A 51,178-nucleotide genomic window follows, 5' to 3' on the forward strand; every position below is an offset into this window, starting at 1 on the left:
GGAACCGGTGTTGCGGACCTTGAACCAGGGTTCGCTCTGGTCGGCGGTGGCTCCGCCCGAGCCGGTGCGGTACTGCACGGTGACGGCGCCGTCCGCGGCGGCGGCGGTCGTGGCGGGAAGGCCGGCCAGGGCGGCGCTGCCGAGCAGAGCGGTCAGCGCGAGCGCCGCGCGGGCGCGGCGGCCGGTGGGACGAGTACTCATCCGTGGTCCTCTCGGGTGTGGGGGTGGCGCACGGTGGATCGTCTGTGCGGCGTGCGTGGGGGCTGGCCGGCGCACACCGGGGGCTCGCGGTGGCGACTTGTGTTGACCAGTTGCCGCCGAGGCTTTACCAGTTGATGTCGAGAGAAGGTGGCATAGACCAATGTGTGCGTCAACCCTCCTCGTCGGGCCCGGTTCTGACGTCGTACGGGGGACTCGCCCGACCGGGCTGACCAGTTATGGTCGGAGGCATACCAGTGGCCGACATCTGCGTCGTCCGCCCGCCCGACGACGAACGGGAGTCCGGCATGGAGATCGATCCCGCCGCCTCAGGCGCCGTGCTCAAACGGGAACGGGTCCGCGACGCGATCCTCGAACTCATCGAGGCCCGGCGCCCCGGTGACGCCATCCCCTCCGAACGCAGCCTGTGCGCCCGACTCGGTGTCTCGCGGCCCACGTTGCGTGCCGCGGTGGACGAACTCGTCGTCGCGGGGCTGCTGGTGCGCGAGCACGGCCGGGGCATGTTCGTGGCCGCCGAGAAGATCACCCAGGAGCTGGCCCCGGAGCGGAACGCCTTCGCCCTGCCCCGGGCCGGCGGTGAGTGGACCAGCAGGGTCCTGGAGTTCCGCACCCTGCCGGCGGGGGCCCGGGTGGGCCGCAGGCTGCGCATGTCGCCCGCGGCGCGGATCCGTTACGTCGCCCGCCTCCGTCTGGTCGACGGTTCGCCCATGGCCATCGAGCATCTGCACATCCCGGCCGGTCTGGTACCGGACCTGACCGGGGCGGAACTCGAACGGGGCGATCTCTACGAGCACTTCCGTGACCGGCACGGGGTCCAGGTCGGCGAGGCGGTGCAGTCCATCGAGCCCACCGTGGTGACCCGCGCGGAGGCGGACCTGCTCGACGTGCCCGAGCTGTCGCCGGCCCTGTTGTTCGAGCGCCTCACCACCGACACCGGCGACCGCCCGGTCGAGTACGTCCGCTCCCTCTACCGGGGCGACCGCTACCGCATCGTCTCCCGGCTCACGCTCGGTCCGGACCCGGTGCGGCCGAAGCGACCGGAGGGGCACCACCCCGGCTTCCCGCCGGGGGACCTGACCTCCCGCGCGCCCGTCACCTTCTCGACCCGGGGCGTGGTCCAGGACGGCGGCTGACCGCCGTCCCGTTGCGCGCGCCGTACCGGAATCGCGGACTCCCAACCGTTGACAGGTCCATACCAGAGCGGGACTCTGAGAGCGCTCTCAGAACGATTCCCGGCCACAGTTGAACGGAGAAGGAGCATGCTGCGCACACTCAAACGCCGGGCCGTGGCGGTGGGGTCGAGCATCGCCGCGATGCTCGGTGGCTTACTGCTCGCCACCGGAGCCCCGTCCCCCGCCCACGCCGCCGTCCCCGACACCATCCCCCTGAAGATCACCAACAACTCGGGCCGCGGCGAGCAGCTGTACGTCTACAACCTCGGCACCCAGCTGTCGACCGGAAGACAGGGCTGGGCCGACGCGAGCGGCACGTTCCACCCCTGGCCCGCGGGCGGCAACCCGCCCACGCCCGCCCCCGACGCCTCGATCGCGGGCCCGGCGGTGGGACAGTCCACGACCATCCGCATCCCGAAGTTCTCCGGCCGCGTCTACTTCTCCTACGGCCAGAAACTCGTGTTCAAGCTGACCACCGGCGGTTTGGTGCAGCCCGCCGTGCAGAACCCGACGGACCCCAACCGCAACATCCTGTTCAACTGGTCCGAGTACACGCTCAACGACTCGGGCCTGTGGCTCAACAGCACCCAGGTCGACATGTTCTCCGCGCCCTACTCGGTCGGCGTGCAGCGCGCCGACGGCAGCACGGCGAGCACCGGCAAGCTGCGGCCCGGCGGCTACAACGCGGTGCTCAACACCCTCAGGGGACAGTCCGGAGGCTGGGGCAACCTGATCCAGACCCGCTCCGACGGCACCGTGCTGCGCGCACTGTCCCCGCTGTACGGACTGGAGACGGGCGCCCTGCCGGCGTCGGTCATGGACGACTACATCAACCGGGTCTGGCAGAAGTACTCCGGCTCCACCCTCACGGTCACGCCCTTCGCCGACCAGCCCGGCGTCAAGTACTACGGCCGGGTCTCGGGTGACGTCATGAACTTCACCAACGGCTCGGGCGCCGTCGTCACCAGCTTCCAGAAGCCGGACGCCTCCTCCGTCTTCGGCTGCCACAGGAGGCTCGACGCCCCGAACGACCAGGTGCGCGGGCCCATTTCGCGCACCCTCTGCGCGGGATTCAACCGCTCCACGCTCCTCACCAACCCCAATCAGCCCGACTCCGGCTCCGCCGGCTTCTACCGGGACGCCGTGACCAACCACTACGCCCGCGCCATCCACGCGCAGATGGCCGACGGAAAGGCGTACGCCTTCGCCTTCGACGACGTGGGCCACCACGAGTCACTCGTCCACGACGGCAACCCGAGCCAGGCCCTGATCACCCTCGACCCCCTCAACTGACCTTTCCCGTACGGCCGACACCGTGCCGGTGGCGGCGCGCACGCCCGGCGCCGCCCCCGGTCCTCCGGACGGCGGTCAGGGCGGCGGCACGGGACGCACGGCCAGGACGGCGATGTCGTCGGTGCTGTCGGCGCCCAGCCCGATCAGCAACTCGTCGCACAGGACGTCGAGGGGCTCCCGGGCCAGCGCCGACGCATGCCGGCGGAGCCGCTCCATGGCGTCGTCCAGATGCTCCTCGCGGCGTTCGATGAGACCGTCGGTGTAGAGCAGCACCGTCGAGTGCGCCGGAACCGCGTTCTGGCCCTGGGGCCGGGGCACATCGGGATCCACCCCGAGCAGCAGCCCCGAGCCGTCCTCCAGGAAGCGGGTGCGGCCGTCCGCGTGGATGAGCAGCGGCGGCAGATGGCCCGCGGAGGAGTGCAGCAGCTCCCAGGGACCGTCCTCGGCGCCCTTGATCAGGCCGTAGATGCAGGTGGCGGTGGCCTCGCGGTACAGGCTGTGGTTCGCCATGTCCAGGCGGCGCAGCACGGTCCCGGGCGGCTCCTGACGGTCCACGGCGATGCCGCGCAGCATGCTGCGCAGCTGGCTCATGGCGATGGCCGCGTCCAGGTTGTGCCCGGTGACGTCACCGATGACCAGCGCGATGTCCCCGTCGGGCAGGACGAAGCTGTCGTACCAGTCGCCGCCGACCTGGGCGGTGGTGGAGGAGGCCGCGTAGCGGGCGGCGAGCCGCAGACTCCCGGCCTCGGGCAGCCTGGGCAGCAGCGAACGCTGGAGGCGTTCGGCGATGTTGCGCGTCTCCTGGTAGAGACGGAGGTTGTCCACCCCCAGGGCGAGATTGCGCACCAGGTCGTCGACCAGCGGCAGGTCATCCTCGGCGAACGGCGTGTCCGGTTCGCGGCGGGCCAGGGTGAGGGCGCCGATGATCTGCCTGCGGGCCCGCAGCGGGGCCACGACCGCGCTGTTCCCGCCCATGGTCCGGAACAGCCCCACGTAGTGGGCGTCGAAGGGGCTCGCGACCTGGTTCGGTGCCGGGGCCTCGGTGAGCAGCAGCGGGCCGGCCCCGCGCAGCGCGCGGGCCAGCGGACCCCGGGCGGCGTCGGACACCGGAGGGAGCCGGCCCTGGTACTCCTCGGGCCAGGGATCGCGGGACGAGCGGTAGACGATCGTGACCCGCTCCAGCTGGGCGTCCTCCGTGAACAGGTCCACCACGCACCACTCGGCCAGCCGCTCGGTGAGGATCCGGCCCACCTGCTCCAGGCCCTCCTCCAGGTGCGGCGCGTTGCTCAGCGCGGCCGCGGTGTCGGCCAGCAGGGTGAGCCGCTCCAGCGCGGACCGCCCCGACTCCCGGCCGGTGTCCGCGGCGGCCGGCGGCTGCCGGTCCGGCACCCGCTGTGCCACGGACGGCCGGGCCCGGCCGGGCGGGTGCGCGGAGGGGGCGGGAACGGCGGCCCGCGGGGCGAGCTGGGCGACGAAGACGGTCCGGCCGTCGGCCGTCTCCTGCGGCTGGATGAACAGCCGCACCGGTACCAGCCGGCCGTCGTGGTGCAGCGCGGGCAGCGGCACCGAGCGGCCCATGATCCGGGGCTCCCCGCTGAGCAGCAGGGACGTGAACGCCGCGATGTGACGGCGGCGCAGGTGCTCCGGGATGAGTGTGGTGAGCGGCCGTCCGACGAGGTCGTCCGCGCGCCAGCCGAGCATCTCCGCCGCCGGTCCGTTCGCCGCGATGATCCGGTTCCGCTCGTCGGCGGCGATCGTCGGCACCCAGCTGGCCTGTACCTGCCCGGCGTCCCAGGCCACCAGTTCCGAGGGGTTGCTGCCCGGGTCCCCGGGCACCACCGTCCAGGCCGTGGGGTGGTCCCCGGCCAGCTGGCCGACGATCTCGTCGCACAGCCACGCGTGGAAGAGGCGCTGCCGGGGCAGTGCCGGGAGCGTCAGCAGCCGTTCCTCGCGGGCCTCCTCCTCGGCCACGTCGAGAACCGCGCGCAGGGTCCGGGCCGCCGGCCCGGCGTCCGGCGGCACCGCCAGGCGCAGTGACCGGAGTCCCTGCTCGTCGGGGTGGTGCCGCATCGCGGCCGTCATGGACGCGGTGATCAGCTGGCTGATGTCCTGCGCCACGCCGACGTCCTCCGCGGTCACCCCGACGTCCTGTCCGGCGGCCACGGCCAGCGTGATCTCGCGCAGCAGGTTGTGCCGGTGCTGCTGGGCCGCCGTGTACAGCGCCGTGGGCACGTCGAGCAGCGTCACCGTCGCACCCGCGTCGGCGGGCTCCTCGGCGGGCTCCCAGTCGTCCGGGTGCCGGGGCGGCCCCTCGGGCCCCAGCTCGAACCACACCGTCTTGCCCTCGTCACCCGTCTCGACGCCCCGCCGGGACGCCAGCCGTGCGACCAGGGGCAGACCCTGCCCCGTACCGGTGTAGGGCGGGTGGCCGTGCGGCACGAGTCCGCGCTCCGGGCGGCGGTCACCGACCCGCACGTGGACGGTGCCGTCGTCGACGCGGGCGGCCACCTCGACATCGGTGCGGGCGTGCAGCACCACGTTGGTGACCAGTTCGCTGACCAGCAGCTGGGCGGTGTCCATCAGGTCCGGTGGGACATCGCCGAGGCAGGCCCGCACGAACTGCCGGGCCTCCGCCACACTCTCCGGCGCCTGGGGGAACCGACGCGACGGTGTCCCGCGGGCAGTGAAATCGCCCATGTCCTCAGTCTGCCTCACCGGCCCCGGCCGTCCCGGCGACACGGTCCACCCGGGCGGGTCGTCCCACCGGGCCGGATCCCTGGTGATCACCTCGACCGGCGGGCCCCATAAGGTGCCTCCATGTCTGCCACGTTGAATGCGGGGAGAACCCGCGCGGCGCTGCGTACGTCGGCGCGTGTCTCCGGTGAGCTGCTCCTGGTCCTGGTGGCGGCGGCGGTGGTCCTGTGGGTACTGGGCCGGATGTGGTCCGTCGTCTGGCCGCTCATAGTCGGTCTCCTCCTCACCACGCTCACCTGGCCCCCGACGCGCTTCCTGCGCCGGCGCGGCATGGCCCCCGCACTCGCCGCGTCCCTGGTGACCGTGCTGTTCCTGCTGGTGGCCGCGGGGACCGTGGCGCTGATCGCGGTGCCCGTGGCGTCGGAGTCCGGGGAGCTGGCCGACGGGGTCGTCGAGGGCGTCGAGAGGCTGCGCGAATGGGCCGCCGGGCCGCCGCTGAACATCGACGACGCCCAGATCGCCGGTGCGTTCGACAGCGCGACCGCTCGCATCCAGGACAGCGCCGGAGCCATCGCCAGCACCGCCGTCACGGGCGTGAGCACGGTCGTCAGTGGTGTGGTCACCGCCGTCCTGGCGCTCTTCCTGATGTTCTTCTTCCTCAAGGACGGCCCGCGCTTCCTGCCGTGGCTCCGCCGGCAGCTCCCCGGCCGGCTGGCCACCGACGTTCCGGCCGTGGCCGCGCGGTGCTGGGACGTTCTCGGCTCCTTCGTGCGGTCGCAGGCGCTCGTCGGTCTGCTCGACGCCGTGTTCATCGGACTGGGCCTGTGGCTCCTGGACGTCCCCCTGGTGCTGCCCCTGGCGGTGCTGACCTTCGTGTCCGCGTTCGTGCCCATCGTGGGCGCGCTCTTCGCCGGCTTCGTCGCGGTGCTGATCGCGCTGGTGTCCAACGGTCTGACGGACGCCCTGCTCGTGCTGGCCGTCATCGTCGTGGTGCAGCAACTCGAGGGCAACGTGTTCCAGCCCATGATCCAGAGCCGCGGGCTCGGACTGCACGCCACGGTCGTGCTGCTGGCCGTGACGCTGGGCGGCAGCCTGTCCGGCATCGTCGGCAGCCTGCTCGCCGTACCCGTCGCCGCGTTGGTCGCGGTCGTCTGGAACTATCTGCGCGAGCAGCTCAGCGATCCGCCGCGGGAACCGCGGGCCGACGCCGCGCGGACCTGACCGGCGACGCCGGCCCACCGCAGACCGAAGGGAAGCCTCACGTGACGTACGACCTCACCGCCCTGCGCGCCCGGGTTCCCGCGCTGGCCGCCGGCACCGCGCACTTCGACGGCCCCGGCGGCACCCAGATGCCGCTGCCCGTCATCGAGGCGATCGCGGCCACGCTGTCCCGCCCGCTCTCCATCCGGGGCGACGGACTGCCCGGCGAGCGCAACGCCGAGACCGTCGTCGTCGAGACCCGCCGTGCCATGGCCGACCTCCTCGGCGCCGAACCGGCGGACATCGTCTTCGGCCGCAGCGCCACCCAGCTCACCTACGACTTCTCCCGCACCCTCGCCGCGACCTGGTCACCGGGCGACGAGGTGGTCGTCACCAGGCTGGACCACGACGCCAACATCCGCCCCTGGACGCAGGCGGCCGAGCGGGCCGGATGCACCGTCCGCATGGCGGACTTCGACCCGGACACCGGTGAACTGACCGCCGACCACATCCGGGCCGTGCTCTCCGACCGCACCCGGCTGGTGGCGGTCACCGCGGCCTCCAACCTGCTCGGCACGATCCCCCCGGTCGCGGAGATCGCGGAGATCGCGCACGAGGCCGGCGCCCTGCTGTACGTGGACGGCGTGCACCACGCGGCGCACGCCCTGGCCGACATCGAGGCGCTCGGCGCCGACTTCCTCGTCTGCTCCCCGTACAAGTTCCTCGGCCCCCACCTCGGCGTCCTGGCGGCCCGTCCCGGACTCCTGGAGACGCTACGCCCGGACAAGCTGCTGCCCTCCACGGACGCCGTGCCCGAGCGCTTCGAACTCGGCACCCTGCCCTACGAGTTCCTCGCCGGCACCCGTGCGGCGGTCGACTTCCTGGCCGGTCTGGGCGCCGGACCGGACGGCAGCCGCCGCGAACGGCTCGCCTCGGCGTTCGAGCGCATCGAGGAACACGAGGGAGCCCTGCGCGCCCGGCTGGAGAAGGGACTGGAGGCCCTGCCGCAGGTCACCGTCCGGTCCCGCGCGGCCCGGCGCACCCCGACCCTGCTGCTCACCCTCGACGGCCACAGCACCGCGGACGCCTACCGCTTCCTGGCCGCGCGGGGCGTCCACGCGCCCTCCGGCAGCTTCTACGCGCTGGAGGCGTCCCGTCGGCTCGGCCTCGGGGACACCGGCGGCCTCCGCGTCGGCCTGGCCCCCTACACCAGCCCCGAGGACGTGGACCGGCTCCTGGAGGGCCTGACGGCCTTCCTGGACCGGACGGTGTGAAGGACACCCGCAGGGGGTGTCCGCGAAGTCGCGCCTGCCCCGCGACGCCTGGGAGGCTCCCCCGCTGAGCGGCAGGGGCCCCACCGCCGCACCGGGCGAACACCCGATTACGACCAGTACGCGGGCGTCCGCCCGGCACCCCCGCCTTCGGCCGGGGGACCCCCGGAGCCCGGAGCACGCACCTGACGCGGCCCGGACCGCCCGCCCGTCGGGCGGACGACGGGACGTTCGCAACAGGCCCAGCGGGTCGTGGCATGGTGGAAGCATGAGCGTCGAAGTCCGCCCGGCCTCGGTCTTCGAGGACGTCCGCGCCGTGCTCGGCCCCAAGTCGCCCACGGCGAACGTCTGCTGGTGCCTGAGCTACCGGATCCCCTCCCGGCTCAACAAGGAGCTGCGCGGACCGGACCGGGGCGAGTACGTCGCCGGCCTGTGCCGCGCCGGTACGCCGCCGGGCGTGCTCGCGTACGACGACGGCACGCCGGCCGGCTGGGCCGCCGTGGCACCGCGCTCGGACACCTCCTTCGCCCGCAACCGCAAGATCCCGCACGTCGACGACCTGCCGGTCTGGTCCCTGTGGTGCGTCCGGGTGCGCCCCGGCCACCGCGGCAAGGGCATCACGCACGCCCTCATCGCCGGCGCGGTCGAGTTCGCCCGCGACCACGGTGCCCCGGCCGTCGAGGCGTACCCCCTCGACAACGGCGACGCCCGCGTCGACCTGACGATGGCGTACGCCGGGATCCGGAGGAACTTCGAGCGGGCCGGGTTCACCCACGCCGCCGCCACGACCTCGGTGCTGGCCGGCCATCCCCGGGTCCTGATGCGGCTCGACCTGCGGTGACGCCCGGCGGCCGACGTCAGGCGTACAGCGCCTCGATCTCCTTCGCGTAGGCCTCCTGCGCCGCCTGCCGCTTGACCTTGAGCGACGGCGTCAGCAGGCCGTTCTCCTCGGTGAACTCGCCCTCGACCAGGGTGAACGCGCGGATGGACTCCGCGCGGGAGACGGCCTCGTTGGCGTAGTCGACGGCCCGCTGCACGTCGGCGCGCATCCGGGGGTCGCGGACGACCTCGGACATCGGGGTGTCGGCGGGCAGTTTCCGTACGGACAGCCAGTGGGCGACCGTCTCGGGGTCGAGGGTGATCAGCGCGGCCACGAAGGGCCGGTTGTCGCCGACGACGAGGCACTGGGCGACGGGCGGGCGGCTGCGCAGCCGGTCCTCCAGGACGGCCGGGGAGACGTTCTTGCCGCCGGAGGTGACCAGGATGTCCTTCTTGCGCCCGGTGATGGTCAGATAGCCGTCCTCGTCCAGGGAGCCGAGGTCGCCGGTGGCGAACCAGCCGTCGGCGAGCACCTCCTCGGTGGCGTCCGGGTTGTTCCAGTAGGAGCCGAAGACGATCCCGCCCTTGACGCGCACCTCGCCGTCCTCGGCGATCCGGACCGCGGTGCCGGGGACCGGGAGGCCGACCGTGCCGGGGCGGGGGCCCAGCGGCGGGACGATGGTGGCGGCGGCGGTGGTCTCGGTCAGGCCGTAGCCCTCGTAGACCATGATCCCGGCCGTGTAGAAGAAGAGGTTGAGGTCCCGCTCCAGCGGGGAGCCGCCGCTGATGGCGTAGCGCACCCGGCCGCCGAGCTCCTTGCGGACCCGGCGGTAGACCAGCAGGTCGTACAGCGCCCAGGCGGCGTACAGCCCGGGGCCGGGGCCCTTGCCGCGGCCCAGGAACCGGTTGAGGTGGGCCTCGCCGAAGCGCACGGCGACCCGGTGGGCGCGTTCGAAGGAGGCGCCGCGGCCGATCCTCTCGGCGGTGGCCCGGCCGGTGTCGTGGATCTTCTCGAAGAGATACGGGACGCCCACCAGGAACGTCGGGCGGAACGCCTTGAGCGTGGGCCGGAGTTCGTCGGGCTTGATGCTCGGGCAGTGGCCGATCTCGATGCGTGCGAGCAGGCAGGCGATCTGGATGGTGCGGCCGAGTATGTGGGCGAGCGGGAGGAAGAGCAGGGTGGCGGCGACCTGCCCCGTGACCTCCTTGAAGACGGGGTGCAGCAGCTCGACGGTGTTGGCGGCCTCGGCGTACAGGTTGGCGTGGGTGAGGACGCAGCCCTTGGGGCGCCCGGTGGTGCCGGAGGTGTAGCAGACGGTCGCGACGGTGTCGGGGGTGAGCGCGGTACGGCGCGCGGTGACCTCCTCGTCGGGGATGTCCCGGCCGAGTGCGGTGAGGTCGGCGAGGGCGCCCGCGTCCAGCTCCCACACGCGCGGCGGTTCCGGGTGGGCGGCGGTCCCGGTGGTGACGGCGGCCGTGTTCTCCGCGCTCTCGGTGACGACGTACCGGGCGCCGGAGTCACGGACGATCCACTCCACCTGCTCCGCTGACGACGTGGGGTAGACCGGCACGGTCTGCCCGCCGGCCGACCAGATCGCGAAGTCCAGGACCGTCCACTCGTAGCGTGTACGGGACATCACGGCGACCCGGCCGCCCGGTTCCAGCCCGGCGGCCATCAGCCCCTTGGCCACGGCGGTGACCTCACGGGCGAAGGCCGCCGCCGTGACCGGGCGCCAGGTGCCGTGCTCCTCGCGCCGCAGCACCACCGCGTCGGGAGCCTCGGCCGCGTTGGTGAAGGGAATGTCGGCCGTACTGCCCGCCGTTCGCCGCGGGGCGAGGGGCGCCGTACGGGCCTCACGGACGACGCCGTCCCCGTCCCTGACGGTCTCGGCTCTGGTCCGGCCCGCCAGATCCGTGCGTCGTTTCGCCCGTTTCAGATCCCTGCGTACGCCCATGACGGCTCCCGGTCGCGGCTGATGCTCTCGTGCTGGTGCTGCCGTAGTTACTTACTCCAAAGTAAACTTACCCGTGCGTAAGGATCAGTCAATGGTCCGGGTCACTCCAGCCGGTCCGCCGTGCGGATCGCCCGCGCCAGCCCGCGGATGTCCTCGTCCTCCGTCCGGTCCGCCAAGTCGTCCGCGCGGTTGGAGAGTTCACCCAGACCGGGGGCTCCGGGCAGCGCGCTGTAGCGGTGGTCGTGGGAGCGCAGGGCGTCGGCGAAGTAGGCGGCGGTCGCGGTGACCGTCAGACCGCGGCGCGCGCCCCACACGGAGTCGTCCAGGCCGTCCGTCTCCAGGTCGCCCGTCTCCTCGTGCGGGGAACGGCTGTCGGGGTCGAGCCAGCGCACGGTCGCCGTGGCGAGGTGGCCGTCGGCCCCGGGGCGGGTCCGCACCGCGTACAGGGCGGTCACCGTGTGGCCGGGCCCGACCTCGCCGCCGTCCACGCGGTCGTCGCGGAAGTCCTCGTCGGCGACCCGCCGGTTGTCGTAGCCGACGAGCCGGAACTCGGCGACCGTCTCCGGGTCGAAGGCGACCTGCGCCTTGGCGTCACGGGCCGTCAGCTCGATGTTGCGGGGCAGCTGTTCGCAGAACACCTCGCGGGCGTCCTCCTCGTCGGACACGTACACCGTGTGCCCGTCGCCCTTGTCGGCGAGCCTCTCCATGAGCTCGTCGCCGTAGTCGCTGCCGACACCGACGCCGAACAGGGTGATGCCGTGCTCGCGGCGGGACTCCGCGATGCGCTCGAGGATCGCGTCGGCGTCGGTCTCACCGGTGTTCGCGAGCGCGTCCGAGACGAGCACGACCCGGTTGGTCGCGCCCTCGCGCAGCCCCTCGACGGCGGTCTCGTACCCGGTCTCCACCCCCGCGCCGAGGTTGGTGGAGTCGGTCGGCTCCAGGCTGTCGATGGCGTCGTGCACCTCGCCCCGGTTGCCGCCGAGACGGGTCATCCGCAGCACGGTCTCGGCCTCGTCGCTGAAGGTGACGATGGCCACCGAGTCGCCGTCCCGCAGCCGGTCCGTCATGGTCGCCAGGGAATCCTGCGCCAGGTCCAGACGGCCCGGCTCCGCCATCGAACCCGAGATGTCGATGACGAACGTGAGGGCGGCGGGCGGCCGTTCACCGCTCGACTCGCCGGACCTGGTCGCCAGGCCCACCCGGACCAGCGACCAGTCCTCCTCCTCGGTGCGGGCACCGTCCACGGTGACCGAGAAGCCGTCGCCGTCCGGACGCTCGTAGTCCTGCCGGAAGCTGTTGACGAACTCCTCGGGACGGACGGTCGACGGGTCGGGCAGCCGCCCGTCGGCCAGGGTGCGCCGGGCGTAGCCGTAGGAGGCGGTGTCGACGTCGAGCGCGAAGGTCGACAGATAGTCGGGAGCGGGGGCGACCTCGCGGGAGTCCTGCTCGCCCTCGCGCCGTTCGTCGTCGTACCGTCCGCCCGAGCCGCGGTCGGGGGCGGGCAGCGGCGCCGAGCCGTCGCCCCCACCGTCGTACGAGGCGTCGCTCGCCTTGCTGCCGCCGTCGCTCCCCGCGCCGCATCCGGTGAGCAGCAGGCCGCTCGCCGCGGTGAGCGCGAGCAGCGCTCCGCCCAGCCGTCGTGTTCCGTGCCACTTCATCGTCCGTGCCCCCTCGGTTGGTTGCCGACTTCAGTGACTGTGACGGCGCGACGGGCCGGAACGTGCGGTACGGGGCGTTGCAGGTGAGTCTCGAAGAGGGCACGGAGAGGACCCGGAGGGGATGAACCGAGACCGGTAGGTGATCTTCCGTTGACCTGCGACACCACGCCCTCGCCGCCGAATCCGCGCCGGACCTGGGCGAACGGCGCCGCAACGGACGTCATGCCGCCCGCCCAACGGTGGTAGTGCCTGCACCACCCTCGTCGGGCCGCTGGCTGGATGGGCCGTGGCTGCCACGCCTCCTACCGTCATGGAGGTCCCGCAACGAGCACCGCCCGGAAGGCGCCCCACCATGTCCCTCACCCCGGCCGACGTCGCCGTCGGCCTCGACCATGTCCGCAAGACCTACGGCGGCGAACAGCCGGTCGTGGCGCTGGACGATGTGAGCGCCCTGTTCGTACGCGGGACGGCGACCGCCGTGATGGGACCCTCCGGGTCCGGCAAGAGCACCCTGCTGCACTGCGCGGCCGGGCTGGACCGGCCCGGCTCGGGGAGGGTGCGGATCGGGGCCACCGATCTGTCGTCGCTGTCCGAGAAGCAGCTGACCGAACTGCGCCGCAGCCGGATCGGCTTCGTGTTCCAGGCGTTCAACCTGGTGCCGGCGCTCGACGTGGAGGAGAACATCATGCTTCCTTCGCGGCTGTCGGGGCGGCGACCGGACCGGGCGTGGGTGGCCGAGGTGATCGGGCGGGTCGGACTGGGGGACCGGATGCGGCACCGGCCCGCACAGCTCTCCGGCGGCCAGCAGCAGCGCGTCGCGATCGCCCGGGCCCTCGTCACCCGGCCCGAGGTGATCTTCTGCGACGAACCCACCGGGGCCCTGGACACCCGCACCGCCGCCGAGGTCCTCGCCCTCCTGCGGTCGGCGGTCGACGACACCGGACAGACCGTCGTCATGGTGACCCACGACCCGGTCGCCGCGTCCTACGCCGACCGCGTGATGGTCCTCGCCGACGGACGGATCGTGCGGGACATGGCCCAGCCCGGCGCCGAGCGGATCGCCGAGCACCTGGCGCTGCTCGGCCGCCGGCAGCCCGTCACGAGCCGGGAGGCCTGAACCGTGCTCCGGCTGGCCGCGCGCATGCTGCGCTTCCGCAAGGGCGGCTTCGCCGCCACCTTCGTCGCCCTCGCCGCGGGCGTCGCCGTCCTGACGACATGCGCCCTGCTCGTGGAGTCGGGATGGCGGTACCGGGGCGAACCGGGGCTCTACGGTGCCGCGGCCGCCGTCGTCGCCGACCGGGACCTCAGGGTGGCCGGACCGACGGTGTTCGGGGAGACCGAGTACACCACGGTGAACCTCCCCGAACGCGGCGGTGTCCGCGCTTCGTTGGCCGGGGAACTGGCGGCGGTCCCCGGTGTGGCACGCGCCGTGGGCGACCGCGCGATTCCGGTCACCACGACGGTGGCGCCGGACCTGCCGGCCACCGGCCACGGCTGGTCGAGCGCCGCGCTCGCCCCGTACCGGCTGGTCTCCGGTGCGCCCCCGCGCGGCGACGGCGAGGTCGCCGTCGACGCCCGGCTCGCCGCCGGCGCGGGGCTCTCGCCCGGCGACACCATGGACCTCCTCACCGGGGGCGAGAGCAGGCGGTACCGGGTGAGCGGCGTGGTCGGGGCCGACGGCGCGCCGGGGGAGCGGGCGGCGCTGTTCTTCACCGACGCGCTGGCGGCCCGCCTCGACCCCCACCCGGACCGCTTCGACGCCATCGGCGTCCTCGCCGAACCGGACGCCGACCGCTCCGCCGTACTCGCCGCAGTGCGCCGCGTGGCGGACGGCGTGGACGCGACGACGTACACGGGTGACGAGCGCGGACTGGCCGCGGGGCCCGAAGCCGCCGCCGCGCGGTCACTGACCCTCCAGGCCGGCGGAGCGTTCGGCGGATACGCCGCGATGATCATCGTCTTCGTCGTCGCGGGGACCGTCGGCCTGTCGGTACGGCACCGGCGCCGCGACCTCGCCCTGCTGCGCGCCGTCGCGGCCACCCCGGGCCAGGTGCGGCGGATGCTGCTCGCGGAGGTGGGCCTGCTCGCCCTGGCCGCCGCCGCGGTGGGCGTCCCGGCCGGACTCCTCGCCACCCGTCGCATCCGGGACGAACTGGTGAACAGGGAGTTCGTGCCCGACGGCCTCACCGTCCAGGGCGGACCGCTCTCCGCGGCGGCCGTGACCGTTTCCGTCGCGGCCGTGGCACTGCTCTCCGCCTGGATCGCCGCGCTGCGTGTCACCCGGATCAAGCCCACCGAGGCGCTCGGGGAAGCGGCCGTCGAGCGCGGCCTCGGCAGCAGGGCGCGCGTGGTCACCGGCCTGGTGTTCCTCGCCGCGGGGGTGTCCCTGACCGGCGTCACCGGCGCCGCCACCGGCCAGACCGCGCTGGGTGCGGCGGTCGGCATGCTCTACACGTTCGTGCTGGCGGTCGCCCTGCTGGCGCCCTGGATCAACCAGGCCGCGGCCCGGCTGCTCGGGCCCGTCCTCCGCGCCGTGTGGGGCGACAGCGGCTACCTCGCCGCCGCGAACCTGCGGGCCAACGCGCGCGGCACGGTCGCCGTGCTCACCGCGCTCGTGCTCTCCGTCGGCTTCGGCGGCACCGTCTGGTTCCTCCAGGACAACCTCCAGCGGCAGACCGTGCTCCAGAGCCGTGACGGCATCCTCGCCCAGCACGCCCTGACCGGCGCCGCGGGCCTGCCGGCCTCCGCCACGGCCGAGGCCCGCCGCATCCCCGGCGTGCTCGCCGCGACCGGTGTGCGCCGCACCTCGGTCGTGGTGCCCAACCGGCTCGAGGCGCAAGCCGTCACCGCCCAGGGCATCGATCCGCGGGGCGTGGAGCGGACGATGGACCTGAAGGTGCGGTCGGGCAGCCTCGCCGAGCTGCGCGAGGACACCGTGGCCGTGTCCACCGCGCAGGCGGACGCCGCCGGCTGGCGGCTCGGTGACAGGGCCGAACTGTGGCTCGGCGACGGCACGCCCGTCACCCTGCGCGTCGTCGCGCTGTACGAACGCGGCTGGGGGTTCGGCGACGTCACCCTCCACACGGAGACCCTCACCGGGCACACCGTCACCGGGCTCGACGACCAGGTGCTCATCCGCACCGCACCGGGCACCGACGCCGGTACCGCGCTGGCCGGACTCGCCCGACGTCACCCGGGCGCCGCGGTGGTGGACACGGACCGGCTCACCGGCGAGATCGCCCAGGACCTGGCCGTCAGCGGCTGGCTGAACAGGATGCTCGTCGCCGTCCTGGTCGGCTACGCGGCCCTGGCCGCCGCCAACACCCTCGTCATGGCCGCTCTGGCCCGGACCCGGGAACTGTCCCTGCTGCGTCTGGCCGGCCTCACCCGCCGTCAGGTGAAGCGGATGGTGCACGCGGAACAGGCCGGTCTGCTCGGCGTGGCGCTCGTCATCGGCGGCGCCGTCGCGGCCGTCACCCTGACCGCCGTCGTCAACGCGGTGGCCGGGCAGCGCGTCCCCCACGTCCCGTCCGCGGGCTGGGCCGTCGTCGTCGGCGGCACGGTCGCCCTGGCGCTCGTCGCCACGATGCTCCCCGTCGGCCGGCTGCTGCGCACCCCTCCCGTCGAGGGCATCGGCATCCGCGAGTGAGGCCCCCGTTCCGCTCCCGGGACCGGAACGGGGGCCTCGGTGGCGTACCGCTGGGTGGATGGCCCGGCGGGCCCGGGGCCGGGTGCCCTATCCTCCGCGCCTGGGAGGTACGGATGGTGGAGACCCGGGACGGGGCGGCGGGACGCCCACGCGCCCTGTCGGTGCGGGCCCGGGCCGCGACGGCCGCCCTGGAACACCTACTCGGGGGCATGGGCACCGCCCTGCTGGCCCTGCTCGCGACGCTGTGGCTGGCCCTGACGGCGGTGGCCTGTCTGGTCGGCGCGGGCCTGTGGCTGCTGCCGTCCGCCCTGCACGCGGTGCGCGCCGTCGCCGACCGGGAGCGGTCCCGGCTGTCCCGGTGGGGCCCGGAGATCATCGGTCCGGCGGAGCTGCCGGCCGGTCCGCGGGCGGCGCTCGCGGACCGCGCCGTACGCCGTGAGGCCCGCTGGGTCTGCGCGCACGCGACCCTCGGACTGCTCCTCGGCCTGATCGGGGCGACCCTGCCGCTCAACGCGGCACACGACGTCACCTTCCCGCTGTACTGGCGGTTCCTTCCGGAGAGCGAGTCCACCGCGGCCGTGGGCTGGTGGACCGTGCGCGACTGGCCCGGCGCGCTGGTGGTCACCCTGCTCGGAGTGCTGTGGGTGGGCGTCATCGTGCTGTGCGCGCCCGCGCTCGCGCGGTTGCAGGCATGGCCCGGCAGGCGGCTGCTGCGCCCGGACCCCGGGACCGACCTCGTCCTCCGGGTCGCCGAGCTCACCGCCACCCGGGCCGCCGCCCTCGACGCCCACGCCACCGAACTGCGCCGTGTCGAGCGCGCGTTGCACGACGGCACGCAGAACCGCATCGTCGCGATCACCGTGTTGCTGGGCGCGGCCCGCCGCGCCCTGACCAGGAACCCCGGCGAGGCCGACGCCGTGCTGGAGCGCGCCCAGGAGGCCGCCGAACAGGCGCTCTCCGAACTGCGGGCGGTCGTCCGCAGCATCCTCCCGCCGGTCCTGGCCGACCGCAGTCTGCCCGACGCCCTCACCGCCCTGGCGGCCGACTGTCCGGTGCCCTGCCGCATCGACGCCGACGTGCCGGGCCGGTGCGCGGCGTCGGTGGAGGCGACGGCGTACTTCGTGGTCGCGGAGGCCCTCAGCAACATCGCCAAGCACAGCGGCACCCGCGACGCCGGTGTCGTCGTGCGCCGCCTGGACGACCGGCTGCACCTGGAGATCCACGACGACGGGCACGGCGGCGCGGACGAGCGCGACGGATCCGGACTCACCGGCATCCGCCGGCGCACCGAGGCCCACGACGGAACATTCGAGCTGGCCAGCCCGCCCGGCGGCCCCACCACGCTGAAGGTGACCCTGCCATGCGGATCGTGATCGCCGAGGACGACGCGCTGCTGCGCGAGGGGCTGGCGCTGCTGCTGCGCGCCGAGTCCCTGGACGTGGTGGCCACGGCCGAGGATCCGGAGGCCTTCCTGGACGCCGTGGACGCCGAGCATCCGGACGTCGCCATCGTCGACGTCCGGATGCCGCCCACCCACACCGACGAGGGGATCACCGCCGCCGTGGAGGCCCGGCGGCGCCGGCCCGAGCTCGCCGTCCTGGTCCTGTCCGCCTATGTCGAGCAGGCCTTCGCCACCGACCTGCTCGCCCGGGGCAGTGCCCGGCTCGGCTATCTGCTGAAGGAACGCGTCGGCCGGGTCGAGGAGTTCCTTGACGTCCTGCACCGGGTGGCGGGGGGCGGCACCGCCATCGACCCGGAGGTCGTGGCCCAGTTGCTGACGCGTACCCGGCCGGACGCCCGGTTGCAGCGGCTCAGCCCCCGTGAACGGGACGTGCTGGCGCTGATGGCCGAGGGGCTCGGCAACGCGGCCATCGCCGAACGTCTGGTGGTCACCGACGGCGCCGTGCACAAGCACATCCGCAACATCTTCGCCAAGCTCGATCTGGCGCCGACCGACCGCACGGACCGCCGTGTCGCGGCCGTACTGCGCTACCTGGAGGACGCCCGGCGCCGGGCCTGACCCGGCGCCTGGCGCCACGCGCTCACGCCGCCAGCCGCTGGGCCAGGTCCTTGGCCCTGACGGTGGCGTCCAGGTGGGCACGCTCGCGGGAGCTCTCGGCGAGCGGGATCAGCTCGGCCATCGCCGGGTTCTGCGGGGCCATGGTCAGCTCCGGGACGATGAAGTCGAGCTCGAGCCCGAGCATGTCGCCCAGCACCGCGTTCAGGTAGTTCTGTACGTATTCGTAGCCCTCGCGCGGGGTGCCCGGCGCGTAGGAGCCGCCACGGCTGGCGATCACGGTGACCGGGGTGCCCTTGGCGGAGGGGGCGTCACCCGCGGTGCGGCCCATGAGGATCACGTTGTCCAGCCACGCCTTGAGCGTGGAGGGGACCGTGAGGTTGTACATCGGGGCGCCGATCAGCAGCGCGTCCGCCCGCTCGAACTCCTCGATCAGCCTCTGCCGCTCGGCGAAGACCGCGGCCTGCTCGGGAGTGTGCGCGGACGGATCCGCGAAGCCCGCCGTGTGGGCGTCGGCGGTCAGGTGCGGAACGGGGTTCGTGGCGAGGTCGCGGTGGATCACCGTGCCCTCGGGGTGCTGCTCCTCCCAGGTCCTGCGGAAGGTCTCGGCCACGGCGCGGGACGCCGAGGCGGACGCCGGGAACACGGAGGAGTCGATGTGCAGAAGGGTGGCCATCGGGGGTTTCTCCCATGGGTGCAGGGGCGGAGGCGTGGACGCCGCCGCTAAGTTTTCGTACTCGACTATGAATAACACAGGGACTTATTTTTTTTCATCCCCTGCGGATACCGGTACCCTGGGGGCATGGCGGTCGAGCAGGTGCACGAGGAATCGGCATGCAAGCGGGTGGACGCCGGTATCACCCGCGTCTTCCAGCTGCTCGGAAAGCGCTGGACGGGGCCGATCGTGTCCGTGCTGGTGACCCAGCCGGCGTACTTCGCCGATCTGCGCAGGGCCATCCCCGGTATCAGCGAGCGCATGCTCTCCGACCGGCTGACGGAGCTGGGCGCCGCGGGACTGCTGGTCCGCGAGGTCGACGAGGGGCCGCCCCTGCGGGTCACCTACCGCCTGACCGAGTCGGGGGCCGCACTGGGACCCGCGCTCGACGAACTCGCCAAGTGGGCCGAGACGCATCTGCCCGGCGACGAGTCGTGCCTGGGGTCGACGGGCTGCTGACGCCGACGGCCACGGCCGGGCCGGCGCCGACAGGGCCCTACTCCTCGAACAACGCCTCCTGGCGGCCCTCCTTGGCCCTCCGCAGCCGCCGGCTGCGCGCTCCCACCGTCACCGCCGTGGCCGCCGCGGTCGCCGCGAAGGCCGCCGGGATCATCCAGCCCCGGTTGGCCGCGTGACCGAGGGCGTGGTCCAGGGAGAGCCGGCCGGGGCCCGTGACGGCGAGTCCCGCGGCCGTCAGGCCCAGGGTCGCCGCGTACTCGAAGCCGCCCTCCTGGTTGAAGAAGCCGTTGGGCGCGTGCACGGCGGACGCACCCGCCATCGCGCCGGCCGCGGCCGCGCCCGCCGCCGGAGTGGCGAGACCCAGCGCGAGCAGCACGCCCCCGCCGGCCTCGGCGAGCCCCGCCGCGGTGGCATTGGCCCTGCCGGGCACATAGCCGACCGACTCCATGAACTGGCCGGTGCCCTCGATGCCGCCACCGCCGAACCAGCCGAACAGCTTCTGCGCCCCGTGCGCCGCGAGCACCCCGCCCGTGCCCAGCCGGAGCAGCAGCAGTCCCAGATCACGTCGGTCGTCACAGGTCACGTCGTCTCCCGGAGCAGTGGCTTGGCCCGACCACCGTCGCATCCCCACCCCCGGCCCGGCGCGCCGCCGGTTGCCGTTCGGGTGACGCGGGTGGCGGGGCCCGGCCACCGGTACGACCCTGGCAGACATGACGATTCAGACGACCCGCCTCAGCGACCCCTCCGTCCGCGCCTTCGTCACGGCCGTCAACAGCCACGACCGGGAAGGCTTCATGGCCCTCCTGACGCCCGGCGCCACCATGGCGGACGACGGTTCCGAGCGCGACCTCGCCGAGTGGATCGAGCGGGAGATCTTCTCCTCCCACGGCCATCTGGAGGTCGACAACGAGTCCGACGGCGGCCGCCGTCTCCTCGCCCGCTACAGCAACGACACCTGGGGCGAGATGCGCACGCGCTGGTCCTTCACCGTCGACGACGACGGACGCATCTCCCGCTTCGAGACCGGCCAGGCCTGACCGTCCCGGCGCCCCCGCACTACCGGGCCGGGTCCGTGTCGTAGGCGTGCCGGGCCCGCTCCACCCTGCCCAGGTTGGCCGTCGCCCATTCCGAGAGGTGCGCGAAGAGGGGGGCCAGACTGCGGCCCAGCTCGCTGATCTCGTACTCGACCCGGGGCGGAACCTCCGGGTGGTACGTCCGCACGACCAGACCGTCCCGTTCCAGCTGCCGGAGCCGCTGCGTCAGCACCTTCGGCGTGATTCCGCCGATCCGCCGCTGGAGCTCGACGAAGCGCTGCCTGCCGTATGTGTGCAGCGTCCAGAGCACCGGGGTGGTCCACCGGCTGAACACGATGTCCACGACCGGGCTGATGGGGCAGGCGAGTTCCGGGTCGGTCCCCGCCGCTGCCGTCCGTGCGGTCTGCCCGGCCATACACACCCCTTCGGGGTAGTCACTATCTCCTAGGTACCTACTATACCGACGCTGTTAGCGTCCTCACCACACCGAGACAACAGGGGAGTTGTTCATGTTCGTGGTGACCGGAGCAACGGGAAACGTCGGCCGGGAACTCGTCCGCACCCTCGCGGCGGACGGCGAGCGGGTGACCGCCACCTCCAGGGGGATCTCGGCGGCCGACGTGCCGGAGGGCGTACGGCACCTGCGTGCCGACCTCACCGACGCCGACAGCCTGCGCGAGGTGTTCGACGGCGCCGACGCGCTGTTCCTCCAGAGTGGCGGCGCCAGTGCGCATCTGCTGGACCCGCACGCCGTCCTCGACGCCGCCAAGGCCGCCGGCGTCGGACGCGTCGTGCTGCTGTCCTCGCAGGGAGTCGTCACCCGGCCGCGATCGGCGTCGCACGGCCGCGTGGCACGGGCCATCGAGGACGCCGTCCGGCAGTCGGGGCCGGACTGGACGATCCTGCGCCCCGGCGGCTTCCACTCCAACGCCCTCGCCTGGGCCGAACCGGTGCGCACCCGGCGGACCGTCGTCGCGCCCTTCGGCGACGTGGGCCTGCCCACGATCGATCCGGCCGACATCGCCGACGTGGCCGCCGCGACCCTGCGCGGAAGCGAACACCACGGCCGCTCCTACGAGTTGACCGGTCCCGCCGCCACCACACCGCGGCAGCGCGCCGAGGCGATCGGTGCGGCGATCGGCGAACCGGTCCGCTTCGTGGAGCAGACCCGCGACGAAGCCCGCGCGCAGATGCGGCAGTTCATGCCCGACGAGGTCGTCGACACCACCCTCGACATCCTGGGCGCCCCGACCCCCGAGGAGCGCCGGGCCGGCCCCGCCGTCGAGGACATCACCGGCCGTCCGCCCCGTGCCTTCGCCGACTGGGCGCGCCGCCACGCCGCGCTGTTCCGGTAGCGGCGGGCGCCAAACGCCGGTGCGGTGAGGGTTGGGTGAGGGGATGGTCACAGATCTCGCCCAGTCGCTGGTTGGCGCTTCAAGCAACGCGTTCAGCTCGGCCTTTGTCCGTCGGTTGGCTCCGACATGGGCGGACGTTGTGGAGATGCGTGGTCCCGGCACGCGGTTCGCGGAACGGCACCATTGAACTGACCGCGACAAGTGGTCGATCCTCTCGTCAGCCTCCCCGTGACACCGCGGCGGAGGTCAACCCCCCACACCCTGACGAGGAGACCCCTCTTCATGACGCATCAGATGCGTACCGTCGCACTGAAGGTCACCGCCGCGGCATGCGCGGTGTCGGCCGTCACCACAGCAGCCCTGCTCGGGGCGTCGTCCGCCCATGCCGCCGAGCCCGCCCAGGGCACCGTGTACGGCCTGAACGCCGAAGGCGCCGTCGCGGGCAGCTACATCGTCCTGCTCGACGAGAAGACGACGTCCGCCGGGAAGAAGAACCTGGCCCGGGAGTACGGCGGCGAGCTGAGCCGGTCCTACTCCTCGGCCCTCGACGGCTTCGCCGCCGACGGGCTGTCCGAGTCCGAGGCCAAGCGCCTCGCCGCCGACCCGGCCGTCGGCACCGTCGTCGCCAACCGGACCTTCCACACCACCGCGACCCAGGACAACCCTCCCTCCTGGGGCCTCGACCGGGTCGACCAGGAGGACACCGCCGGCGACACCAAGTACACCTACCCCGACAAGGCCGGCGAGGGCGTCACCGCCTACGTCATCGACACCGGCGTACGCGTCACGCACAAGGACTTCGAGGGCCGGGCGAGCCACGGCTACGACGCCGTGGACAACGACGACACCGCGGACGACGGCAACGGCCACGGCACCCACGTCGCCGCCACCATCGCAGGCGCCGCGCACGGGGTCGCCAAGAAGGCGAACGTCGTCGCCGTCAGAGTCCTGGACGACAACGGCTCCGGGACCACCGAGCAGGTCGTCGCCGGCATCGACTGGGTGACCGAGAACCACAAGGGCCCCTCCGTGGCCAACATGAGCCTGGGCGGCGCCGCCGACCCCGCCCTCGACGCCGCGGTCCAGAAGGCCATCGCCTCCGGGGTCACCTTCGCCGTCGCGGCCGGCAACGAGTCCGCCGACGCCGGACAGGGCTCGCCCGCCCGCGTGGCCGAGGCCCTCACCGTCGCCTCCAGCACCAAGGACGACGCCCAGTCCGACTTCTCCAACTTCGGCTCGGCCGTCGACCTGTACGCGCCCGGCTCCGACATCACCTCGGCCTGGAACGACGGCGACGAGGGAACCAGGACCATATCGGGCACCTCGATGGCCTCCCCGCACGTGGCCGGCGCGGCCGCCGTGTACCTGGCCGGCCACCCCGACGCCGACCCGGCGGCCGTGGCAGCGGCGCTGACCGGAGCGGCCACCGCCGACAGGATCGGCAACCCCGGCACCGGAACACCGAACAAACTGCTGAGGATCACTGAGTAGCGCTTCACCGGCACGCATGGGGGCCGCAGAGGGGAAACGTTCCTCTGTGGCCCCTCACAACGCCGTCGGACCGGGGGTGAGTGGCCCGGTTCACATGGCGTACCGGACCTGCCGCCGACACGATGGTCTTCGTCACCGGCAGGCTGAAGGGATCGAGAATGTTCCGCAAGGTGCTGGTCGCCAACCGCGGCGAGATCGCGATTCGGGCGTTCCGCGCGGGCTACGAACTGGGCGCCCGAACCGTCGCCGTCTTCCCGTACGAGGACCGCAACTCGCTGCACCGGCTGAAGGCCGACGAGGCGTACGAGATCGGCGAACCGGGACATCCGGTGCGGGCCTACCTCTCCGTCGAGGAGATCGTCCGCGCCGCCCGCCGAGCCGACGCCGACGCCGTCTACCCGGGCTACGGCTTCCTGTCCGAGAATCCCGAGCTGGCCAGGGCGTGCGAGGAGGCCGGCATCACCTTCGTCGGACCCGACGCCGGGATCCTCGAGCTGACGGGGAACAAGGCACGCGCCGTGGCCGCCGCCCGCGAGGCCGGCGTGCCGGTCCTGGGCTCCTCGGCGCCCTCCACCGACGTCGAGGAACTCCTGCGCGCCGCCGACGGCATCGGCTTCCCGGTGTTCGTGAAGGCGGTCGCCGGCGGCGGCGGGCGCGGCATGCGCCGCGTCGAGGACCCCGCCCAGCTCAGGGAGGCCATCGAGGCGGCGTCCCGGGAGGCGGCCTCCGCGTTCGGCGACCCCACGGTCTTCCTGGAGAAGGCCGTCGTCGATCCCCGCCACATCGAGGTGCAGATCCTCGCCGACGGGCACGGCAACGTCATCCACCTGTTCGAACGGGACTGCTCGGTGCAGCGCCGCCACCAGAAGGTGATCGAACTCGCGCCCGCGCCGAACCTCGACCCGGAGCTGCGCGACCGCATCTGCGCCGACGCCGTGAACTTCGCCCGGCGGATCGGCTACCGCAACGCCGGCACGGTGGAGTTCCTCCTCGACCGGGACGGCAACCACGTCTTCATCGAGATGAACCCGCGCATCCAGGTCGAGCACACGGTCACCGAGGAGGTCACCGACGTCGACCTGGTGCAGGCACAGCTCCGCATCGCCGCCGGCGAGACACTCGCCGACCTCGGTCTGGCCCAGGAGACCGTCACCCTGCGGGGCGCCGCGCTGCAATGCCGCATCACCACCGAGGACCCCGCCAACGGCTTCCGCCCCGACACCGGGCGGATCAGCGCGTACCGCTCGCCCGGCGGCTCCGGCATCCGCCTGGACGGCGGCACCACCCACGCCGGTACGGAGATCAGCGCCCACTTCGACTCCATGCTGGTGAAACTGACCTGCCGGGGCCGGGACTTCGGCGCCGCGGTCGGCCGGGCCCGGCGTGCCGTGGCCGAGTTCCGCATCCGCGGCGTCGCCACCAACATCCCGTTCCTCCAGGCCGTCCTGGACGATCCGGACTTCCAGGCCGGACACGTCACCACGTCGTTCATCGAGCAGCGCCCGGAACTGCTCACCGCACGCCACTCCGCCGACCGCGGCACCAAGCTGCTGACGTACCTCGCCGACGTCACCGTGAACAAGCCGCACGGCGAGCGGCCCCAGCTGGTCGACCCGCTCACCAAGCTGCCGCCGCTGCCCGCCGGTGAACCGCCGGCCGGCTCCCGGCAGCGGCTCGCCGAACTGGGCCCCGACGGCTTCGCCCGATGGCTGCGCGAGTCCCCGACCATCGGTGTCACGGACACCACGTTCCGCGACGCGCACCAGTCGCTGCTCGCCACCCGGGTCCGCACCAAGGACCTGCTCGCCGTGGCCCCCGTGGTGGCGCGCACCCTGCCCGGGCTGTTCTCCCTGGAGTGCTGGGGCGGCGCCACGTACGACGTCGCCCTGCGCTTCCTCGCCGAGGACCCGTGGGAGCGCCTGGCCGCCCTGCGGGAGGCCGTGCCCAACATCTGCCTCCAGATGCTGCTGCGCGGACGCAACACCGTGGGCTACACCCCGTACCCGACCGAGGTGACCGACGCCTTCGTCCAGGAGGCGGCGGCCACCGGCATCGACGTCTTCCGCATCTTCGACGCGCTCAACGACGTCTCCCAGATGCGTCCCGCCATCGACGCCGTACGCGAGACCGGCACGGCCGTCGCCGAGGTGGCCCTCTGCTACACCGCCGACCTGTCCGACCCGTCCGAGCGGCTCTACACCCTGGACTACTACCTGCGCCTGGCCGAGCGGATCGTCGAGGCCGGCGCCCACGTCCTGGCGGTCAAGGACATGGCCGGGCTGCTGCGGGCGCCCGCGGCGGCGACACTGGTGTCCGCCCTGCGCCGGGAGTTCGACCTGCCGGTCCACCTGCACACCCATGACACCGCGGGCGGCCAGCTCGCCACCTACCTGGCCGCCATCCAGGCCGGCGCGGACGCGGTCGACGGGGCCGTGGCCTCCATGGCGGGCACCACCTCCCAGCCGTCCCTGTCGGCGATCGTCGCCGCGACCGACCACTCGGAGCGTCCCACCGGCCTCGACCTCCAGGCCGTCGGCGATCTGGAGCCCTACTGGGAGAGCGTGCGCAAGGTCTACGCGCCCTTCGAGGCGGGCCTGGCCTCGCCGACCGGCCGCGTCTACCACCACGAGATCCCCGGCGGGCAGCTTTCCAACCTGCGCACCCAGGCGATCGCGCTCGGCCTCGGCGACCGTTTCGAGGACATCGAGGCGATGTACGCCGCCGCCGACCGGATGCTCGGCCGTCTGGTGAAGGTCACCCCCTCGTCGAAGGTCGTCGGCGACCTGGCCCTCCACCTGGTCGGCGCGGGCGTCTCCCCGCGGGACTTCGAGGAGGAGCCGAACAGGTTCGACATCCCGGACTCCGTCATCGGCTTCCTGCGCGGCGAGTTGGGCACCCCGCCCGGCGGCTGGCCCGAGCCCTTCCGCAGCAAGGCCCTGCGCGGACGCGCCGAACCCAAGCCCGTCCAGGAACTCACCGCCGACGACCGCGCGGGCCTGGCGAAGGACCGCCGGCCGACCCTCAACCGCCTCCTCTTCCCCGGCCCCACACGGGAGTTCGAGGCACACCGCCGGTCCTTCGGCGACACCAGCGTGCTGGACAGCAAGGACTTCTTCTACGGACTGCGCCCCGGCACGGAGTACAGCGTCGACCTCGATCCCGGGGTGCGGCTGCTCATCGAGCTCCAGGCGGTGGGCGACGCCGACGAGCGGGGCATGCGCACCGTGATGTCCACGCTGAACGGTCAGTTGCGGCCGATCCAGGTCCGCGACCGGGCGGCGGCCTCCGACATCCCGGTCACCGAGAAGGCCGACCGCGCCAACTCCGGCCATGTCGCGGCGCCGTTCGCCGGTGTGGTGACCCTCGCCGTCGCCGAGGGCGACGAGGTGGCGGCCGGCGCCACCGTGGCCACCATCGAGGCGATGAAGATGGAGGCCACGATCACCGCCCCCCGGTCCGGCACGGTCACCAGGCTGGCCATCAACCGCATCCAGCAGGTGGAGGGCGGCGACCTCCTCGTGGAACTCCGCTGAGACAGCGCGCCGTCGGGGAGCCGGACCCGGTCCGTCACGTCCGTGGCGCGGCGGATAGGGTCCGGCTCCATGCCGGAGACACAGAGATCACGTGGTACCGCGGACGGGCTGTGGGCCGCCTTCGCGCTGTCCGTCTGCGCGGGGGTGCTGACCTGGCTGCTCGGGTGGCTCACGGTCGGGGTGTCGGAGCTGGACGAGCGGTGCGCGCACGGGATCGAGGGTCCCGGCGGGGACTTCCGGGTGGAGCGCGGCAGCTTCCCGCCGAGCGTGCGGTGCGTCTTCGCCGACGGCACCACGGTCTCGGCGGGTGACTTCTTCGGCTGGGTGCTGTGGATGTGCGTGGCGGTGGCCGTCGCCTGCGCCGCGGTGGCGTGGGTGCGTGAGTTCGCCGGGCTGGCGCAGGCGCGCGCAGTGGTCCGGTTCGGGATCCTCGCCCTCGTCTCCCTGCTCGTGCTCGCCCTCCTCTGCGCGGTCGTGCCGGCGGTCATGGCCCCGCCCGGCCGGGACCCGCTGTCCACCTGCTCGGCGTTCACCACGGGCGTGTACGAGCGTGCTTCGGAGGTACAGCGGTCCGTGTTCCCCCCGCAGGCGACCTGCGTCTATCCGAGCGGCGTCACCCATGACCTGGTCCCCGCCTGGTGGGGCGCGGCGACCTGGGTGGCGCTCGGTGCCGTCCTGGTCGCCCTCGCAGGGCTGGCGGGGGCACTGCGCCGTCACGGCCTGCGACCGGGCGGCCCGGAATCCCCGGCAGCGGCTGCCCCCTCGGCGCGGGACACGTAGATTATGCGTTGGCCAAAGAAGCCCTCGACGGACGACGGACGGTACACATGACCGACCCTGGGACGGTTCCCGGATCAGCGCAGCAGAAGATCGACACCTCGGTTCCGCATTCGGCCCGGATCTGGAACTACTGGCTGGGCGGGAAGGACAACTACCCCGTCGACGAGGAGGCCGGCGACGCGTACACCGCCGTCTTCCCCGGGATCGTCACCATCGCCCGCAGCAGCCGTGCCTTCCTGCGCCGCAACATCACCTATCTGGCCGGTGAGGCGGGCATCCGGCAGTTCCTGGACATCGGCACCGGACTGCCGACGGCCGACAACACGCACCAGGTCGCGCAGCGGATCGCCCCCGACTCCAGGATCGTCTACGTCGACAACGACCCGATGGTCCTGGCGCACGCCCGCGCCCTGCTCTACTCGACCCCGGAGGGCGCGACGGCGTACGTCGACGCCGACATCCTGGACACGGACCGCATCCTGGAGGTCGCGAGCGAGACGCTGGACCTCACGCGTCCCACCGCCCTCATCCTTAGCAACATCCTGGGCCACGTCGCCGACTACGACCAGGCACGCTCCATCGTCACCCGCCTGATGGCCGCGCTGCCGTCCGGGAGCTACCTCTCCGTCAACGACGGCTCGCGGGGCATCGACCCCGTCTTCGAGCGGGCCCAGGACGCCTACAACGAGAGCGGCGCCGTGCCCTACAACCTGCGCACCGTCGAGGAGATCACGGCGTACTTCGAGGGCCTGGAGCTCATCGAGCCCGGCGTCGTCTCGGTGCCGCTCTGGCGTCCGGACAGCGACACCCCCGACCCGGAACCCATCGGCGAGCACGGCGGGTTGGCCCGCAAGCCCTGAGTAATTCGCTGGACAGCACCCGATGCCGGCGGCCAGCGTTGGCGGGATGACGCAGCAGGAGATCTGGGGCGCCGACGTCGCCCGACGCTATGACACTCCCGGCACGGGCATGTTCGCGCCCGCGGTCCTGGAGCCCGCCGTGGACCGGCTGGCCCGGCTCGCGGGGGACGGGGCGGCACTCGAGTTCGCCATCGGGACGGGCCGGGTGGCCGTCCCGCTCGCCGGGCGCGGAGTCCCCGTCAACGGCATCGAGCTGTCCCTGCCGATGGTGGAGCAACTGCGGACCAAGGCCGACGAGGCCACGATCCCCGTGGTCATCGGGGACATGGCGACGACCGTCGCCCCCGGTGAGTACACCCTGGTCTACCTCGTCTACAACACCATCTCCAATCTGCTCACCCAGGACGAGCAGATCGAGTGCTTCCGCAACGCCGCCCGCCACCTCGGGCCCGGTGGCCGCTTCGTCATCGAGCTCTGGGTGCCCGAGCTGCGCAAGCTCCCGCCGGGCCAGGCGGCCACGGTCTGGCAGTCCGAGCCCGGGTACATCGGCCTGGACACCTACGACACCCTGCGCCAGCACGTCGTATCGCACCACTTCCACTTCGCCGAGGACACCGAGCGGGCGGAACTGTTCCGCAGCCCGCACCGCTACATCTGGCCGGCCGAACTCGACCTCATGGCCCGACTCGCCGGTTTCGAGCTGGAGTCCAGGCACGCGGACTGGGAAGGCGCCGAGTTCACCGCCGAGTCGCGTTCGCACGTGTCCGTCTACCGCATCCCGCCCTCCCCGTAACCGCGCACAGGCCCCGCGTCCCGCCCGTTACATCGATGAATACTGCCCACCGGAAGGACTTTGAACTCATCGATGACAAAGTATGGACGTGTTGAGCAGAAGTCTCCTAGCGTGTCGGCCGCAACCGTTGGCGTTTCGCCCAATCGGCACCGGAGTTATCCGGCCCTCCGGTCGACTCAGCAGGAGGAAGCATGGACGCACGGCTGTACGGGCGTGCCCGAAGACGCCTGACAGCGCTGCTCGTCGGCGCGTTCGTCGCGGGCGGGCTCTGGGGGCCGCCCCTGGCGTCGGCGCAGCCGGGCTCCGCACCGCGGGCCGATGTGCCGCCGCAGGAACCCGGCGTCACCCTGCGCGTCTTCGACGTACAGGTCCCGCTCGACAAGATCTGCACGCTCAAGCCCGGACAGACCCCCAACCACGACAAGTTGATGCCGACCGTCGACTGGAGCACGACCGGCGACTTCGGCGGGTTCGGCGACAACTTCGTCACCGAGGTCACCGGCAACATCCATGTACCGGCCGACGGTTCGTACACCTTCCGGCTGACCAGTGACGACGGCTCACGGCTGCTGATCGACGACCGGCTGGTCATCGACCACGACGGACTGCACGGTGCCGAACCCAAGGACGGCACCGTCCAACTCACCGAGGGCATGCACGCGTTGCGCATCGACCACTTCGAGCGCGGCGGCGATCAGGTGCTCAACCTCGCCTGGCAGCCGCCGGGCGCCGACGGATTCGCCACCGTGCCGAACGCGGCGTTGAGCACCGACGCCGGCGTGGTCCGGGTCACCGCCCCGGGCCGCAAGGAGTGCGAGGGCGTCAGGGACTCGCCGGGCGACGGCCTGCCGCTCACCTCCGTGCGCCCCGACCACACCCTCACCGACCTGCGCCCCGAGGGCTTCGAACCGCAGGTCACCGGCATGGACTGGCTGCCCGACGGCCGTCTGGTGGTGAGCACCTGGGGCGGCACCGACAACACGGCCGGCGAGGTCTACGTCATGGACGAGGTCACCGGCACCACGGGCCCCGACAAGGTGAAGGCCACGAAGATCGCCGAGGGCCTCAAGGAACCGATGGGCCTCAAGGTCGTCGACGGCACCGTCTTCGTCTCCCAGAAGCACGAACTGACCGAACTGGGCGACAGCGACGGCGACGGCTTCCTGGACGAGTCCCGGACGGTCGCCACCTGGCCGTACGGCGGCAACTTCCACGAGTTCGCCTTCGGACTACTGTACAGCAAGGGCCACTTCTACGTGAACCTGTCCGTCGCCATCAACTACGGCGGCGCCACCACGGACCCGCAGCCCGCACCCGGCCGCGGCGCGACCATCAAGGTCAACAAGAAGACCGGCAAGGTCAGTTACATCGCCGGTGGCCTCCGCACCCCGAACGGCCTCGGCTGGGGCCCCGGCGGTGACCTCTTCGCCACCGACAACCAGGGCGGTTGGCTCCCTTCGTCGAAGCTGGTCCACATCAAGCAGGACCGCTTCTTCAACCACTACACCAACCCCGCGGGCCCCTTCGACGCGGAACCGGTGACCCAGCCGGTGCTCTGGCTCCCGCAGAACGAGATCGCCAACTCGCCCAGCACGCCGCTCCACCTGACCAAGGGCAGGTTCAAGGGGCAGATGCTGATCGGTGACGTCACCTACGGCGGTCTCCAGCGCGCCTACCTGGAGAAGGTCAAGGGCCAGTACCAGGGCGCCGTCTTCCGCTTCACCCAGGGCCTCGAGGCCGGCGTCAACCGCATCACCATGGGCCCCGACGGCGCGATCTACGCGGGCGGTCTGGGAGCGGACGGCAACTGGGGCCAGGAGGGCAAGCTCAGGTACGGCCTCCAGAAGCTGACGCCGAACGGCGGCAACACCTTCGACATCCAGGCCATGCGGGTGAAGAAGGGCGGCTTCGAGCTGGAGTACACCCAGCCGCTCTCCGAGGAGACCGCTGACAACCTTGTCAGCCACTACGAGGCCGAGCAGTGGCGCTACACCCCGACGCGCGACTACGGCGGACCCAAGATCGCCGAGGAGACCCTGGAGGTGACCTCCGCGAAGCTGTCGGACGACCGCAAGAGGGTGACCCTGGCTGTCGAGGGGCTCGAGCCGGGCCGCGTCGTGCACATCCGCTCCCCGCGCCCGTTCAGCTCGGCGTCGGGCGAGACCCTGTGGAGCACGGAGGCCTGGTACACGCTCAACGCCATGCCGGGCAAGCAGCCCGCACAGGGCCCGCTGTACGAGGCCGAGGAGGCGGCCCTCACCGGGGCGGCCGGCATCAACACGGACCACCGGGGCTACTCCGGCAGCGGATTCGTCGACCGGTACGCCACCCAGGGCGCCACGACGACCTTCGACGTCGAGGTGGACCGGAGCGGGACGTACGACCTGGGGCTGCGTTACTCCAACGGCCCCAACCCGTTCCAGGGCACCAAGTCCCTCTCCCTGTACGTCAACGGGCGGAAGGTGAAACAGACCGAGTTCCGCAGCACCGGCGACTGGGACACCTGGTCGACACAGACCGAAACACTGAGGCTCCGCGCCGGGCACAACAGCATCGCCTACCGGTACGACGAGGGCGACACCGGCCACGTCAACCTCGACGTCCTCGCCGTCGACCGGGACGGCAGTCCGGTCACCCTGTTCGACGGCGACGGCCTCGACCGGTGGCAGCACACCGACGGGCGCCCCGTGGAGTGGCCCGTCACCGACGGCGCGATGGAGGTCTGCTGCGGGGACATCCGCACCAAGGGCAGCTACGACGACTTCAAGCTGCACGTGGAGTACTGGCTGCCGAAGCTGCCCCCGGACGTGACCGGCCAGGACCGCGCCAACAGCGGCGTCTACCTCCAGGACCGGTATGAGCTCCAGATCCTGGACTCCTACGGCGACACCACCCTCGACACCAACGAAGCGGGAGCGATCTATCTGAAGAAGGCCCCTGACGTGAACGCCGCCCGAGCACCCGAGACCTGGCAGTCGTACGACATCGTCTTCCGCGCGGCGCGCTACGACGCCGAGGGCAACAAGACGTCGGACGCGCGGGTCACCGTGGTGTGGAACGGCGAGAAGATCCACGACAACGTGGCCGTCGACGGCCCGACGGGCGGCGGGATCGCCGAGGGACCCGCGGCCGGAGCGATCCGGCTCCAGGACCACGGCAACAAGGTCCGTTACCGCAACATCCGAATCGAGCCGCTGAGTTAGCCCGTCGCGGCCGGCTCCGGTGTCCCGCCGTCCATCGCGGACGGCGGGACACGCCCGGATCCGGCCGAAGGGCGAGTGTCAGTGCCCGGTGGCAGGCTGAGGTCAAAGGGAATCTGCGAAAGGACATCGCGGTGATCACCACTGACTTCGCGCCCGGGGCACCCTGCATGCTGGATCTGGGCGCCCCCGACGTCCCGGCCGCCGCCGCCTTCTACGGCACGGTCCTCGGCTGGGACTACGAGCCCATGGGGGACGCAGAGGCGGAGGGCATGGAAGGCGGCATGTTCCGCAAGGACGGCAAGATGGTCGCCGGGCTCGGCAAGCTCACCGAGGAGGGTGCGCGCTCGGCCTGGATGATCTACTACAGCGTCACCGACGTGGACGCCACGACCCAGGCGGTGGAGCGCGGCGGCGGCACCGTGCGGGTGCCGCCGATGGACCTCGACCAGTGGGGGAGGATGGCCCAGTACAGCGACCCGCTGGGCGGCCAGTTCGCCGTCTGGCAGCCGGGGGAGAGCAAGGGCGTCGACCTGGTGGACGAGCCCGGCTCACTGTCCTGGACCGAGCTGTACACGAGCGACGCGGCGGCGGCGAAGGAGTTCTACGGGGACGTCTTCGGCTGGCAGTACAGCGACATGGAACTGCCGGGCGGCGGGGGCACGTACTCCCTGATCACCCCCGCCGGGCAGCCCGAGGAGCGCATGCACGGCGGCCTCATGGAGGTCCGCAAGGAAGACCTCGCGCCGACGAACGGGCGGCCGTTCTGGCACCCGGTCTTCAACGTCACCGACTGCGACGCCGCGGTCGCCAAGGTCACCGCGAACGGCGGCAGCGTGCAGATGGGACCGGAGGACGCGGAGGGCGTCGGCCGCCTGGCCGTCTGTCTGGACCCGGCCGGCGCCGACTTCGTGGTGCTCACCCCGTCCCAGGGGTGACCGCCGGGGTTCGGCGGGAGCGCTCGCCACGACTCCCGCCGGACACCCCCTGGGGATCCGTCGTCATCGGGCGGGCCGCTGCGCGTACACCTCGATCTCTATCTTCATCCGGGGATCGGCCAGCCCGCACATCAGCATGGTGGCGGCCGGCCGGACCTCGCCGAAGCGGCGGCGCAGCACCGGCCAGCAGGGCTCGAAGTCGTCCCGGTCGGGCAGCATGTACCGCACCCGCACCACGTCGGCGAACGTGCAGTCCGCCTCGGCCAGCGCGGCCTCGATGTTCCGCAGACACTGCTCGGCCTGTTCCACCACATTGTCGGAGATCGTCATGGTGGCGTAGTCGAAGCCGGTCGTGCCGGACACATGCACCCAGTCGCCGTTCACCACGGCGCGGGCATAACCGATCTGCTCCTCGAACGTCGAGCCACTGAGGATCGCGCGTCGCTCTGTCATGCGCGGAACGCTAGGTGACCAGCACGGATACGTCCAACGACACCCCCTAGGCCGGGTGCAGTTCGCGCAGAGCCTCCAGGGTCTCCCGGTCGGAGACCTCGTGAAAGTCCTCGTACCACTCGCCGACCGACGACACCCGCGGCGGCTGGTACAGGGAGACGACGTCGTCGGCCTCGGCCCGCAGCGCCGCCGCGGTCTCGTGAGCGCACACGGGCACCGCCAGCGTCAGACGCAGCGGACCGCGCCGCCGCAGATGCCGCAGGGCCGCGAGGGCGGTGATCCCGGTGACCAGACCGTCGTCCACGACCACGATGCTGTGACCGCTGACGTCCGGGGCGGGGCGACCGCCGCGGTAGTGCTGTTCCCGCCGGCGCAGCTCGTCGCGCGCCCGGGCCACCTCGGGGCCGAGCTTGTCCTCCGACAGGTCCAGCGCCCTCAGGCCCGTACGGTCGAACACCGGTGGGTCGTCCCCGGCGACCGCCCCGATGCCCACCTCGGGGGACCCGGGAACCCCGATCCGCTGGACGACGAGGGCGTCCAGCGGGACCTGCATCGCCCGGGCGATCGCCGCGCCGACCGGGACACCGCCGCGCGGCAACGCCAGCACGGTCACATTCGCGAGATCGCCGCTGCTCGCCCACTCCAGCATCCGGACGGCCAGCTCCTGCCCGGCGTACTCACGGCTTCGGAATCGCACGGCTCGCTCCCTTCCTCGGCCTCGGATACCGGGTAACCGCCATCGCCCCGCCACTCACCTCCCGGCGTCACGACGGATCGCGGCCCGGCCGGAGGGAAAGCCACGGCAGGAGTCCGCCACACCGCGCTCGCCCGCCCCGCCGGACATCCGCCGACGGGCGGATGTCGAAGTCCGCCGGCCCGTTCCGACCCACCGGTGAGAGGCGCCCGCACGGGGCGGGCGCTGTCAGTGCCCGTCGCCGCGCGTCGAGCGGCGGACGGGCGGGAGGAAGGTCTCATGGGTGCGGACGGGGCGGCCGGAGCCGGCGCGGGGCGGGCCGGGCGGCGGGAGTGGGCCGGGCTGGCCGTGCTGGCGCTGCCCACGCTGCTGGTCTCCATCGATGTCTTCGTGCTGCTGCTGGCGCTGCCGCAACTGAGCGCGGATCTGGGGGCCGGCAGCACCGAGCAACTGTGGATCATGGACATCTACGCCTTCATGCTCGCCGGATTCCTGATCACGATGGGCACCCTCGGCGACCGCATCGGCCGCCGCAGGCTGCTGCTGATCGGCGCGGTCGCCTTCGGCGTGGCCTCCGTGGCGGCGGCCTGGGCCGGCAGCCCCGGCGCCCTGATCGCCGCTCGCGCGGTGCTCGGTGTCGCGGGGGCGATGCTGGCGCCGTCGACGATGTCCCTGATCAGCCAGCTGTTCCGCGACCCCGGGCAGCGGGCGACGGCCATCGCCATCTGGATGGTGTGCCTGACGGGCGGCGCCACGATCGGCCCGCTCGTCGGCGGCGCCATGCTGGAGCACTTCTGGTGGGGCTCGGTGTTCCTGCTGGGCGTGCCGGCGATGGCCCTGCTGCTGGTGCTGGGACCGGTCCTGCTGCCCGAGTACCGCGCTCCGCGGGCCGGGCGTCCGGATCCCCTGAGTGTCGTGCTCTCCCTGGCGGCGGTCCTGCCGGTGGTGCACGGGCTGAAGGAGCTGGCCAGGGCGGGCTGGCAGCCGGTGCCCGTGCTGTCCGTCGTGGCGGGCGCCGCCGTCGGCGCGGTGTTCGTGCTTCGTCAGCGGAGGCTCGCCGACCCCCTGCTGGACCTGCGTCTCTTCGCCGACCGCGGGTTGCGCACCGCGCTGGGGACGATGTTCTTCAACACGCTGCTCGTCGGCGCCACCATGCTCTTCGTCACGGAGTATCTGCAACTCGTCGAGGGGCTGACGCCGTTCCGGGCCGGTCTGTGCATGCTGCCCGCGATGGCCGGTTCGGTCGCCGGGTCCCTGCTCGCCCCGGTGCTGGCCCGCCGGTTCCGACCGGCGTATGTGATCGGGGCCGGGCTGCTGGTCTCGGCGGCCGGCCTGCTACTGCTCACCAGGGCCGACGCCGGCCCGGGATCGGGCCTGCCGGCCGTGGTGACCGGGTTCGCGCTGATGAACACCGGCGGCGGCCCGACAGTGGTGCTGGGCACCGACCTCGTGGTCGGCTCCGCACCGCCCGAGAAGGCCGGATCGGCGGCCTCGTTGAACGAGACCAGCGGGCAGTTCGGCTTCGCGCTGGGCCTCGCGGCCCTGGGCAGTCTGGCGACCGCCGTCTATCGTCACCGGATCGAGGGGGCCGTCCCCGAGGGCGCCCCGCCCGCCGCGGCGGAGGCCGCCGCCGACACCCTTGCCGGGGCGGTGGACGCGGCGGAGCGACTGCCCGGCCCGGCCGGAGCGGCCCTGCTGAGCTCCGCCCGCGACGCCTTCACCGGCGGGATGCACGTCGCGGCCGGTGTCAGCTCCGTCGTGCTGACCGTGGTGGCCGTACTCGCCGTGGTCCTGCTCCGCCAGGTGCGCCCAAGTGGTGAAATGCGGGAGCGGCGGGATGTCGAGATCACGGAGTCCGCTCCAACCCCCTAGGGGGCAGGCGCCCGTCCTGGGCGCCGAGCCCGTGAACCCGTACGAACGAGGAGTGATCACCGATGAAGTACATGCTGCTGATCTACAGCAACCCCGCGACCCGGGAAACCCTGTCCAAGGAGATGGACGAGGTGGCCGCCGAGGTGGGCGCGCTGATGGAGGAGCTCACCGCCTCCGGCGAATGGATCGGCGGTGAGGCACTCGCCGACGAGACGAACGCCAGGTCCGTACGGGTGCGCGACGGTGTCCCCACGGTCACGGACGGGCCGTTCGTGGAGGCCAAGGAGTTCCTGGGCGGCTACTGCATCTTCGACTGCGACAGCCTGGAACGGGCCACCGAGATCGCCGCGCGCTGGCCGGACGCCCGGTACAACGCCGTGGAACTGCGGCCGCTCATGAACCAGGCCGGAATGGAGATGTGAGAGGAACGGCATGAAGGCGGACGCGCACGTCGAGGAGCTCCTGCGGGATCTGGGGCCGCGGGTCCTCGGCGTGCTCGTCCGGCGCCACGGACATGGGCAGTTCGACGCGTGCGAGGACGCGGTCCAGGAGGCCCTGATGGCCGCCGCCCTCCAGTGGCCCGAGGAGGGCGTACCGGGCAGCCCGCGGAGCTGGCTGGTCACGGTCGCCGGCCGTCGGCTGACCGACCAGTGGCGCAGCGAACGGGCGCGCCGGCGCCGCGAGGAGAGCGCCGCGGCCCGTGTCCCGGCCGACGCACTGCTCGCCCCGGCCGCCGACGACGAGTCCCCGGGGGAGCGGGACGACACACTGACGCTGCTGTTCCTCTGCTGCCATCCCGCACTCACCGCCGCCTCGCAGATCGCCCTCACCCTGCGCGCCGTCGGCGGTCTCACCACGGCACAGATCGCCCGCGCGTTCCTGATCCCCGAGGCGACCATGGCCCAGCGCATCAGCCGGGCGAAGCAGCGCATCAGGGCGACCGGCGCACGGTCCGGTTCCGCACCGGACTGGGCCGGCCGGCTCGACGCGGTGCTGCATGTGCTGTACCTGATATTCAACGAGGGCTACACCAGCTCCTCCGGCCCGGACCTGCACCGGGGCGAGCTGACCGGCGAGGCCATCCGGCTCACCCGCGCCGTCCACCGGCTGCGGCCCGATGACGGGGAGGTGGCCGGGCTGCTGGCGTTGATGCTGCTCACCGACGCACGGCGTACGGCACGCAGCCGCCCCGACGGCGCGCTGATCCCGCTCGCCGAGCAGGACCGCAGCCGGTGGAACCGGGCGTACATCGACGAGGGCGTCGCCCTCGTCTCGGACGCGCTGGCCCGCGCACCGCTCGGCCAGTACCAGCTCCAGGCCGCGATCGCCGCGGTGCACGACGAGGCGGAGCGGGCGGAGGACACCGACTGGCCGCAGATTCTCGCCCTCTACCGGCTGCTCGAGCGCATGGCGCCCACCAACCCCATGGTGACGCTCAACCACGCGGTCGCGCTGGCGATGGTCGAGGGCCCACGGGCCGGACTGGATCTGCTGAAGACCCTCGAAGGGGACGTGCGGCTGGCGGACCACCACCGGCTGGACGCGGTCACCGCCCATCTGCTGGAGATGGCCGGTGACCTCGACGCCGCCCGTTCCGCCTACCGCTCCGCCGCCCGGCGCACGACCAGCCTTCCCGAGCGGCGCCACCTGGAGAGCCGCGCCGGCCGCCTGACACCGTAGGCCGTGCGGGCCGTCACAGGCGCGGAGCGCCGGTCACCGACATCACCAGGGAGTACAGGGAGGTCGTGGCCGTGATGAACAGGCGGTTGTTCTTCGGGCCGCCGAAGGCGATGTTGGAGACGGGCTCGGGCACGCGCAGCTTTCCGATGAGGGTGCCGTCGGGGTCGTAGCAGTGGACGCCGTCGTCGAGGGCGGCCGCCCACAGCCGGCCCTCGTCGTCGAAGCGGATGTTGTCGAAGTGGACGTCGCCCCCGGCCTCGGCGAAGACCTTGCCGCCGGAGAGCGCGCCGTCCTCATGGACGTCGAACACGTGGATACGGGCGGCGCGAGAGTCGGAGACGTACAGCCGGCTCTCGTCGGGGGAGAGGATCACCCCGTTGGGCCCCTCGAACCCGTCCGCGGCGAGGTGGACGTCGCCCGACGCCGGATCGATCCGGTACACGTTGCACGCCCCGATCTCGGACTCCGCGCGATGACCCTCGTAGTCGCTGGTGATGCCGAAGTCCGGGTCGGAGAACCAGATCGTGCCGTCGGAGCGCACGACGGAGTCGTTGGGGCTGTTGAGCCGCTTGCCGTCGTACCGGTCGGCGAGGACGGTCACCGTTCCGTCCGGCTCGGTGCGGGTGACGCGGCGGTTGCCCTGCTCGCAGGTGACCAGACGGCCACGGCGGTCGACGGTGTTGCCGTTGCTGTGGCCGGCCGGCGCGCGGAAGACACCGACCGTGCCGGTGGCCTCGTCCCAGCGCAGGATGCGGTCGTTCGGGATGTCGCTCCAGATCAGCTGACGCCAGGCGGGCAGATACAGCGGGCCTTCGGCCCAGCGGCAGCCGTCGTACAGGACCTCCAGCCTGCTGTCGCCGTTCGTGCAGCGTCCGGTGCGGAAGCGGTCGTCCAGGATCTCGTACGGGCCGTTGGTGGGCATGGCGTCCCCTCGCAGAGTGATCAGGATGTCATGCAACGTAACACGCACAGCACAGAATCAGATATGGTCATCCCATGAAACAACTGGATGCCATCGACCATCAGCTGATCGGGCTCCTCCAGAGGGACGCGGCACAGTCGTACGCCGCCCTCGGCGGGGCGGTGGGGCTGTCGGCCGGTGCCGCTCACGAACGCGTGCGCAAGCTGCGTGAGCGGGGAGTCATCCGGGCCACGACCGTCGACGTCGACCCAGCGGCGCTCGACCGCGGGGTCCTCGCCTTCGTGCTGGTCGACTCGACGGCGTGGATGGGGGACCGGGCCGAGGACTTCGCCGCCGTGCCGGAGATCCAGGAGGCGCACGTCATCGCCGGCAGCGCGGCCCTCCTGGTGAAGGTGCGCACCGCGACCACCGAGCACCTTCAGGACGTGCTGCGGCGTCTCTACGCGATCGACGGGGTCAGCGGGACCCAGGCGACGGTGGTCCTGGAGACCTTCTTCGAACGCCCGCCGGACGCCGGTCCGCCCGCGTCCCCGGTCACCGGTCCGTCCTGACGGGCGCGCTGCTGCGGCCGTGACGCCTGCCGGTGAGCTCGGCGTCGAGCGTGGCCTGCGCCACCCGCATGCCCTCGATGTGGACGGGGTCCTGCATCCGCTTCCAGATCTCCTCCTCGGAGACGTCCTCGACGTGGCGGACGACCCACCAGATGTTGCCGAAGGGGTCCTTGACGCGCCCTCCGCGCTGCCCGAAGGCGTTGTCCGAGACGGGGGTGACGACCTGCGCGCCGTGCGCGACGGCTCGCGCGAACGCCGCGTCCGCGTCGGTGACGAACACCCGCAGCAGGCTGGGCATGACGGGCCAGTCCGCGCGCCGGTCGAAGGCCAGGACGACGGTGTCGCCGACCCGGATCTCCCCGTGACCGATCGCCCCGTCCTCGGTCGCCACCCGCCCGAGTTCCTCACCGCCGAACGCCTCGGCGACGAAGTCGAGGAACGCTCCCGTGTCGTCGGTCACCACCCACGGGGCGACGGTGGTGTAGCCCTCGGGCGCGGCGCCGGTCTGCTCGGTCATGACGGTGTCCTTTCGCCGATGTCGGTCGTCCACGACGCTAGGCGGCAAGTAGGCCGGATCCTGTCCCTCTTGCCCTTCGCCGAACGTGCCCGCTTGCGGACAGAAGCCGACCGCAAGGCTTCCTACGGTCGTTCCATGACTCACAGCCACAAGATTCTCGTCACCGGCGCCACCGGAACCGTCGGCCGTCAGGTCGTCGCCGAACTCCTCGCCCGCGGGCACGCGGTGCGCGCGCTCACCAGGAACGCCGCCGCGGCCGACCTCCCGGCCGGCGTCGAGGTCGTCCAGGGCGATCTGACCGAACCCGAGAGCCTGGCCGCGGCCCTGGAAGGCGTCACCGGTCTCCACCTGATCACCTTCGGCGGGGCCTACTTCGCCCCGCTGGAGACAGGCCCGCGGATCCTGGAGCTGGCCCGCGCGGCCGGCGTCCGCCGGGTCACCGTGCTGCACGGCGGCGGGCCGTCGCTGCTGGAGGACGCCGTGCGTGCCGACGAGGGCGTGGACTGGACCGTGCTGATGCCGGTCGAGTTCATGGGCAACGCACTGGAGTGGGCGGACGGCATCACCGCGTCGGACGAGGTCCGCGAGCCGTTCGTCGACCGGCTCAGCGCCATGGTCCACGAGGGCGACATCGGCGCCGTCGCCGCCGTCGCGCTCACCGAGGAAGGACACGCCGGCCAGGAGTACGTGATCACCGGCCCCGAGCTGCTGACCGTCGGCGACAAGGTGACGGCGATCGCCGCCGCACGCGGCCGGGACATCACCCTCGTGGAGCTCACCGAGGAGGAGGCCGTCGCGCAGTGGCGGGCGGCCGGACACCCGCAGGACGTGATCGGCTTCCTGCTCGAGGCGTACGGCAACACCCCGGAGGTGGGCCGGACGGTCCTCGACACGGTCGAGAAGGTCACCGGCCGGCCCGCCCGCACCTTCACCCAGTGGGCCGCGGAGCACGCGGACGCGTTCACGGCGGCGGCGTCCGACACCATCGCGTAAGCCCCTCGCGGCCCGAGGTGACCGCGATCAGTCGAGGAGGTCCGCGACGAGGGCCGCGAACTCGTCCGGGGTGGCCAGGCGGACGCCGAGCTGTTCGGCCTTGGCCCGCTTGGAGCCGGCTCCCTCGCCCGCGACGACCAGGGAGGTCTTCTTGGAGACACTGGAGGAGGAGCGTCCCCCGGCCCGTTCGACGAGTCCGTTCATCTCGTTGCGGGACAGCTTCTCCAGGCTCCCGGTCATCGCACCGGTGACCACCACCGTCATCCCGGCCAGCGGGCTGCCCTCGGCCGGCGCCGGGTCCGCACCGGCGGGCGGCGGCGGAGTGGCGCCGGGCTCGGTCATGTTGACGCCGGCGGCGGCGAGCCGGTCGATGAGCGGTGCCAGTTCGGCCAGCTCCGCCACGATCGACGGGGCCTTCTCCGCTCCGATGCCGTCGACCAGCTGCATGGCGTCGGCGTCGGCCGCCCGGATGTTGTCCATGGTGGCGAAGTAGCGGGCGATCCGGCGTGACATGGATCTGCCGGTGCCCCGCACGCCCAGTGCGCACAGCACCCGCGACAGCGGCTGTTCCTTGGCCTTCTCGATCGCGGCCAGCAGATTGTCCGTGCTGGTCTCCCCCATGCGCTCCAGGGCCAGCAACTGGTCGCGCCGGAGGGCGAACAGGTCGGCGAGATCGGCCACCAGCCCGGCGTCGACGAGCTGCACCACACGTGTGGCGCCCAGGCCCTCGATGTCGAGCTGGTCGCGGCCCGCCGCGTAGGCGAGGGAGGCGACGAGATGGCAGTTGCGGCCCTGGGCGCACCGCCAGCGTTCCTCGCCGGTGTCGATGTCCGAACCGCAGCGCGGGCACTGCGCGGGGAACACGATCGGCCGCTCCTCACCCGTGCGCAGATGGGCCACCGGGGCCTCGATGCGCGGGATCACGTCACCGGCGCGGTGGACCATGACGTGGTCGCCGAGGCGCAGGTCGCGGCGGGTGATGTCGGCCGGGTTGTGCAGGGTGGCGTAGGTGATGGTGGAGCCGTCGATGACGACCGGTTCGAGGACGCCGCGCGGCGCGATGATCCCGGTGCGGCCGACGTTCCACTCCACGTCCAGCAGCCGGGTGATCTTCTCCACGGCCGGCAGCTTGTAGGCGATCGCCCAGCGCGGCGCGCGGGAGCCCGATCCGGCCGCCTCCCGGTCGGCGGCGAGGTCGGCCTTGATCACGATCCCGTCGATGCCGAACGGCAGCTCGGCGCGGACCGCGGCGATCTCCTTCACCCGGAGCAGGACCTCCTCGGCGGTCCCGGCGACGACCTCCGGGACCGCGGTCCGGGCGCTGGTGTGCACCCCGAGGTCCGCTGCCAGGGCCATCAGGTCGCTGTGCGCCGATTCGGTCATCCTTTCCGCCAGGGCGGAGTCGGTGTCGGGCAGCGGCAGCAGTCCGTAGCCGAAGAACGTCATCGGCACCGTGTAGGCACGCTCCTTCGCCCGCAGGGTGCCCGCGGCCGCGTTGCGCGGGTTGGCGAACGGCTGCCCGCCGTGACCGGTGCGCACCTCGTTGGCGTGCTCGAACTGGGCGGCGGTCATGAGGACTTCGCCGCGCACCTCCAGGGTGACCGGCTCGTCCAGCTGCTCGGGCAGCCCCTCGATGGTGCCGATGGCGTGCGAGACGTCCTCCCCGGCCGTCCCGTCCCCACGGGTGATCAACTGGCGCAGCCTGCCGCCGCTGTAGCGGGCGGCGATCGCCAGCCCGTCGAGCTTCGGACCCACACTGAAGCGTGTCGCGTCACGGCCGATCCGGCGCGCCAGCGAGGCGGTCCAGGCGGTGAACTCCTCCGCGGAGAACACGTTGTCGAGGCTGAGCATCGGCACCGTGTGCGGAACATCGCCCACCACCGCGCCGCCGGCGACCTTGCCGGTGGGGGAGTCGGGCAGTATCCCGTCCGGATGTTCCGCCTCCCAGTCGGCGATGCCCCGTACCAGCCGGTCGTACGCGTCGTCGTCCAGCGGCGAGGTGCCCCCCTCGTAGTAGGCGGCCGCCGCACGCACGGCGTCCTCGACCGCCTGTGCGTAGGCGGCGGCATCGACGATCACTGCTGAAGGTGTGGTCATGTGTCACATCCTGCCGCCCACCACTGACAATCGATCATGGATGATAGGCGTTTGCCTAAAAGCTTTAGGTGAATGCATAATCGAATCAGTTGATCGGAAGGTTGGGTATGGCACGCGCACGACTGACCCCCGAACGCCTGACCAGGGCCGGGGCGGAGCTCGCCGACGAGGTCGGCTTCGACCGGGTGACCGTCTCGGAGCTCGCCCGGCGTTTCGACGTCAAGGTGGCGAGCCTGTACTCCCATCTGAAGAACTCCGAGGACCTCAAGACGCGGATCGCGCTGCTCGCCCTGGAGGAACTCGCCGACCGGGCCGCCGACGCGCTGGCCGGGCGGTCCGGCAAGGACGCCCTGACGGCCCTGGCCAACGTGTACCGGGACTACGCGCGGGAGCATCCCGGCCGCTACGCGGCGGCCCAGTTCCGGCTCAGCCCGGAGGCGGCCGCCGCGAGCGCGGGAGTCCGGCACGCCCGGATGACCCGCGCCCTCCTGCGCGGCTACGACCTGAAGGAACCGGACCAGACCCACGCCGTCCGGCTGCTGGGCAGTGTGTTCCACGGTTACGTCAGCATCGAGATGGGCGGCGGGTTCAGCCACAGCGCCCCCGACACCCAGGAGACCTGGACGCGCATCCTCGACGCGCTGGACGCCCTCCTGCGCAACTGGCCCGAATCCTGACGGCGACTCCGGGACCCACCACCGACTCACCCGCCCACCCCGACATACGGATCGAAGCAATGCCCTCCACCCCGAACACCACCTGGACCACCACGCCCATCACCGCGGACATCGTGCGCGGCGCCCTCGACCTGGAGCGCACCGAGCACGGGGTCCTGCCCCACCGCCTGCCCGCGTGGGTCCGCGCCCGGTACACCGACGGACAGCTCGCCATGGCCGAGTCCCAGCCCTCCGGCGTACGCCTGGTCTTCCGCACCCGGGCGACCGCGGTCGAACTCGACACCCTGCCCACCAAGCGGGTCCACGTCGGGGCCCCGCCCCGTCCGGACGGCCTGTACGACCTGCTCGTCGACGGACGCCCGGCCGGCCGGGCGACGGCGACCGGCGGCAACACCCTGACCATCGACATGAGCACCGGAACCGTCCGGCACGCCACCGGCCCCGCCGACACCCTCCGCTTCGGCGGCCTCTCCGAGGACGACAAGACCGTCGAGATCTGGCTGCCGCACAACGAGACCACCGAACTCGTCGCCCTGCGCACCGACGCCCCCGTCGAGCCCGTGCCCGCGTCCGGGCGCAGGACGTGGCTGCACCACGGCAGCTCCATCAGCCACGGCTCCGACGCCGCGAGCCCGACGGCCACCTGGCCCGCGCTCGCCGCGGCCCGGGGCGGAGTGGAACTGGTCAACCTGGGCTTCGGCGGCAGCGCCCTGCTCGACCCGTTCGTCGCGCGGACCATGCGCGACACGCCGGCCGACCTGATCAGCGTCAAGATCGGCATCAACCTGGTCAACGCCGACCTGATGCGGTTGCGCGCCTTCGTCCCGGCCGTCCACGGCTTCCTCGACACCATCCGCGAGGGCCACCCCACCGCACCGCTGCTGGTCGTCTCGCCGATCCTGTGCCCCATCCACGAGGACACACCCGGCCCCACCGCCTTCGACTTCAGCCACCTCGACGAGGGCCGGCTGCTGTTCACCGCCGCGGGTGACCCCGGGGAACGGGCCGAGGGCAAGCTGACGCTCAACGTCGTACGCGAGGAGCTGAAGCGCGTCGTGGCGCAACGGGCGGCGGACGACCCGAACCTGTACCACCTCGACGGCCGTGACCTCTACGGCGAGGCGGACCACGCCGAACTGCCGCTGCCCGACCGGCTGCACCCCGACGAGGCCACCCACCGCCGCATCGGCGAACGGTTCGCCGCCCAGGCCTTCGCGGCCGACGGACCGTTCACCGGCGGCCGGGGCTGACCTACTCGAAGAACTTCAGGCTCCAGCCGGTGTCCGTGTTCGGTCCCGGGACGTTGGCGCGGCTGTAGGTGGTGTTGCCCCACCAGCAGAACGTGCCCGTGTACCAGTAGCGGTTCTCCCAGGTGTACGGCGTGCCCTTGGGCACCGCGTGGAACATCAGCGGGAAGCGGGGGCCGGCCGGCGGGCTGGTGCCGATGTCGCCGTGCAGCAGCACGAAGCTGTGGTGCCCGGGGCCGTTGACGTGCAGCGTCGGGTCCCAGCCGGCCATCATCGTCGCCCGGTTGGAGCCGAACAGACAGCCGTTGGACTTGTACCAGTCCCACACGTACGTCGGGTCGCCGCCGGCCCGCAGCCGCAGGTCGGCCAGGCAGTACTGGTCGCTCCAGCTGCCGTTGGCGGAGTACACGATGTGCAGCTGCCCGTTCGGGTCCTTGATGGGCTCGGGTCCCTCGTTGATGAACGGGTTGCCCACCACCCGCTCCCAGCTCTCCCGGGGCTGGGAGATGATGTGCCGCGCGCCGGTCGGTGTGGTGGGGCTGCTCATCCGGGCGATGTACAGGTTCTGCTCGACGTTGGTGTCCCCGGCCCAGCCGGACCAGACGAACCAGCGCTGGCCGTTGAAGGTGAACAGGGTCCCGTCGATGGCCCACTTGTCGTCCGGCAGGGCGAGCTTCGTCTCGGCGGAGTAGCCGCGGTCGGGGCTGGCGGAGCTGATCACATACATCCGGTGGGCGGCACCGCGCCCGGCCGTGAAGTAGATGTAGTAGCGCCCGCCGTCCATCACGATCTCCGGAGCCCAGACCTCCCCGCGTTCGCGGGTGTCCGACCAGACCTGCCGCGGGGTGGCCGAGTCCAGGGCGTCCGTGGACGGGGCCTGCCGTACGACGATGCCGCCGCCGGCCGACTGCACGGAGATGTAGGTGCCGCCCACCCGGAGCACGCTCGGGTCCGCGGCGCGGAGCCCGGTCTGGTCCGCCCGGGCGGGATGCGCGGACGTCAGGGTCAGCGCGGCGGCGAGGACGCCGGACAGTACGAAGCCGACCAGGCCGGCCAGACGGCGAGAAAGTCCCATCGGTCCCGCTTCCCCTCCACGCCCGTATTTACATCGATGCAAGGTATGCCCTCACAGGGTTGTGGTTGGAGCCGGACATGTCAATACGGTCGCGGGCCCCGGGTCTCCACCGGCGTGCCGTCCTCCCGGACCCACGCCCGTTACTGACGTCGTGTCAGCTGTGCGCGATCCCTGGACAGTGCTCGGCCGCCGTGTTGTCATTCCGCTGCACACCGGTTTTCCAACGTTGGAAGGAATCCCGGGCCGAGTCGACGACGCCTTCCGCCTCGGGTCGGCCCCATGCCCTCTGCGCGAGGAAAGGTTCGATGACCAGAAAACTCACCCGCTCGAGATCCAGATCCTGGGCGCTGCTGACCGTCGCCGCCCTGGCCCTGTCCACGGGCGCCCTGGCACCGGCCGCGACGGCGGCCGAACCGGCCGGCACCACCTCCGTCCGGTCCGCCGCCGACGCCGACGTCACGGTGCACGGCCTGAAGGGCGAGTACTTCAGCATGTCGGCGCCGGGCGCCCGGGACTTCGCCGAACTCGGCGGCACCCTGCTGGAGCCGCAGATCAACTTCTCCGGACTGACCGGCACCTTCGAGGAGCTGACCGGGCGCACGGAGCACACCACCGCCCGCTGGACCGGGCAGATCGAGGCCCCCGAGACCGGCGCGTACACCTTCCACGCCATCGGTGACAACGGCTTCCGCCTCTTCATCGACGACGAGCCGGTGATCGACCACTGGGTGGGTGACTGGGACAAGGAGCAGACCAGCACACCGATCCAGCTGACCGCCGGGGAGAAGCACGACTTCCGCCTGGAGATGTTCCAGGACGTCGGCGGGGCCAACATGTTCCTGCGCTGGTCGACTCCGACGATGGCCAAGCAACTGGTGCCGACGACGGCGTTCACCCCGCCCGCCGGCTTCGAGGTCTTCCCGGTGGAGCCGACCGTGACCGAGGACGGACGGCGACTGCGCGTCCGGTTCGAGGACCGGGTGAGCGACCTCGCCGAGGTGGCGGACCACCTCAAGATCGAGGCCGACACCACCGCCATGCCCATCCGGTCGGTGGCCGCCTTCCCCGGTGACAACGATTCCCTCCTCGTCACCCTCGCCGAGCCGATCCAGAAGAACCAGCAGGTCCGGTTCATCTACGACGGCCAGGGCGGTCTCAAGGCCGGCGACAAGGCCGTGCCCCGGATCGTCCGCTACGCCACCAACACCTCCACCCACCGCATCACCACCCCGTGGGGCGACAAGGTCGACAAGAGGAACCCGCTGCCCGAATACCCCCGCCCGCAGCAGGTCCGCGACCGGTGGAAGAACCTCAACGGGCCCTGGCAGTTCAGCGGCGCCGAGGCCGGTGAGCAGCCGGTCTTCGGCAAGGACCTCGACGAGAAGATCATCGTGCCGTTCCCGGTCGAGTCGCAGCTCTCCGGGCTCGAGCGGCACGAGGACCACATGTTCTACCGCAAGCTCGTGGACGTGCCGAAGAGCTGGCAGGTCGGCGGGAGCGGCTCGGCGAACCGGCTCAAGCTCAACTTCGGCGCCGTCGACTACCAGGCCACGGTCTGGGTCAACGGCAAGAAGGTCGCCGAACACACCGGCGGCTACAACGCCTTCAGCGCCGACATCACCGACGCGCTCAAGGGCCGGGGACAGCAGGAGATCGTGGTCGCGGTCACCGACACCGGCGGCGCCGACCAGCCGATGGGCAAGCAGTCCACCAACCCCGGCGGCATCTTCTACACCCAGTCGTCCGGCATCTGGCAGACCGTCTGGATGGAGCCCGTCGCCGACACCTCCATCGACAACGTCGTCACCACGCCCGACATCGACAGCGGCACGCTGGCCGTCACCGTCGAGTCCGACGACGCCTCGAGGACGGCCCGCGTCGAGGCCGTGGCCCGCGACGCCCGCGGAAAGGTCGTCGGCAGGGTCAGTGGCCCCGCCAACGGCAAGCTCAGCCTGCCCGTCGCCGAGCAGCACCTGTGGAGCCCGGACGACCCCTACCTCTACGACCTCGACATCAAGCTGAAGGACGGCCGCTCCACCGACAGGATCGGCAGCTACTTCGGCATGCGCGAGATCGGCATCGAGGAGGTCGGCGGCTACCGGAAGCTGGTCCTCAACGGCAAGCCGATCTTCTCCCTCGCCACCCTCGACCAGGGCTTCTGGCCCGACGGCCTCTACACCGCGCCCAGCGACGACGCCCTGGCCTTCGACCTCGAGGCGCACAAGAAGCTCGGCTTCAACGCCGTCCGCAAGCACATCAAGGTGGAGTCGCCCCGCTGGTTCTACCACGCGGACAGGCTCGGTCTGCTGGTCTGGCAGGACTTCGTCTCCGGCAACATCACCAACGAGACCGGACAGAAGGCCTTCGTCGACCAGGGCCGCGAGATGATGCGCCGGCACCACAACTCGCCCTCCGTCATCGGCTGGATCGTCTTCAACGAGGGCTGGGGCGAGTGGAACCGCGAGGAGAGCGGCCGCATCGCCGAGTCGGTGAAGGCCGCCGACCCGTCCCGCGTCGTCAACGCCCACAGCGGTGTCAACTGCTGCAACTCCAAGGGCGACTCGGGGAAGGGCGACATCATCGACCACCACGACTACAACAACGAGGACCCGCCCTTCCCGGACCACCGGGCGGCCATGGACGGCGAGCACGGCGGCTTCACCCTGCGCACCCCGGGACACATGTGGCCGGGCACGCCGACCGTGATCTACAGCGGTGTCGCCGACAAGGAGGCACTGACCCGCAAGTACGTCGAGAACACCGAGAAGTTCTACCTCGACCAGGCCGGCGCCGAACTCTCCGGCTCGGTGTACACGCAGATCACCGACCTGGAGAACGAGCTCAACGGCCTCTACACCTACGACCGCCGGGAGATCAAGGTCGACCCGGTGCGGGTGCGCGAGATCAACCGGAAGGTCATCGCGGCCGGAGCCGCCGTGGGGGACCGCGAGCAGCTGAAGGGCGGCGGGTCGTGGGCCCTCGACGAGGGCACCGGCACCACCGCGAAGGACGCCGGCCCCAATGACAAGCCGCTGGAGCTGACCGAGGGGACCACCTGGACCACCGGAGTCAGCGGCAGCGCGCTGAAGTTCGACGGCCAGGGACAGTACGCCGAGACCGACGGCCCGGTGCTCGACACCACCGGCAGCTACACGGTGTCCGCGTGGGTCACCCTGGACTCGCTGCCGGGCAACTACGCCACCGCCGTCAGCCAGGACGCGCAGCGTCGGACGAGCCCCTTCTACCTTCAGTACGGACAGGGCGCCTTCGCCTTCAGCACGCCGGACGGGCAGCGCGCCCGCCTGGAGACCACGCCCGAGACCGGCCGCTGGTACCACCTGGTCGGTGTGCGTGACGACTCGACCGGCGAGATCACGCTCTACGTCGACGGCAAGCGGGCGGCGACCGTCAAGGGCGGCCCGAACTACGTCGCCTCCGGCCCCTTCACGGTGGGCCGCGCCCAGTGGAACGGCCAGCACACCGACTTCTGGGACGGAGCGGTGGACGAGGTCCACGCCTACGACCGGGCGCTCACGGCCGAGGAGGTGAGCGCGCTGTACGGGGCGGAGAAGCCGTAACCGCCTCGACGGCGGAAGGTGCGGGCGTCCTCGGCGTCCGCACCTTCCGCCGTGTGCGGGCTACTGCGCCCGGCGCACCGCCACGTTGTCGAACGTGGCGGTGGTGTCGAAGACCCGCACACCGTTCGCACCGCTGGGGTACGTGGCGTCGGTGACCGAGATCCTGGGCCTGGTCATGTCGTCGACATACACCTTGAGGGAGGGGCCGACGGCCGTGACCCGCAGCTTGTGCGTGGAGCCCGGGGCGATCCGCAGATCGGCGGTCGCCAGCGGGGTCCAGGAGCCGTTCACCCTCCCGAGCACCACCTTGCCGCTCGGGCCGATGCCCGCGTAGTAGCCGCTGTAGCTGTCGGTACCGACCGCCGGCCGGGTCACCCGGAAGGTGAGGCCGGCGTCACCACCGCGCGAGGTCACCGTGACGTCGGCCTCCTGGGTGAAGTCGGCGAAGTTCGTGTCGAGCAGTGCCTTGCCGCCGGCCGAGCGGCCCGCCCGGTAGCGTCCGCCGGTCACCGACCAGGATCCGCCGTAGGTCTTCCAGCCCAGCGCGTTGCCGTCGGCGAAGTTGTCCCGCACCTTCATCTCGATGCGCTCGATCGTGCCGTCGGGCCGGAAGTGCATCCGGTCGTACGCCAGTTGACGGTGGTTGCCGTCGGTCTCGCTGAGCGGGCGCCGGTGGTAGAAGATGTACCAGAGGTCGGTGCCGGGCACATTGACGACCGAGTTGTGGCCGGAGCCCCTGGCGACCGCGGGGTCCTGGGCGAGCACCTTGTCGAGCTTGACGAAGGGGCCGGTCGGCGAGTCGGAGATGGCGTACGACACCGAGTAGTCGGGCCCCGTCCAGCCGCCCTCGGACCACATGAGGTAGTACTTCCCGTCCCGCTTGAACATCTGCGATCCCTCGACGTAGTCCGCCGGGGTGATCTCCTTGAACGTCGACCCGTCGGCGAAGGTGCCGAGGCTGGTCATGTCCGGGTTGAGCTTGACGACGTTCGCGTGGCCCCAGCCGCCGTAGTACATGTACGCCTGGCCGTCGTCGTCGATGAAGACGTCCTGGTCGATGGGTTGGGCGCCGTTGTGGAACGCTGAGATCAGCGGCCGTCCGATGGCGTCCTCGTACGGGCCCTCGGGCCGGTCGGCGACGGCCACCCCGATCCCGCCGGGCTGGGAGTCGTTCTGGATGTCGTTGGCGGCGAAGTACAGGTAGTACTTGCCGTCGCGCTCGATGGGCGCGGGCGCCCACATCGCGCGTTCCGCCCAGGAGATGTCCTCCTTGGTCAGGATGTCGCTGTGCTTGGTCCAGTGGACCAGGTCGGTGGAGGAGAAGGCGTCCAGGTGCGTCTGCTCGTCGTAGGGCCTCGAGGTGGTGGGGTAGACCCAGTAGACGCCGTCGTGGACGGCGATGTCGGGGTCGGCGTACCAGCCGTCGACGAAGGGGTTGCCGGCCTCGGCTGTCGTGTACTCCGGCGCGGCGACGGCGGCGGAGGGTGACAGCGTTGTCAGCAGTCCGCCGGCGAGCAGGGTGGCGCAGCACTTGGCGGCGAGTCCGGTCCTTCTGGCAATCATCGTCCAGGAACTCCCATGGTTGAGGGGAAAACGGGTGCGGGGGGGGGGGGGGGGGGGGGGGAAGACCCCCCCCCCCCCCCACCCCCCCCCCCCCCCCCCCACAAGACAAGAGGGTGTGCCCCCCCACGTGCTTTTCGCCCCCCCCCCCTTTCGG

At 72.0% G+C, this 51,178-nt stretch carries 41 protein-coding genes (1 of these 41 cut by a window edge); 27 read left to right on the forward strand and 14 right to left on the reverse strand.

Annotated features, from left to right (window positions below; translation table 11 throughout):
* Positions 1-201: the beginning of a cellulose binding domain-containing protein gene (locus ACZ470_RS22365; protein ID WP_468429660.1), read on the reverse strand. The gene continues 1,224 nt to the left of window position 1, outside the view; 201 of the gene's 1,425 nt are visible here — the first part of the coding sequence; its start codon is at positions 199-201; its stop codon lies beyond the left edge, outside the window.
* 305 nt (positions 202-506) lie between these two features.
* Here ACZ470_RS22365 and ACZ470_RS22370 point away from each other — a divergent pair, with 305 nt between their 5' ends.
* Together ACZ470_RS22370 and ACZ470_RS22375 are read left to right on the forward strand one after the other, a co-directional pair.
* Positions 507-1,352 (forward strand): GntR family transcriptional regulator, encoded by an 846-nt coding sequence (locus ACZ470_RS22370; RefSeq protein WP_468429733.1) that lies wholly within the window; start codon positions 507-509, stop codon positions 1,350-1,352.
* Between the two features lie 126 nt (positions 1,353-1,478).
* A complete protein-coding gene (locus ACZ470_RS22375; protein WP_468429662.1) occupies positions 1,479-2,684 on the forward strand; it encodes a glycoside hydrolase family 64 protein in 1,206 nt (401 codons plus the stop codon).
* 75 nt (positions 2,685-2,759) lie between these two features.
* On the opposite strand, the gene ACZ470_RS22380 is transcribed toward ACZ470_RS22375, so the two are convergent.
* The gene (locus ACZ470_RS22380; RefSeq protein WP_468429664.1) at positions 2,760-5,381 is read right to left on the reverse strand and encodes a SpoIIE family protein phosphatase; all 2,622 of its coding nucleotides are present in this window, start codon (positions 5,379-5,381) and stop codon (positions 2,760-2,762) included.
* Between the two features lie 120 nt (positions 5,382-5,501).
* On the opposite strand from ACZ470_RS22380, the gene ACZ470_RS22385 reads away from it, so the two are divergent.
* From ACZ470_RS22385 to ACZ470_RS22395, 3 genes are all read left to right on the forward strand, one after another.
* Entirely contained in the window at positions 5,502-6,599 is a 1,098-nt protein-coding gene (locus tag ACZ470_RS22385; RefSeq protein WP_468429665.1) for an AI-2E family transporter, read from the forward strand.
* A 41-nt stretch (positions 6,600-6,640) separates the two neighbouring features.
* The gene (locus ACZ470_RS22390; protein WP_468429666.1) at positions 6,641-7,852 is read left to right on the forward strand and encodes a cysteine desulfurase-like protein; all 1,212 of its coding nucleotides are present in this window, start codon (positions 6,641-6,643) and stop codon (positions 7,850-7,852) included.
* Between the two features lie 265 nt (positions 7,853-8,117).
* Positions 8,118-8,690, forward strand: a complete 573-nt coding sequence (locus ACZ470_RS22395; RefSeq protein WP_468429668.1) for a GNAT family N-acetyltransferase — start codon at positions 8,118-8,120, stop codon at positions 8,688-8,690.
* A 16-nt stretch (positions 8,691-8,706) separates the two neighbouring features.
* Here ACZ470_RS22395 and ACZ470_RS22400 read toward each other — a convergent pair whose 3' ends face one another.
* The gene (locus tag ACZ470_RS22400) at positions 8,707-10,623 is read right to left on the reverse strand and encodes an AMP-dependent synthetase/ligase (RefSeq protein ID WP_468429669.1); all 1,917 of its coding nucleotides are present in this window, start codon (positions 10,621-10,623) and stop codon (positions 8,707-8,709) included.
* A 101-nt stretch (positions 10,624-10,724) separates the two neighbouring features.
* Positions 10,725-12,281, reverse strand: coding sequence for a vWA domain-containing protein (locus ACZ470_RS22405; protein ID WP_468429671.1), 1,557 nt, complete (start codon positions 12,279-12,281; stop codon positions 10,725-10,727).
* A 352-nt stretch (positions 12,282-12,633) separates the two neighbouring features.
* Here ACZ470_RS22405 and ACZ470_RS22410 point away from each other — a divergent pair, with 352 nt between their 5' ends.
* From ACZ470_RS22410 to ACZ470_RS22425, 4 genes are all read left to right on the forward strand, one after another.
* Positions 12,634-13,398 carry an ABC transporter ATP-binding protein gene (locus tag ACZ470_RS22410; protein ID WP_468429673.1) on the forward strand — a complete coding sequence of 255 codons (765 nt, stop codon included), beginning with the start codon at positions 12,634-12,636 and terminating at the stop codon, positions 13,396-13,398.
* A 3-nt stretch (positions 13,399-13,401) separates the two neighbouring features.
* The gene (locus ACZ470_RS22415) at positions 13,402-15,930 is read left to right on the forward strand and encodes an FtsX-like permease family protein (protein WP_468429675.1); all 2,529 of its coding nucleotides are present in this window, start codon (positions 13,402-13,404) and stop codon (positions 15,928-15,930) included.
* A gap of 113 nt (positions 15,931-16,043) precedes the next feature.
* On the forward strand, positions 16,044-17,303 hold the full coding sequence (locus ACZ470_RS22420; RefSeq protein ID WP_468429676.1) for a sensor histidine kinase: 1,260 nt from the start codon (positions 16,044-16,046) through the stop codon (positions 17,301-17,303).
* Positions 17,291-17,950 carry a response regulator gene (locus ACZ470_RS22425; protein WP_468429678.1) on the forward strand — a complete coding sequence of 220 codons (660 nt, stop codon included), beginning with the start codon at positions 17,291-17,293 and terminating at the stop codon, positions 17,948-17,950. The genes ACZ470_RS22420 and ACZ470_RS22425 overlap by 13 nt, the downstream gene beginning before the upstream one ends.
* Positions 17,951-17,972: 22 nt before the next feature.
* On the opposite strand, the gene ACZ470_RS22430 is transcribed toward ACZ470_RS22425, so the two are convergent.
* Complete coding sequence (locus ACZ470_RS22430; RefSeq protein ID WP_468429679.1) at positions 17,973-18,623, reverse strand: FMN-dependent NADH-azoreductase; 651 nt, start codon at positions 18,621-18,623, stop codon at positions 17,973-17,975.
* A 126-nt stretch (positions 18,624-18,749) separates the two neighbouring features.
* Here ACZ470_RS22430 and ACZ470_RS22435 point away from each other — a divergent pair, with 126 nt between their 5' ends.
* Positions 18,750-19,121: a winged helix-turn-helix transcriptional regulator gene (locus ACZ470_RS22435; RefSeq protein WP_468429681.1), complete on the forward strand. Its 372-nt coding sequence runs from the start codon at positions 18,750-18,752 to the stop codon at positions 19,119-19,121.
* A 37-nt stretch (positions 19,122-19,158) separates the two neighbouring features.
* Here the strand turns inward: ACZ470_RS22435 and ACZ470_RS22440 are convergent, their stop codons facing one another.
* A complete protein-coding gene (locus ACZ470_RS22440) occupies positions 19,159-19,704 on the reverse strand; it encodes a DoxX family protein (protein ID WP_468429683.1) in 546 nt (181 codons plus the stop codon).
* 127 nt (positions 19,705-19,831) lie between these two features.
* On the opposite strand from ACZ470_RS22440, the gene ACZ470_RS22445 reads away from it, so the two are divergent.
* Complete coding sequence (locus ACZ470_RS22445; protein WP_468429684.1) at positions 19,832-20,158, forward strand: nuclear transport factor 2-like protein; 327 nt, start codon at positions 19,832-19,834, stop codon at positions 20,156-20,158.
* A gap of 19 nt (positions 20,159-20,177) precedes the next feature.
* On the opposite strand, the gene ACZ470_RS22450 is transcribed toward ACZ470_RS22445, so the two are convergent.
* Positions 20,178-20,570 (reverse strand): winged helix-turn-helix transcriptional regulator, encoded by a 393-nt coding sequence (locus ACZ470_RS22450; RefSeq protein WP_468429686.1) that lies wholly within the window; start codon positions 20,568-20,570, stop codon positions 20,178-20,180.
* 94 nt (positions 20,571-20,664) lie between these two features.
* Between ACZ470_RS22450 and ACZ470_RS22455 the strand changes: the two genes are divergently transcribed.
* The 8 genes from ACZ470_RS22455 (at position 20,665) to ACZ470_RS22490 (ending at position 33,105) form a co-directional block, all read left to right on the forward strand.
* Positions 20,665-21,510: an NAD(P)H-binding protein gene (locus ACZ470_RS22455; protein ID WP_468429688.1), complete on the forward strand. Its 846-nt coding sequence runs from the start codon at positions 20,665-20,667 to the stop codon at positions 21,508-21,510.
* 282 nt (positions 21,511-21,792) lie between these two features.
* Complete coding sequence (locus ACZ470_RS22460) at positions 21,793-23,001, forward strand: S8 family peptidase (RefSeq protein WP_468429690.1); 1,209 nt, start codon at positions 21,793-21,795, stop codon at positions 22,999-23,001.
* 158 nt (positions 23,002-23,159) lie between these two features.
* Positions 23,160-26,534, forward strand: a complete 3,375-nt coding sequence (locus ACZ470_RS22465) for a pyruvate carboxylase (RefSeq protein ID WP_468429691.1) — start codon at positions 23,160-23,162, stop codon at positions 26,532-26,534.
* A 69-nt stretch (positions 26,535-26,603) separates the two neighbouring features.
* Positions 26,604-27,314 (forward strand): hypothetical protein, encoded by a 711-nt coding sequence (locus ACZ470_RS22470; protein ID WP_468429692.1) that lies wholly within the window; start codon positions 26,604-26,606, stop codon positions 27,312-27,314.
* Between the two features lie 47 nt (positions 27,315-27,361).
* Positions 27,362-28,174: an SAM-dependent methyltransferase gene (locus ACZ470_RS22475; protein WP_468429694.1), complete on the forward strand. Its 813-nt coding sequence runs from the start codon at positions 27,362-27,364 to the stop codon at positions 28,172-28,174.
* A gap of 46 nt (positions 28,175-28,220) precedes the next feature.
* Entirely contained in the window at positions 28,221-28,967 is a 747-nt protein-coding gene (locus ACZ470_RS22480) for a class I SAM-dependent methyltransferase (RefSeq protein ID WP_468429696.1), read from the forward strand.
* 191 nt (positions 28,968-29,158) lie between these two features.
* A complete protein-coding gene (locus ACZ470_RS22485) occupies positions 29,159-32,170 on the forward strand; it encodes a 3-keto-alpha-glucoside-1,2-lyase-like domain-containing protein (RefSeq protein WP_468429697.1) in 3,012 nt (1,003 codons plus the stop codon).
* Between the two features lie 131 nt (positions 32,171-32,301).
* Positions 32,302-33,105, forward strand: coding sequence for a VOC family protein (locus tag ACZ470_RS22490; protein ID WP_468429699.1), 804 nt, complete (start codon positions 32,302-32,304; stop codon positions 33,103-33,105).
* 63 nt (positions 33,106-33,168) lie between these two features.
* On the opposite strand, the gene ACZ470_RS22495 is transcribed toward ACZ470_RS22490, so the two are convergent.
* On the reverse strand, positions 33,169-33,558 hold the full coding sequence (locus ACZ470_RS22495; protein ID WP_468429700.1) for a RidA family protein: 390 nt from the start codon (positions 33,556-33,558) through the stop codon (positions 33,169-33,171).
* A gap of 46 nt (positions 33,559-33,604) precedes the next feature.
* Positions 33,605-34,255, reverse strand: coding sequence for a phosphoribosyltransferase (locus ACZ470_RS22500; protein WP_468429702.1), 651 nt, complete (start codon positions 34,253-34,255; stop codon positions 33,605-33,607).
* Positions 34,256-34,531: 276 nt separating this feature from the next.
* Between ACZ470_RS22500 and ACZ470_RS22505 the strand changes: the two genes are divergently transcribed.
* The 3 genes from ACZ470_RS22505 (at position 34,532) to ACZ470_RS22515 (ending at position 37,804) form a co-directional block, all read left to right on the forward strand.
* Positions 34,532-36,124, forward strand: a complete 1,593-nt coding sequence (locus ACZ470_RS22505; RefSeq protein WP_468429703.1) for an MFS transporter — start codon at positions 34,532-34,534, stop codon at positions 36,122-36,124.
* A gap of 62 nt (positions 36,125-36,186) precedes the next feature.
* Positions 36,187-36,546, forward strand: coding sequence for a YciI family protein (locus ACZ470_RS22510; protein ID WP_468429705.1), 360 nt, complete (start codon positions 36,187-36,189; stop codon positions 36,544-36,546).
* A 10-nt stretch (positions 36,547-36,556) separates the two neighbouring features.
* Complete coding sequence (locus ACZ470_RS22515; RefSeq protein WP_468429707.1) at positions 36,557-37,804, forward strand: RNA polymerase sigma factor; 1,248 nt, start codon at positions 36,557-36,559, stop codon at positions 37,802-37,804.
* A 13-nt stretch (positions 37,805-37,817) separates the two neighbouring features.
* Here the strand turns inward: ACZ470_RS22515 and ACZ470_RS22520 are convergent, their stop codons facing one another.
* Positions 37,818-38,726, reverse strand: a complete 909-nt coding sequence (locus ACZ470_RS22520; protein WP_468429709.1) for an SMP-30/gluconolactonase/LRE family protein — start codon at positions 38,724-38,726, stop codon at positions 37,818-37,820.
* Between the two features lie 83 nt (positions 38,727-38,809).
* On the opposite strand from ACZ470_RS22520, the gene ACZ470_RS22525 reads away from it, so the two are divergent.
* Positions 38,810-39,277: an Lrp/AsnC family transcriptional regulator gene (locus tag ACZ470_RS22525; protein WP_468429734.1), complete on the forward strand. Its 468-nt coding sequence runs from the start codon at positions 38,810-38,812 to the stop codon at positions 39,275-39,277.
* On the opposite strand, the gene ACZ470_RS22530 is transcribed toward ACZ470_RS22525, so the two are convergent.
* A complete protein-coding gene (locus ACZ470_RS22530; protein WP_468429711.1) occupies positions 39,261-39,794 on the reverse strand; it encodes a VOC family protein in 534 nt (177 codons plus the stop codon). The genes ACZ470_RS22525 and ACZ470_RS22530 overlap by 17 nt on opposite strands.
* A gap of 135 nt (positions 39,795-39,929) precedes the next feature.
* Between ACZ470_RS22530 and ACZ470_RS22535 the strand changes: the two genes are divergently transcribed.
* Positions 39,930-40,787 carry an NmrA family NAD(P)-binding protein gene (locus ACZ470_RS22535; RefSeq protein ID WP_468429712.1) on the forward strand — a complete coding sequence of 286 codons (858 nt, stop codon included), beginning with the start codon at positions 39,930-39,932 and terminating at the stop codon, positions 40,785-40,787.
* A 27-nt stretch (positions 40,788-40,814) separates the two neighbouring features.
* Here the strand turns inward: ACZ470_RS22535 and ligA are convergent, their stop codons facing one another.
* A complete protein-coding gene (ligA, locus tag ACZ470_RS22540; protein WP_468429714.1) occupies positions 40,815-42,884 on the reverse strand; it encodes an NAD-dependent DNA ligase LigA in 2,070 nt (689 codons plus the stop codon).
* A 107-nt stretch (positions 42,885-42,991) separates the two neighbouring features.
* Between ligA and ACZ470_RS22545 the strand changes: the two genes are divergently transcribed.
* Together ACZ470_RS22545 and ACZ470_RS22550 are read left to right on the forward strand one after the other, a co-directional pair.
* Complete coding sequence (locus ACZ470_RS22545; RefSeq protein ID WP_468429716.1) at positions 42,992-43,561, forward strand: TetR/AcrR family transcriptional regulator; 570 nt, start codon at positions 42,992-42,994, stop codon at positions 43,559-43,561.
* A gap of 59 nt (positions 43,562-43,620) precedes the next feature.
* Positions 43,621-44,811, forward strand: a complete 1,191-nt coding sequence (locus ACZ470_RS22550; protein WP_468429718.1) for a GDSL-type esterase/lipase family protein — start codon at positions 43,621-43,623, stop codon at positions 44,809-44,811.
* Position 44,812: 1 nt separating this feature from the next.
* On the opposite strand, the gene ACZ470_RS22555 is transcribed toward ACZ470_RS22550, so the two are convergent.
* Positions 44,813-45,883 (reverse strand): glycoside hydrolase family 43 protein, encoded by a 1,071-nt coding sequence (locus ACZ470_RS22555; RefSeq protein WP_468429720.1) that lies wholly within the window; start codon positions 45,881-45,883, stop codon positions 44,813-44,815.
* Between the two features lie 305 nt (positions 45,884-46,188).
* Here ACZ470_RS22555 and ACZ470_RS22560 point away from each other — a divergent pair, with 305 nt between their 5' ends.
* Positions 46,189-49,461: a LamG-like jellyroll fold domain-containing protein gene (locus ACZ470_RS22560; protein WP_468429722.1), complete on the forward strand. Its 3,273-nt coding sequence runs from the start codon at positions 46,189-46,191 to the stop codon at positions 49,459-49,461.
* Positions 49,462-49,521: 60 nt separating this feature from the next.
* Here the strand turns inward: ACZ470_RS22560 and ACZ470_RS22565 are convergent, their stop codons facing one another.
* Positions 49,522-51,024, reverse strand: a complete 1,503-nt coding sequence (locus ACZ470_RS22565; RefSeq protein WP_468429724.1) for a glycoside hydrolase family 43 protein — start codon at positions 51,022-51,024, stop codon at positions 49,522-49,524.
* Positions 51,025-51,178 lie beyond the last annotated feature (154 nt).

This window comes from Streptomyces sp. NPDC031111 (assembly GCF_055570675.1).

Coding starts and splice junctions, on each gene's coding strand:
- ACZ470_RS22370 (WP_468429733.1), top strand. CDS start 507: ATGGAGATCGATCCCGCCGCCTCAGGCGCCGTGCTCAAACGGGAACGG.
- ACZ470_RS22375 (WP_468429662.1), top strand. CDS start 1,479: ATGCTGCGCACACTCAAACGCCGGGCCGTGGCGGTGGGGTCGAGCATC.
- ACZ470_RS22380 (WP_468429664.1), bottom strand. CDS start 5,381: ATGGGCGATTTCACTGCCCGCGGGACACCGTCGCGTCGGTTCCCCCAG.
- ACZ470_RS22385 (WP_468429665.1), top strand. CDS start 5,502: ATGTCTGCCACGTTGAATGCGGGGAGAACCCGCGCGGCGCTGCGTACG.
- ACZ470_RS22395 (WP_468429668.1), top strand. CDS start 8,118: ATGAGCGTCGAAGTCCGCCCGGCCTCGGTCTTCGAGGACGTCCGCGCC.
- ACZ470_RS22400 (WP_468429669.1), bottom strand. CDS start 10,623: ATGGGCGTACGCAGGGATCTGAAACGGGCGAAACGACGCACGGATCTG.
- ACZ470_RS22405 (WP_468429671.1), bottom strand. CDS start 12,281: ATGAAGTGGCACGGAACACGACGGCTGGGCGGAGCGCTGCTCGCGCTC.
- ACZ470_RS22410 (WP_468429673.1), top strand. CDS start 12,634: ATGTCCCTCACCCCGGCCGACGTCGCCGTCGGCCTCGACCATGTCCGC.
- ACZ470_RS22420 (WP_468429676.1), top strand. CDS start 16,044: ATGGTGGAGACCCGGGACGGGGCGGCGGGACGCCCACGCGCCCTGTCG.
- ACZ470_RS22425 (WP_468429678.1), top strand. CDS start 17,291: ATGCGGATCGTGATCGCCGAGGACGACGCGCTGCTGCGCGAGGGGCTG.
- ACZ470_RS22430 (WP_468429679.1), bottom strand. CDS start 18,623: ATGGCCACCCTTCTGCACATCGACTCCTCCGTGTTCCCGGCGTCCGCC.
- ACZ470_RS22435 (WP_468429681.1), top strand. CDS start 18,750: ATGGCGGTCGAGCAGGTGCACGAGGAATCGGCATGCAAGCGGGTGGAC.
- ACZ470_RS22445 (WP_468429684.1), top strand. CDS start 19,832: ATGACGATTCAGACGACCCGCCTCAGCGACCCCTCCGTCCGCGCCTTC.
- ACZ470_RS22450 (WP_468429686.1), bottom strand. CDS start 20,570: ATGGCCGGGCAGACCGCACGGACGGCAGCGGCGGGGACCGACCCGGAA.
- ACZ470_RS22455 (WP_468429688.1), top strand. CDS start 20,665: ATGTTCGTGGTGACCGGAGCAACGGGAAACGTCGGCCGGGAACTCGTC.
- ACZ470_RS22460 (WP_468429690.1), top strand. CDS start 21,793: ATGACGCATCAGATGCGTACCGTCGCACTGAAGGTCACCGCCGCGGCA.
- ACZ470_RS22465 (WP_468429691.1), top strand. CDS start 23,160: ATGTTCCGCAAGGTGCTGGTCGCCAACCGCGGCGAGATCGCGATTCGG.
- ACZ470_RS22470 (WP_468429692.1), top strand. CDS start 26,604: ATGCCGGAGACACAGAGATCACGTGGTACCGCGGACGGGCTGTGGGCC.
- ACZ470_RS22475 (WP_468429694.1), top strand. CDS start 27,362: ATGACCGACCCTGGGACGGTTCCCGGATCAGCGCAGCAGAAGATCGAC.
- ACZ470_RS22480 (WP_468429696.1), top strand. CDS start 28,221: ATGACGCAGCAGGAGATCTGGGGCGCCGACGTCGCCCGACGCTATGAC.
- ACZ470_RS22485 (WP_468429697.1), top strand. CDS start 29,159: ATGGACGCACGGCTGTACGGGCGTGCCCGAAGACGCCTGACAGCGCTG.
- ACZ470_RS22495 (WP_468429700.1), bottom strand. CDS start 33,558: ATGACAGAGCGACGCGCGATCCTCAGTGGCTCGACGTTCGAGGAGCAG.
- ACZ470_RS22505 (WP_468429703.1), top strand. CDS start 34,532: ATGGGTGCGGACGGGGCGGCCGGAGCCGGCGCGGGGCGGGCCGGGCGG.
- ACZ470_RS22510 (WP_468429705.1), top strand. CDS start 36,187: ATGAAGTACATGCTGCTGATCTACAGCAACCCCGCGACCCGGGAAACC.
- ACZ470_RS22515 (WP_468429707.1), top strand. CDS start 36,557: ATGAAGGCGGACGCGCACGTCGAGGAGCTCCTGCGGGATCTGGGGCCG.
- ACZ470_RS22520 (WP_468429709.1), bottom strand. CDS start 38,726: ATGCCCACCAACGGCCCGTACGAGATCCTGGACGACCGCTTCCGCACC.
- ACZ470_RS22530 (WP_468429711.1), bottom strand. CDS start 39,794: ATGACCGAGCAGACCGGCGCCGCGCCCGAGGGCTACACCACCGTCGCC.
- ACZ470_RS22535 (WP_468429712.1), top strand. CDS start 39,930: ATGACTCACAGCCACAAGATTCTCGTCACCGGCGCCACCGGAACCGTC.
- ligA (WP_468429714.1), bottom strand. CDS start 42,884: ATGACCACACCTTCAGCAGTGATCGTCGATGCCGCCGCCTACGCACAG.
- ACZ470_RS22545 (WP_468429716.1), top strand. CDS start 42,992: ATGGCACGCGCACGACTGACCCCCGAACGCCTGACCAGGGCCGGGGCG.
- ACZ470_RS22550 (WP_468429718.1), top strand. CDS start 43,621: ATGCCCTCCACCCCGAACACCACCTGGACCACCACGCCCATCACCGCG.
- ACZ470_RS22555 (WP_468429720.1), bottom strand. CDS start 45,883: ATGGGACTTTCTCGCCGTCTGGCCGGCCTGGTCGGCTTCGTACTGTCC.
- ACZ470_RS22560 (WP_468429722.1), top strand. CDS start 46,189: ATGACCAGAAAACTCACCCGCTCGAGATCCAGATCCTGGGCGCTGCTG.
- ACZ470_RS22565 (WP_468429724.1), bottom strand. CDS start 51,024: ATGATTGCCAGAAGGACCGGACTCGCCGCCAAGTGCTGCGCCACCCTG.